Source organism: Rhodococcus sp. NPDC057135, from assembly GCF_042670865.1.
Lineage (GTDB): Bacteria > Actinomycetota > Actinomycetes > Mycobacteriales > Mycobacteriaceae > Rhodococcus_F.
In genome coordinates, this window is sequence record NZ_JBHUUU010000001.1 from 290,648 (window position 1) to 348,318 (window position 57,671).

Consider the following 57,671-nt stretch of genomic DNA (forward strand, 5'->3'; position numbering starts at 1 on the left):
GGGTTTGTGAGTTCGTCGGCGTCGGCTCAGACGGTGACGGTCTCTGATCCGGCTCCGGTCGATGTGGAGACCACGACGTCGTTGTCGGTTCCGGCTTCGGCAATTACGGGTGCGGCGGTTGATCTGACTGCGACGGTTGCTCCGAACAATGCTGTGGGCACGGTGCAGTTCAAGTCGAACGGCACGGCGATCGGTTCCCCGGTGACGGTTGCTTCGGGTGTTGCGACGTTGAGCCATTCGTTTGATGTTGCTGGTGCTCAGAGTGTTACGGCTGATTTCACCGCCGGTGCTGGGTTTGTGAGTTCGTCGGCGTCCGCTCAGACGGTGACCGTGTCGGATCCGGCTCCGGTAGATGTCGAGACCACGACGTCGTTGTCGGTTCCGGCTTCGGCAATTACGGGTGCGGCGGTTGATCTGACTGCGACTGTTGCTCCGAACACTGCTGTCGGTTCCGTGCAGTTCAAGTCGAACGGCACGGCGATCGGTTCCCCGGTGACAGTCTCCTCGGGTGTTGCGACGCTGTCGCATGCATTCGATGTTGCTGGCGCTCAGAGTGTTACCGCTGACTTCACTGCAGGTGCTGGCTTCGTCAGTTCCTCGGCGTCGGCTCAGACGGTGACGGTCTCTGATCCGGCTCCGGTCGATGTGGAGACCACGACGTCGTTGTCGGTTCCGGCTACGGCAATTACGGGCACTGCGGTTGATCTGACTGCGACGGTTGCTCCCTCGAACGCTGTGGGTACGGTGCAGTTCAAGTCGAACGGTGTTGCGATCGGTTCTCCGGTGACAGTCACGTCCGGTGTTGCGACTCTGTCGCACGCGTTCGATGCTGCTGGTGCACAAAGTGTTACCGCTGACTTCACCGCAGGTGCTGGCTTTGTCAGCTCGTCGGGGTCGGCTCAGACGGTGACTGTGTCCGATCCGGCTCCGGTCGACAAGGCGACAAAGACGGTGCTGAGTGTTCAGGGTGAAGCCAAGGTCGGACTGCCTGTTGATCTCTTCGCGACAGTGTCCGAAGATCCCTCGGACGCCCTGGTGCCGTCCGGCGGAACTGTCCAGTTCAAGATCGGTGGAGTCGATCAGGGCGCCCCGGTCGCGGTTGTGGACGGAGTTGCCAAGCTGCCGCACGTATTCGGAGCAGAAGGCACCTTTGCAGTCTCGGCCACATTCAGTGGATCCGGTGTGTTCACTGCCTCCACAGCGGAATCCGTCGACGTCAATGTCACCGTTCCGACCCCGTCGGATGTCGAAAGCTCTACGTCGTTGACGGCTCCGTCCTCGGCAAAGGTCGGCACGGCGGTGCAACTGAAGGCTGTGGTCAGTTCTTCCGGCGCGACGTCGGGAACAGTTCAGTTCTTCGACGGAACGACTCCGATCGGGACGGCTGTTGATGTTGTAGGTGGGCAGGCTGTGTTGAGCCACACCTTCACCACGACCGGCAATCATTCGATCACCGCGGTTTACAGCGGAGCCCAGGGAGTTACGGGTTCCACGTCGACTGCATCGGTTGTGAACGTCGGTAACGGGGGTGGTGGCTCCGGTTCGCTCGGTTCGCTGTCGCTGCCGTTCGGTTCATGATTCTCCGATGATGTGATGCCCCCTTGCGCCCATAGGTGCAAGGGGGCATTGCTCTTCGGGAATCGCCGATTGGTCGTTAGCTGAACTATCGGCAATTCGTGAATATTTGTCTGAAATAACTGATACAAGTACTACTTTTGACGGGTACTGTACGAGCGTCCAGCTCCATTCCGATTTCCGCTCTGTTCGAGTGACCTCCTTCCGTGCGGTTCCCGATCCACGTCTGTTGCTAGCTGAGGAGAGTTCGTGTTGGTGAGAAGAAGTTCCGCGGTTGTGGTGGCGGCGTTGGTCGGTGGCGTGCTGGTGGCCGGCGGTGTTGCTTCGGCTGCTCCGACGTCGTCTCCTGCAGTGGAGAACTCGATCGGGTTCAAGCTGGGTTGTGACGGTTACGAGCATCCTGGCTTGGGCAGCATCTCCGACGAATTCCACTCCACGGGCGTGACGATCTCGGCTCCGGAGAAGGTCGCGGCGGGGTCGACGTTCACCTACCGAGTCCAGCCAGGTGCCATGACTGTTCCTACGAGTGGTCATGCGGGGCGTTCGGCGATCAGGTGGACACGGATGAAGTACGACTTCGACATTCCTGCGGGGGTCTCTTTGGTCGATGCTCAGGTAGTGGCGGGTACGTCGTCGAATTTGTCAGGTGCGGCGCCCTCAGTGATTCGTATCAACGACGGCGGTTCGCCGGATGCTGCGGGCACACACTTGCGTATTGCTGGGAACAACCAGACCGCTGATTCCAACGGCGGTGGTGGAAACGGTCCGAGTACAAGTAAGAATGATGATGGTGGCATCGGCGCGGAGGCCGGAAAGACTTTCCGGTTGCCGGCGATCGATGTGACGGTGGTTGCGGGTGGTGCGGGTAGCACGGTGCAGCCGAAGTTGCGGGTTACGGATGGCAATTCGGGCTCCTTTGATTCTCCGAAAAATGCCTTCACCTTCTTGCAGCGCGAGAAGGACGTCTTCACCGTCGCATACTGGGAGAGGTACAACTGCTCTCCGCATGACTCACGCAGCGCGGGATTGAATGCGGGCGGTCAGGCGTTGGCCACCGTCAACGTCGTCTCGCAGGCGGGGACCACGACCGCAGTGACGTCCGGCGCGTCGGCAACGATCGGTCAATCGGCCGATCTGGTTGCGCAGGTCTCCCCGGCACCGACAGGCGGCACCGTTCAGTTCAAGGATGGCGGAGCTGACATCGGCGCCCCGGTGGCCGTCGTCAATGGCGTTGCCACACTGCCACATACATTCACCGCAGCGGGAGATCACTCCATCACCGCTGTATACGACGGTGTTCTCGAGTTTCTGACATCCACGTCACCGGCACGCACAGTGAGCGTGGCCGCTGCCGATGTACAGACGACTGCGTCGTTGACAGTCCCGAGTAGTGCCGTCGAGCAGACCTCGGTCGCGCTGACCGCAAACATCTCACCGGCAGCTAACGGTGGAACGGTTCAGTTCAAGGACGGTGGCATCGACATCGGCGGACCCATCGCGGTGACTGCCGGAGCGGCGACCCTGGATCACACGTTCACCACGACGGGATCACACTCGATCACTGCGGTCTATTCAGGCACTGCAGGTTTCGGTGGTTCGACCGCTCAAGCTCAGGCCATCGAGATCTCGAGCTCAGCGCAGAGCACGACGACGTCGTTGTCGGTTCCGGCTACGGCAATTACGGGCACTGCGGTTGATCTGACGGCGACGGTTGCTCCGAACAACGCTGTGGGTTCGGTGCAGTTCAAGTCGAATGGCACTGCGATCGGTTCCCCGGTGACAGTGACTGGCGGTGTTGCGACGCTGTCGCATGCGTTTGATGTTGCTGGCGCGCAGAGTGTTACGGCTGATTTCACTGCTGGTGCTGGGTTTGTGAGTTCTTCGGCGTCGGCTCAGACGGTGGCGGTCTCGGATCCGGCTCCGGTCGATGTGGAGACCACGACGTCACTGTCGGTTCCGGCTACGGCAATCACGGGTACGGCTGTTGATCTGACCGCGACGGTTGCTCCGAACACTGCTGTGGGTTCGGTGCAGTTCAAGTCCAACGGCACGGCGATCGGTTCTCCGGTTGCAGTTGCTTCGGGTATTGCGACATTGAGCCATTCGTTCGATGCTGCTGGCGCTCAGAGTGTTACGGCTGATTTCGCTGCTGGCGCTGGGTTTGTGAGTTCGTCGGCGTCGGCTCAGACGGTGACGGTGTCGGATCCGGCTCCGGTTGATGTGGAGACGACGACTTCGTTGTCGGTTCCGGCTACTGCGGTTACGGGTGCGGCGGTTGATCTGACTGCGACGGTTGCTCCCTCGAATGCTGTGGGTTCGGTGCAGTTCAAGTCCAACGGTGTTGCGATCGGTTCCCCGGTTGCAGTCTCCTCGGGTGTTGCGACATTGAGCCATTCGTTCGATGTTGCTGGTGCGCAGAGCGTTACCGCTGACTTCACCGCCGGTGCAGGGTTTGTCAGTTCGTCGGCGTCGGCTCAGACGGTGACGGTCTCGGATCCGGCTCCGGTGGATGTCGAGACCACGACGTCACTGTCGGTTCCGGCTACGGCGATCACGGGTACGGCGGTTGATCTGACGGCGACGGTTGCTCCGAACAATGCTGTCGGTTCCGTGCAGTTCAAGTCGAACGGTGCGGCGATCGGTTCACCGGTGACAGTGACTGGCGGTGTTGCGACTCTGAATCATTCGTTCGATGCTGCTGGCGCTCAGAGTGTTACCGCTGACTTCACCGCCGGCGCCGGATTCAAGAACTCGGTTGCGATTGCGAAGTCTGTTCAGGTCAGCGTTGCCGACCAGGAATCCGTAGTTGAACTGAATGTCCCCACCGACGCCAAAACTGGTGTGGCGAACGACTTGTGGGCAACCGTCCGGACGTCGTCGGATGACGCTGTCGGTGTCGGTACCGTGCAGTTCTACGACGGCGGCGTTGCAATCGGCGGCCCTTCAGCGGTGACGGCCGGAGTTGCTGGTCTGTCGCATACGTTTGATTCTGCGGGTGCACACAGCATCACGGCGGTGTACTCGGGCGGAGCCGGTGTAGTCGGGTCTTCGGCGCAGGCTCGAACGGTGAATGTGACGGATCCTGCACCTTCGGATGTCACCACGGAGACTGCGGTGACGGTGCCTGCCGATGCCGTCGTGAACAAGTCGGTGACGCTGTCGGCGACTGTCAGTTCGGTGCAGAACGGTGGAACCGTGCAGTTCATGGATGGGGACACCCCGATCGGTGACGCTGTTGCGGTGGTCAACGGGATCGCGGCGCTCAACTACACCTTCACGACAACTGGCACGCACTCGATCACGGCAATTTACAGCGGCGCAGCCGGATTCACGGGCTCGACCTCGACGGCCCACGCAATTCAGATCAAGGCTGCAACCGGCGGTGGCTCAGGCAGTCTCGGTTCAGGCAGTGCTGGTTCGAGCGATTTCCTTCCCTTCGGTTCCTGACCGAAGCAGCTCAGGTCGCGGCCCCGAGGCAATATCCCTCGGGGCCGATCGACAGGGTGAACTGCATCGAGCGTGAGTTACCGGTTCCGTCGCTGACGGGCAGGGTGACACGGACGTAGTCGCCGCGAACCGGAGTGACTGTTGCAGCTTCGGCATCAAACGACTTGATGCCGGCCAGCTGATTCGGGTCGAGCTTGAGAGGCGGCTGGCCGGTGGCTCCGGTGCCGTCCGGATCCCACGGGCTGTTGCCGGGGCAGATCAGCGGATAGAACGTCTCGACGTCGCGGGTGTTGACCGGCCGTCCCGTTGCGCGCGAGAGAAATCTGACGACGGCATGGGATGCGTCGGCCGGGGTGTAGAAGTTTGATTGCCCCGCAGGGAAGACGAACGGGCACGCATATCCGGAGGCGATCTCCGAGCGCTTGGCGGCGACGGACAGTCCGCCGCCACTCCACGTGACCGCGTACTGGCCGTCGATACCTGGTTCTGAGATGGCCGTCAGGATGGCGGGCACATCCGAATATCGGTCGGCGACCGTGGTGGGCGGCATCGTCCAGCACGCGTTCGTGAGCGCGTCCACGTCCAGGGACACCAGGTCCGTCGCCCAGGCCGCCAAGGCCGGCGCAGCGGCCGGATTGCCGGGCACGTCGCCAACCGGAGGTGGCGCGACCGGCGCGGCGGGCGCGATAGTCGTCGTGGGTGCGAGAGTGGTTGTCGTCGTGGTTTCAGTCGTGGGCGGAGACGGTTCGTCCGTCAGGATTCCCGTCCGTCCGTCGTCCTCACATGCGGTTATCGCCAACGTCATGGCGAGTGCGACTGCCCCCACTGCCGCTCGTCCTGCCGACTTCATTCGTTCGTACGCCCCTTTTGCGACATTCTGACCAACATCCACCCCAGAACTGCTGCGGGTCAGATCACGGATTCCCGTCTACGCTAGCGAACTGTGGATCCCGTTTACAGAACAGTCATCGGCATCGCCCGTACCGTCTTCGCTTTCGAGGGCCTGAAGTTCTCCGTCAAGGGAGAGCAGAACATCCCGGCGTCCGGTGGCGCCGTGATCGCGATCAACCACACCGGGTACATGGACTTCACGTATGCGGGACTGCCGGCGCGGACCCCGAAGCGCTACATCCGGTTCATGGCCAAGAAGGAAGTCTTCGACAACAAGATCTCCGGACCGATCATGCGGGCCCTCAAGCACATCCCGGTCGATCGCGGGGCCGGCGCAGACTCCTACAAGGCAGCCGTCGATTTCCTCAAGCGTGGCGAATTGGTGGGCGTTTACCCCGAAGCCACGATCAGTCGGAGCTTCGAGATCAAGGAATTCAAGTCCGGCGCCGCCCGGATGGCGATCGAGGCCGGCGTCCCGATCGTTCCCGTCGTCATCTGGGGCGCTCAGCGCGTCTGGACGAAGGGTTATCCGAAGCGTTTGGGCCGCACCAACACTCCGATCTCGATCGCCGTCGGCGAGCCGATCGCGCCCTTCGAGCCGGCGAGTGAGCTGACGGCGAAGCTGCACTCGACAATGCAGGAGTTGCTGCTCGATCTGCAGAAGAACTACGACCATCCGGCAGGCGAGTACTGGGTGCCAGCCCGCCTCGGTGGCAGCGCGCCGACGCTCGAGCAGGCGGACAAGATGGACGCCGACGAAGCCGCGGCGAAAGCCAAAGCACGCGAGGCGCGGAAGTCCGAAGGCTGAGCGATGTCCTTCGAACCCGTTTACACCGCCGTCGAGGTAGTCGCGCGTGGTCTGAGCGGTTTCCAGGGTGTGAAGGTCACCCGCACCGGGACTGAGAACGTCCCGGTGTCCGGTGGCGCCGTCATCGCGATCAACCACACGAGTTACCTCGATTTCATCCCGGCCGCTCTGGCGGTCGGCACCGCACAACGCAAGCTCAGGGTGATGGCAAAGGCCGAGTTGGCGGACAACAAGGTACTCGGCTTCCTCATGCGTGGATGCGGCGTCATCGAAGTCGATCGCTCTGCCGGAGCGCAGGCGTATCGAGCCGGAGTCGACGCCCTGAAGCGGGGCGAGTTGGTGGGCGTCTACCCGGAGGCGACGATCAGCCGGAGCTTCGAGATCAAGGAAATGAAATCCGGAGCAGCTCGGATGGCCATCGACGCCGGTGTTCCGATCATTCCGCTGATCGTCTGGGGCGCCCAGCGGATCGTCACCAAGGGCGGACCGAAGAATCTGGGCCGCAATCGCTTCCCGATCTCGGTGGAAGTGGGCGCACCGATCGATCCGGTCGAGCCCGCCGAAGCATTGAGCGAGATCCTGCGCATCGAGATGGATGCAATCCTGCGCCACGTGCAGGACGGGTTCGTGCACGAGCCCGGGGCGTACTGGGTGCCGCGGCGACTCGGCGGTGGCGCACCCACACCGGAGGAAGCCGCCGCAATGGACGCACAGGAACGAGCGAAGCGGGCGCGCTGAGAGAAGGGCGCGGTGCGCTGATGCGTCAGTACACGGCGTCAGCTCCGTACTCGGCCTGCGCACTCGTGAAGCCTTCGTATTCGAGCTGCTCGATCAGTCCGGACCTGGAGAACGACGTCATCTCGAGGTACTGCTCGGCGCTCAGTGCAGCCTGCTTGTTCCAGTCCGCGTTCAAATTGTCCACCGCGTACGTTGCATCTTCGGTGGAGAACCCTTCGTACTCGAGCTGTTCGATCAGTCCGCTGCGGGAGAAGGCAGTCATGTCTATGTACTGCTGGGCAGATCGGACGGCGTTCCGCTGACCGGAACTGACCTGCGGCCTGGCCGGGGCAGGCGCAACTGTCGGAGTGACCACAGGTGCAGGCGCCTGATAGGTGGTCGTCGTGGGCGCCGCCACCTTGCTGGACGACGGGGCGGAAGCAGCGGGCGGCGCACTGACGATCGGTGCGACAGCTGCAGGCGTCGTAGAAGCAGTGGTAGTCGGTGCAGCGGTGGTGGTCGGTGCAGCGGCGGACTTCGAGTCGTCCTTGTCCCGTCCACCGAGGAGGCCTGCGACGACAAGCAACACGACGACTCCACCGGCAATCCACGGCCACTTCTTCGACTTCTTCTCAGGTTGCGGTTGCGGCGGAGGCACCTGGAATTGAGGCTGCGAGTTTCCGTAAGGCTGCGAGTTCCCATACGGAGGCTGGGAGTTCCCGTAAGGCTGGGAGTTCCCATACGGCGGCGGGGGCAGATCGGGCGGCACGGACATGGGTGTTTCTCCCTTTGTGAAAGTCGTGTTCTCCCGCAATAGATACCAGACCGGTCGGACTGAAATGCGATTTGTGCGAATCTCGCGAAGTTTCGGGATGTCCGGTGTGGTGCGGACGCGCGAAGCGGGCGCGCTGAGCGAGACCGTCGTACCGGACGGGCACAATGGCGGTGTGAGCCCAGACCGTCGTATCAGCCCTGACCGCCCGACCTTGGTCGCCTCCGATGTCGACGGCACCCTCATCGATCACGACGAGTTGGTCAGCGCCCGCACCCGCGCCGCCGTGCATGCCGTCGTCGAATCCGGCACGCCGTTCCTACTGGCAACCGGGCGTCCTCCGCGTTGGATTTCGCCGGTCGTCGAAGGCTTGGGATACGCGCCACTCGCGGTCTGCGCCAACGGAGCCGTTGTCTACGACAGCTACGCCGACCGCGTCCTCAGTGCCGCGACCTTGTCGGTGGACGCACTCACCGAACTCTCCGAACTGGCTCTGGTTGCACTCCCCGGGTCGGGTTTGGCCGCGGAACGGGTGGGGGAGAGCGCCCATGACGCCGCCACCCCGCAGTTCGTCAGCTCACCGGATTACGAACACGCCTGGCTCAATCCGGACAACACCGAGATGTCCGAGGACGAAGTGCTCGCGGCGCCTGCCGTCAAACTCCTGATTCGTCGTCCGGGCATGACCAGCACGGCGATGTACGACACGCTCGCCCCACACGTCGGTGCGCTCGCCGACATGACGTACTCCACCGAGAACGGACTGATCGAACTTTCGGCGCCGGGCATCACGAAGGCATCGGGACTGGTTGCCGCCGCGGAGCGGTTCGGTTTCGACCTGTCGGGTCTGGTTGCCTTCGGGGACATGCCCAACGACATCCCGATGCTGGGGATGGCACGCCTCGGCGTGGCCATGGGGAACGCTCACCCCGAAGCCAAAGCCGCAGCTGACGAGGTCACGGACACCAATTCGGAGAACGGGGTCGCAAAAGTCCTCGAGCGCTGGTGGTCGTAGAACCCACCAGCGCCCGAGGGCGTGTACTGCTCGACTGTCAGCCGACAGGCGCGCTGTTGGCCATTTCCTGGGCAAAGGTTTCGTTGTAGGTCTTGAGGACCTTGGTGACCATGCCGGTGATCTGGTTGAAGATCAGCGAACCGTTCTCGAAGTCGCTGCGCAGGCCGTCCGGGATCGAGTACTCGTCCGAGATCGGCAATCCGAGTTCACCCGCGTCGGAACCGAAGCTCTGCCACGACTTGAAGATCTCGCCGAGCACGGTGAACACTCCGCCGTTGGGTGAGGTGTAGACAGCGCCGTTCTGGAACAACGCACCCTGGTTGCCGAGTTTCGCCTGCAGGATTCCGGACAGCGCCTGGCCGAGGCGTCCGAGGTCACCACCCTCGGCGATCCACTTCTGTGCGAGCGGTGAATTGTCGGTGATCTTCAGAATCTGGGTGACCAGATCCGGGATCGACGATCCGGTGCCACCGGTGACCGTGTCGACCGGAGTGGTCGGCTTGGGCGCAGGCGTCGACGGATTGGAGGGGTTCGACGGGTTCAACGATCCCCCGATGTTCGCGGCCGCGATGTTCCGGATGTCGTTCATGTGTGCGTACGCGGCATCACCAGGGCAAGCCGTGTTTCCGACGTCGCGGTGGGCGAAGATGATCGGCAGATCCACTGCTGCGCCCTGCGGGTACGGAGTGAACTCAGTGCCCTCGGAGTACATAGTCGTTCGGCCCTTCGGGTCGAGGCCGGCCAGGCCGAGCTTCCAACCGAGGAACTTGCCGACGGCGTTGAGCGTCGCCTGCGAAGGCTCGACGGTGGAGTAGTCACCCATCATCGCGATACCGGTGGTGTTCTCGTTGAATCCGCCGGCGTGCGCGCCCTGCACTGCCTTGTCGAGTCCGCCTGCGCGGCCTTCGAAGGTCTGACCGTATTTGTCGACGAGGACGTTGTATCCGACGTCGCACCAGCCGAGAGTCCGTGCGTGGTAGGCGTAGATCGAGCGGACGATGCCGGCCGATTCTTCCTTGGTGTAGTTGTTGCTGCCCGCGGTGTGGTGGACAGTTGCTCCACCGGTGAAGTCGTCGTACGTGGGGGAGTCGCATCGAAGTGACTCGTCTGCTCCCCACTGTGCGCGGGTGATGACGGACGGTCCGCTGCCGCCGAGCGGCGCTGCGACTGCCTGCAGATTGCTGTCTGCCTCGCTGGCACCCGGGTCGATCAACACGGCGGTGACGGCATCTGCTGCCGTCGTCACCTGGCGAAGCGGCTTGGACACCGAAGCTGGGGTGTACCCGAGTTCGCCGGTGGCTGCGGGTGCTTCAGCAGGCGCAGGCGCCTCAGCGGGTGCGGCTTCCGGAGCCGGTGCGGCTTCCGGCACGGGTGCGGCTTCCGGCACGGGTGCTGCTTCCGGAGCCGGAGCCGGAGCCGGCACAGCCTCGGCTGCGGGGGCAGCGGCACCCTGCGGGGTGAGGATCTGGATGGACTTGGTGGCGCCGACGAAGACCGGTTCGGTGGCGGTACCGGAGTTGGTGGCCTGATCCGAGCTGGCGGAGTCGATGGCGTCAGGGGTGAACCACGGGCCCCAGGTGCCGTCTTCGGCGAGGGCGCGGACCTTGGACTGCGCCGAGGCGATCGTGTCCGAGGTCAACGCGACCATGCTGAACGGAGTGTCGCGGGTGACTTCCTTGACCACTGCGCCTGGCTCTTCCAGGGAAGGAACCGGAGCGGTCTCGGTCGGGCCGCCGGGAGCAGCGGGTGCCGGGAACAGCTCGGTCGGCAGCGTGATCCCGGGAGGTAGCGGGATTTCGGTGGGGAGCTTGAGGTTTCTCAGATCACCGAGGTTGATGTCCGGGAGATCGAGACCGGTCAGCTCCTTGACCGGAATGATGATGTCGGGCACCGACGCGAGGAGCACCTCTGCGATCTGGGTCGGCACTGCTACTGACGTCGTTTCGTTCGCGGAACGTACATCGGACGTAGTGCTCGTGAAGCCGTAGACCGCAAAAGGACTTGCGACAGCCACTGCGGCTACAGCCCCGAGTACGAGCGAGGGCTTCGGTCGACGGTGTGGCAAGGGATTACTCCTCGGTTGTAGTTACTTGCGAGCGAACTTCAAGGCCGATGACGGCCGTGAACGGAATCCTTCAAAACCGGATCCGAGCAGGTCGGATGCCATGTTCTGGGGTTGAACTCCAGTTTTCGGACGCGTACGTCTGCAACTCGTGATGCTGGTGTGACTCGTGTGACTGGTGTTGCTAACTCCAAACACTCTTGCCACACTAGTCACAAAAGTCCATAACGCTCAACCTTAGGGTGAGACTTTAGTTAAATCGTTGTGGACTGGCCTGCGCGCGGAGTACCGACTTCGCGGACTCGTGAGGCCGGTAGCGATGAGGAGAGCATTGATGGCGAGAAGCGGAAGAAGCGGAACTGCAGGTAAGAAGCCTGTGTCCGGTCGCGCAGGTCGCTTTCTGGTGGGCGGACCCGGGAGGCGAACCTCACTGATGCGGGTCTCGGTCCTCGGACTCGTTCCAGCTCTCGCACTCGGCGTCGCGATCGGAGGTTTCACGCAAATCCGCGCTGACGAGCCGTCGATTTTGCACGCCGTCGCCGCCGATACACAATTCACGCTCTCCGGTCACGGCAACGGACATGGCCGCGGAATGGGCCAGTGGGGCGCTTACGGCTACGCCAAGAATGACGGGTGGTCCGGCGAGCGAATCCTCAGTCACTACTACGGCGGAACTGTCCTGGACTCCATTCCGCCCGCGCAGATGAGTGTGCGGCTCACGGCCCAGGACAACTCGACGCTCGACGTCTACTCCGACGCCGGGCTGGTGGTCAACGGCCAGCGCACCGCGCCCGGCGAGGCCGCCCACCTCACTGCACTGCCCGGTGGCGGTGCGCAGGTGGTCGTCACCAGTGGATGTGGTGGCGGGGTCGTCTGGGAAGCGGTCACCGATCATCCGTGGGTGGATCCGGTGGATCTCGGTCCTGATCGACCCGCCGACCAGTTCCTGAAGCTGTGCGACAACGACGCGCCCTATCGTGGTGCCCTCGGCGTAGTGCTCGACAACGGCTCGGCGCGGACGGTGAATCTTCTCGACATGGAGGATTACCTGCTCGGCGTAGTGCCGGTGGAGGCAAAGGCGGAATGGGCCGATTCCGGTGGGGCCGAAGCACTCCGGGCTCAAGCCGTGGCAGCGCGCTCGTATGCTGCAACCGAACATCGGTCCTCGTACGCCGACACCTGCGACACGCAGGACTGCCAGGTGTACGGCGGGGCGGGCAAGGAAGATCCCCGCACCACCGAAGCGGTTCGCTCCACCGCCGGCGCCGTTCTGTCACGTGACGGCAAGATCGTGGCCACTGAATTCTCCTCGTCCACAGGAGGTTACAGCTCCGGCGGTGAGTTCCCGGCCGTCGAAGATCTTGGCGACGCCCTTTCTCCCAATCACGATTGGACCGTGAATCTGACCGCAGGGCAGATTGCGGACGCCTTCGGTGTCGGCGAGCTGCAATCACTCAAGATTCTTTCGCGCAACGGATTCGGCACCGACGGTGGACGAGTGACGGCAGTCGAGGTGGTCGGCACAAGCGGAACGGTCGGTGCGACCGGAATGCAGTTCCGTCAGAAACTCGGCCTGAAATCGGACTGGTTCACCATCGGTGACGGTGCCGGTGTGGTAGTGGCACCTGATTCGGAATCGACAGTGCCGGAATCCAATTCGCCATCCGAGGATCCATCGGGTACGGTTACGGAGACGCAGATCGAGAAGAAGTATCGGGAGCTCGGTGGTGAAACCGGCTCTCTCGGTGCTCCTGTCGGCCCGGAGATGCAGTTGCCCTCCGAAGCAGGCACTTTCCGCGTCTACGAAAACGGAACCATCATCTGGACAAAGGTTTTGGGTGCGCAGGTAGTTGATGCCAACGTGCTCCGCGAGTGGATACCGACGGGCGGAAGCTAGGGGAAGGTCGGTCGGTAGCGACTCGCACGTATCGACTCTGAAGGGTCTCCGCCGCAATCCGGTGGGGGCCCTTCAGGTCGCTTCAGGGGATATCGGTTGACTTGTCAGATGGTCGGAGCGTCGCCGAGCAGCCGGTACTCGAGCCACAACTCCGCGCGTTCCGTGGGGGAGCCGAGATCGAGCTGAAGAAGGCTCTCGATCCGAGCGAGTCTGCTGCGCAACGTATGCCGATGAATATTCAGCGCTGTTGCTGCGGCGTCGCCCACCCCGTTGTGTGCCAGCCACATGGCCAATGTCCGGTAGAGATCGCTACCGCCCTTCGCTTCCAGAAGCGGTCGCAAGTGTGCCGCCGCGAATGCCGTCGAGCGATCCTGATCGAGAAACGCGGACAATCCACTCTCCGAGAGTTCGGCGAACCGCATCGAGGGCAGGTTGCGGGCGCCGGCCTCGGCTGCTGCCTGCGCGGCTTGGCGTCTGGCGCGCGAAAGATCGTCCCACCACAACATGTCCGACACGCCGACGGTTACGTCGATCTCATTGACACGAGCGAGAATTCGTCCACTGTCCGTGGCTGAGACTACGGCGATCAATGCGCCGTCGGTGATGCCGAATGCCAGATCGCGGCTGAGGCCGTCGAGCAGTGAGACGGACACGCTCTCGAGCAGACCGCTGGGACCCGCTACGTGGAAGACCTGGAAAGGCTCGACGGGAAATCCTCCCCACAGTTCACCGGAGATGTTGCGGGCGAGCGCATTCTGTCCCTCGAACAGTTGATGCATCGCAACGGTGCGCAGGTGGTTCATCGTCAGCTGTGAATCTCGGGTTCGAGCCGTCATCAACGTGAGCAGAGAGGCGGCGGCGATGACGATGCCCTGATTCAGTGAACCGACGGCGCCAGGGCAACCGGCGACGAGGTATCCCATCAGCTTTCCCCTCGACGTCGTGAGGGGATGGGAGATGACGTCTTCATTTTCGCTCGTGACGAAGCTGACCTCCATCGGGCGAGCATCTCGCTCGGGGGCCGTTCGCTCGATTCCTGCGGCCGCGGCGGTGTGTGAGATCTCGACGGTATGACCGGCCGAGTCCAGCAGCGCTGCCCATCCGCCGATCAATTCCGCGACCCGTCGTACGACCGCCCGGGTGCCGTTGACCGTCACCGCAGCTTGAAGAAGTCGGCGCAGGCTCTGGTAGTTGCTGCGCAGCGCTTTCATGTCGTCGTCGGATTGCGCCTTCGAGACCGCTTTGGTCAGCGCGATGAAAGGAGTTCGCAACGGGACGTCGAGAAGGGGCACACTGAAACGGGTGGCCGCATCCACCAGAGTCTGCGGCGCCTGCTCGTATCCGAGGCCGGTTCCGAAACCGATTCCGGCAATTCCGGCCGCAACCAGGGTCCGTACGAATCGGGTCGTTTCTGCGGCCGTCGTCGGTAGTGACACCCCGGTGATGAGCAGTAGTTCGCCGCCGTCGAGGAAGGGCGTCGGATCGGGAAGTTCGGAGACATGTGCCCAGGTCAGGGTGCGATCGAGCTGGTCGTGCCCGGCCAGGACGCGGAGGCCGAACTGGTCGGTCGCACAGAGTTGGCGGAGCGTGATGGGCATGGGTCCAGTCTGGCACCCCGAACCCGCCACTTTGTAGTGCCTGCGGTCACGTTTGTACAAAGTGGAGCCTGACGCGAGCTTGCCGAAGGTCCGACACTGGCGCTATCGAAAATGCGCTCCAGAAGAGCGTCACCAAGATCCACCTCCCGAACAGCCCACAAGGAGTACTGATGTCCAGTACAGACCAGCCGGCACTTCAGCACACGCTGAAGAAGCGGCATCTGTCGATGATTGCGATCGCGGGCGTCATCGGCGCCGGACTGTTCGTCGGCTCCGGTGTGGCAATCCAGGAGACGGGACCGGGTGTCCTGGTCTCTTACGCACTTGCCGGCGTCGTCGTCATCCTCGTGATGCGCATGCTCGGTGAGATGTCGGCAGCGTCGCCGGAAACCGGCTCGTTCTCGTCGTACGCCGACAAGGCCATCGGCCGCTGGGCGGGCTTCTCGATCGGCTGGCTCTACGCGTGGTTCTGGATCATCGTGCTCGGCATCGAGGCCACCGCCGGTGCCCTCATCATGAATCGCTGGGTTCCCGGCGTTCCCCAGTGGACCTGGGCATTGATTCTGATGATCGTGCTGACGCTGACCAACATCATCTCGGTCAAGTCCTTCGGTGAGTTCGAATTCTGGTTCGCGTCCATCAAGGTCGTCGCCATCATCGCGTTCCTCGGCATGGGTGTCGTGGCGATCTGCGGATGGATGCCGGGCGTCGAAGCACCCGGAATGACCAACCTGACCGGTCACGGCGGTTTCCTGCCGAACGGAACGGGAGCCATGCTCGCCGCAGTCCTTGTGGTCGTGTTCTCGTTCTTCGGGGCCGAGATCGCCACCATCGCCGCCGGTGAATCGGCCAACCCGCTCGAAGCTGTTCGCGCAGCCGTCAAATCCGTCGTCTGGCGAATCCTCATTTTCTACATCGGCTCGATCGCGGTCGTCGTCACGCTGCTTCCCTGGGACAGCGCATCGGTTGCGCTCAGCCCGTACGTCGCTGTCATGGACTCCTACGGCATTCCGGCCGCAGGCAACATCATGGACGTCGTCGTCCTCACGTCGGTGCTGTCCTGCCTCAACTCCGGTCTCTACACCGCGAGCCGCATGATCTTCTCCCTCGCCGGTCGCGGCGACGCCCCCAAGTCGCTCTCACGTATCGAGAAGACCGGCGTCCCCATGCGCGCAGTTCTGGTCTCGACGATCGTCGGCTTCCTGACCGTCGGCATGAACTACCTCTCCCCGGACAAGGTCTTCCTGTTCCTGGTCAACTCCTCCGGTGCGATCGCGCTGTTCGTCTGGCTCGTCATCTCGGTGTCCCAGCTGCGCACTCGCCGCAAGCTCGAAGCGTCGGGCCAGGAGCTGGAGCTGAAGATGTGGCTCTTCCCGTACCTGACCTACGCCACGATCGCCGCCATCATCGCGCTCTGCATCGGCATGCTCACCCTGGACTCGACGCGAAGTCAGATGTTCGTGTCCCTGGGACTCGCAGCGATCCTCGTGGGTATCGGGCTCTACCGCTATCGGAACGACAAAGACCCCGAAGACACCGAAGCCGCCGAGACCGAGGTCGTACCGGTGGCCGAGAGCGCTCCCACACCCTGACACGAATGTCCCCATCTGCGAGATACTTAGATGTCCTAGTATCGGCCACGGACGAAGAAATCGACGTGAGCACAGCAGATGGGGACAATCATGACCACACCCGAACCGATCGTCATCGTCGACGGGGCCAGGACCCCCGTCGGTAGCTTCGGCGGCGTCTTCAAGGACGTCCCCGCGCACGAGCTGGGCGCCGCAGCAGCCAAGGCCGCGCTGAGCCGCGCCGGCGTTGCACCCGAAGACATCGACGAGGTCGTCATGGGCTGCATCGGCCAGGTCGGCCCCGACGCCTACAACGCACGACGCGTGGGCATCGCCGCCGGGCTGCCCGAGAACGTCCCCGCCTACACCGTCAACCGCCTCTGTGGCAGCGGCCTGCAGGCCGTGTGGTCTGCGGCGATGCAGATGCGCTGGGGCGCAGCTGCCATCACCCTCGCCGGCGGCGACGAGAGCATGTCCCGCATGCCGTTCTACGACTTCGCTGCCCGATCCGGCTACAAGCTCGGCGATCGCAGCCTCGTCGACGGCACCGTCGCCATGCTCACCGACCCGTTCAGCAAAGCCCACATGGGCCGCACCGCCGAAGCCGTCGCCCGTAAGTACGGCGTCAGCCGCGAGCAGCAGGACGAGTTCGCCGTCGAATCGCAGCGCCGCGCCGCTACCGACGCAGCGAAGGCAGCCTTCGCCGAGGAAATCACTCCCGTCGAGACCGGTGGCCGACGCTCTGTCACAGTCACCGAGGACGAGCACCCCAAGCCCGGAACCACCGTCGAGACCCTCGCCAAGTTGCGCCCCGCATTCGAAGAGGGCGGATCCGTCACTGCCGGTAACGCGTCGGGCATCAACGACGGCGCCGGCGCACTCGTCCTCGCGACGGGCACTGAGGCAGCCAAGCGCGGCCTCACCGGACTGGTCACGCTCGAAACCGTCACGACAGCAGCCATGGAGCCCGGCCTGATGGGCTACGCTCCCGTGCTCGCCCTCGAAAAGCTCTTTGCGCAAACAGGATTGAAGCCGTCCGACATCGGCACCGCCGAGGTCAACGAGGCGTTCGCTTCGCAGGCCATCGCCGTCATCCGTGACAGTGGCCTGGATCCGGAGAAGACCAACCCGTACGGCGGAGCAATCGCCCTCGGACACCCGGTCGGCGCCACAGGAGCCATCCTGACCCTGCGTGCCGCGCGCGACATGGTCCGCCGCGATCTCGAATTCGGCATCGTCACCATGTGCATCGGCGGCGGTCAGGCACTCGCTGCCCTGCTGAAGCGGGTCTGATCATGGCGACCAAGCGCAAGCCGTCGTGGCACGACGACGAGATCACCGCAGTAGCCGAACTGGCCCGTGGTTTCTTCGATCGTGAACTGATCGCCAAGCGTGAGCAGTGGGACGCTCAGCATCGCGTCGACCGATCCGTGTGGCTCGAAGCCGGCAAGCTCGGCCTGCTGTGCTGCTCGATTCCCGAGGAATACGGCGGGGGCGGTGGAACTTTCGCGCACGATCTCGCTGTCTTCGAGGCGCAGGGCTACTGCGGTGACTACGCACTCGGCAACTCGGTGCACAGTGGCATCGTCGCCCACTACGTCCTCGAGTACGGCAACGAAGAGCAGAAGAAGGCCTGGCTGCCCGGCATGGCCACGGGTGAAATCCTCGGCGCCATCGGAATGACCGAGCCCGGAACAGGTTCCGACCTCAAGGCCATCACCACCTCCGCGATCCGCGACGGTGACCACTACGTGGTGAACGGGTCGAAGACCTTCATCACCAACGGTGGCAGCGCCGACATGATCGTGCTCGCCGTCAAGACCGATCCCAAGGCCGGGGCCAAGGGAGTCTCGCTCTTGATCGTGGATCTTCGTGACTGCGAAGGCTTTGCCGTCGGCCGCGTGCTCGACAAAGTCGGTCAGCACGGCGCCGATACGTCCGAGCTGTCCTTCACCGACGTTCGCGTTCCGGTCTCGAATCTCCTCGGCGAGTCCGAGGGTCTCGGTTTCGGTCAACTGATGGCGCAGTTGGTGCAGGAACGCCTCATCATCGGCGCGCAGGCCATCGGCACCATCGAGCGTGCAGTCGAGGAGACCGTCGCATACACCAAGGCGCGTCAAGCGTTCGGGCACAGTCTCTTCGAGTTCCAGAACACCGCCTTCGAGCTGGCCGAGTGCCAGACGATCGCACGCACCTGCCGCGTGTTCCTCGACAATTGCATCGAGGATCACCTCAACGGCGAGCTGGACGGCGCCGACGCCGCCATGGTCAAGTACTGGCTCACCGAGCAGCAATGCGCCGTCGTCGACCGGTGCGTGCAGCTTTACGGCGGGTACGGATACATGCGTGAGTACCCGATCGCGCGCATGTACGAGGACTCCCGCGTCCAGAAGATCTACGCCGGTGCCAACGAAGTGATGAAGGGCATCATCGCGAAGAGTCTTTGATCACCGGCGTCGAAAACCATTGACACCGACCGGGCACCCACCGAGCATTTCGGTGGGTGCCCTTTGTGTGTGCCTACAGGCAGTATCGAGCTGTTCGGAAGGCAAACACTGATGAGCTTCACCATCGACGTCGGATCGGCACGCGTCACCCAACTGACCGAACTGGCGCACTGGCCGTTCCCGCCGCGAGAGCTTTTTCCGCACGCGGGTGAGACGGAGATCGAGGAAGCGTCGGCGCGTCTGACACCGGAGTTCTTCGACGCGGGCAGCGGTGACCTCGTACTTGCCATCCACACCTACCTGGTGGAGATCGGCGGCAAGGCCATCGTCGTCGACACCGGCAACGGCAACAGCAAGCACCGGCCGAACCTCTTGCCGCATCACATGTTCGGTACCGACTACCTCTCACGATTCGCAGCCACCGGCGTCGCCGTGGACGACGTGGATCTGGTGGTCAGCACACATCTGCACCCCGATCACTGTGGTTGGAACACCAACCTCGACGCCGAAACCTGGCGGCCCACCTTTCCCCGCGCGACCTACATTTTCGACCGCACCGAACTGGCCGCGCTCGAACAGCTCGCCGCCGACGGTCCACACGAAGGAGTGGTGTCGGATCTCGCGCAGACCTTCGAGGACAGCGTCCGTCCCGTTCTGGACGGGGCGAAGTGGGCGGCAGTCGACGACGGTCATGTCCTGGCCGAGTCCGAAGGCACAAGCGTCGTCGTGCGCAGCGCGCCTGGTCACACGCCGGGTCACATCGTGATCGAGATTCGCACTGCCGACGGTGGCGCCGTCATCTCCGGCGACGTGATCCACCATCCGATTCAGTTTCTGTACCCGGACCTCAGCCAGGGCGGTGACGCTGACCCCGACATCGCCAGGGTCACCCGCCGCGCACTTCTCGAACGCTGCGCGTCGGAGGGACTCCTTCTACTTCCCGCGCACTTTCCGGTCGACGAACCGATCACCATCGGTTTCGATGCGACGGGTGTGCCGAGTGCCGTGGGTCTGATCGGTCTCGCAGCGTCCTGACTTGCCGCATCGGCCCTGGTGACGCATCCAACCCTCGGCTTCCGAACAGGTCCGATACCCTGGTTCATCGTGACCGCTGCAAATTCAGAGACCGCCCGTGCCCAGTACGACCTGATCGTCGTCGGTTCGGGATTCTTCGGGCTGACCATCGCCGAGCGTGCCGCTACCCAACTGGGTAAGCGCGTGCTGGTGCTGGATCGCCGTCACCACCTGGGGGGAAACGCATACTCGGAGGCAGAGCCGGAGACCGGCATCGAGGTCCACAAGTACGGTGCCCACCTGTTCCACACCTCCAACAAGAAGGTTTGGGACTACGTCACCCAGTTCACGGAGTTCACGAACTACCAGCACCGCGTCTTCGCGCTGCACAAGGGGCAGGCGTACCAGTTCCCGATGGGACTCGGCCTCGTGTCGCAGTTCTTCGGTCGGTACTTCACGCCCGAAGAAGCACGCGCCCTCATCGCCGAGCAGTCCAGCGAGATCGACTCGAAGGATGCCTCCAACCTCGAAGAGAAGGCGATCTCCCTGATCGGACGCCCGCTCTACGAAGCGTTCGTGCGTGACTACACCGCAAAGCAGTGGCAGACCGACCCCACCGAGCTGCCCGCGGCGAACATCAGCCGCCTGCCGGTCCGCTACAACTTCGACAACCGCTACTTCAACGACACGTACGAGGGTCTGCCCGTCGAGGGCTACACGGCGTGGCTCGAGAACATGGCAAAGGATCCGAAGATCGAGGTCCGCCTCGACACCGATTACTTCGACGTCCGCGACGAACTTCGCACCGCCAGCCCCGACGCACCTGTCATCTACACGGGCCCGCTCGACCGCTACTTCGACTACTCGGAAGGTTCGCTCGGATGGCGCACCCTCGACTTCGAGACCGAGGTTCTGCCCACCGGAGACTTCCAGGGCACCCCCGTCATGAACTACAACGACGCGGACGTCCCGTTCACCCGCATCCACGAGTTCCGTCACTTCCACCCGGAGCGCGAGTACCCGGCCGACAAGACCGTCATCATGCGTGAGTTCTCACGTGCCGCGGAGGCGAAGGACGAGCCGTACTACCCGATCAACACGCCCGAGGATCGCGAGAAGCTCTCCGCGTACCGCTCACGCGCCAAGAAGGAGACCGCGGAGAACAAGGTCCTCTTCGGCGGACGTCTCGGCACCTACCAGTACCTGGACATGCACATGGCAATCGCCAGCGCGCTGACCATGTTCGAGAACACCCTGCGCCCGCATCTCGAATCGGGTGCGGAATTGGCAGGGGAGAGCGAATGAACGCACGTCATCTACTCGAAGGCGAAGACGCCGTCACCGGCGACGAGGTGACCTACCTCGGTAAGTCCCTGCTCCAGCGGATCATCCTGCCCCGCGCGGGTGAGCCGCTCGACGTCCGCACGTTGTACTTGGAAGAGTCCTGGTCCAACAGCCGGCGGGCACACTCGACCTCGCGCACGTCGGTAGCGCTCGGCGCCGAGACCGAGGTCTCGTTCGCCACCTACTTCAACGCGTTTCCCGCCAGCTACTGGCGGCGCTGGTCCATCCTGAAATCTGTGGTCCTGCGTCTGGAACTGTCCGGACACGGCCGCGTCGACATCTACCGTTCCAAGGCGGATTCCTCGCGAATTCACGTGGAAGGCAAGGAATTTGCCGACGGTGATGCCGCGCTCGAGTTCGAGGTGGAACTGGCTCCGTTCGAGGACGGTGGCTGGATCTGGTTCGACATCACCACCGATACGGCCGTAGTCGTCGAGAGTGGCGGCTGGTACGCACCCGTCGAGGCTCCCGGCGAAGCGACTGTCGCCGTTGGTATTCCGACGTTCAACCGTCCGACCGACGCGGTCAAGGCGCTCGCAGCACTGGCATCGGATCCGCTGGTGTCGGACGTGATCAAGGCCGTCATCATGCCGGATCAGGGCACCCGCAAGGTGCGTGACGAACCCGGATTCGCCGAAGCTGCTGCAGCGCTCGGTGATCGGCTCGCCATTCACGATCAGGGCAACCTCGGTGGTTCGGGCGGATACAGCCGAATCATGTACGAGGCACTCAAGACCACGCAGTGCCAGCACATTCTGTTCATGGACGACGACATCGAGATCGAACCGGACTCGATTCTGCGTGCGCTTTCGTTCTCGCGTTTCGCGAAGTCGCCGATGCTGGTGGGTGGGCAGATGCTCAACCTGCAGGAACGAAGCCACCTCCACGTGATGGGTGAAGTGGTCAACCGCGGCATCTTCATGTGGACCGCGGCACCGAACGTCGAATACGACCACGACTTCTCGAAGAAGCCGCTGCGCGAATCGAAACTCCTGCACCGCCGCATCGACGTCGACTTCAACGGCTGGTGGATGTGCATGATCCCGCGCCAGGTCGCCGAAGAGATCAAGCAACCTCTTCCGCTGTTCATCAAGTGGGACGACTGCGAATACGGTTTGCGCGCAAAGAAAGCCGGATATCCGACCGTCACATTGCCCGGTGCCGCGATCTGGCACATGGCGTGGAGTGACAAGGACGACGCCATCGACTGGCAGGCGTACTTCCACCTCCGTAACCGTCTGGTGGTGGCCGCGCTCCACATGCCGGGCAACGGCCGCGGTCTCGTCGTCAACACGGTGAAAGCAACCCTCAAGCACCTGCTGTGCCTCGAGTACTCCACCGTCGCGATCCAGAACAAGGCCATCGCGGACTTCCTCGCCGGACCCGAGCACGTCGCGAACATGCTGCCGACAGCACTCGGTGAGGTCCACGCCCAGCGCAAGGAATTCTCCGACGCCGTCGTCCTGCCGTCGTCGACTGCGTTGCCGTTGCCCTCCGGCGCCGACGTCGGGGACGTGAGCCTGCCGCTGTCGACCGTCGCGAAGATCACCCGGGTTCTCAGGGCCGGAGTGCACAACGTGAAGCCGGCCAAGCCCGAACACCTCGAGCGTCCTCAGCTCAACGTGCCGACCATCGACGCGCGTTGGTTCCTGCTCTCACAGGTCGACGGTGTCACCGTCACCACGGCCGACGGTCGCGGCGTCGTCTACCGCAAGCGAAACCCGAAGCTTGCACTCGAACTGCTCAAGGAAGCCACACGGTTGCGCCGCGAACTCGCCGCGCGTTTCCCCGAACTCAAGAAGCAGTACCAGGACGCCGTTCCTTCACTGACCAGCACGGAAAGGTGGGAACGTGTCTTCGGCATCTCCTGAAGTACGGATTCTGGCCGGAATTCAATCGACCGTCGGGCAGCTGCCGGGCGCCGTGAAGGTCGCCCGCGGCATGTCGCACTTCGGCGAGCACTCCCTCGGGTGGATCGCGATCGCAGCCGTCGGAGCCGCCGTGGACAAGCCGCGTCGACGCGAGTGGGCCGGAGCAGCCGTCGGAGCGTTCGGCGCACACGCAGCCTCCGTGGTGATCAAACGAGTTGTCAGGCGCAAGCGGCCGTCCGACCCGTCGGTGCAGGTCAACGTCTCGACGCCGAGCAAGCTCAGCTTCCCGTCGTCACACGCGACGTCGACGACGGCGGCGGCTGTGCTGATCGGCCGACTCACCGGGCTACCCTTACCGGCGTTGCTGGTGCCCCCGATGATGCTCTCGCGTCTGGTCCTGGGAGTTCACTACCCGACCGACGTACTCGCCGGAGCGGCACTGGGAGCCGCATCCGCGGCGGTAGTTCGCCGGGTCGAAGAAGCCAGAGCCGAACAGAAATGTGGAGATAAATGAGCGAGGAACCGGCTACGGTCAGCGGACCCCCGAAGTCCCTGCCCGCCGGCATCGTCAAGGCGCTTCGCCCACGTCAGTGGGTCAAGAACGTCCTTGTGCTGGCAGCGCCCATCGCGGCCGGAACCGCCACCGAAGGCGACGTGCTCCTGCCCGTCGCGCTGGCGTTCGTCGTGTTCTGCATGGCGGCATCGGGCATCTACCTCGTCAACGACGCGATGGACGTCGAAGCCGACCGTGCTCACCCCACGAAGCGATTCCGTCCCATCGCGGCCGGAGTTCTGCCCGTCAACATCGCCTACGGCATGGCAGTCGTACTGCTGTCCGCTGCGATCGGGCTGTCGTTCCTGGCCAACTGGCAACTCGCCGTGGTCATGGGCGTGTACATCGTCATCCAGCTCGCGTACTGCTTCGGCCTCAAGCATCAGGCCGTCATCGACATCTGCATCGTCTCGTCGGGATTCCTGCTTCGGGCGATCGCCGGTGGCGTTGCCGCCGAGATCGATCTCTCGCAGTGGTTCCTGCTGATGATGGCGTTCGGTTCGCTCTTCATGGCCGCAGGCAAGCGTTACGCCGAACTGCAGTTGGCCGAGAAGACCGGCGCGAAGATCCGTAAGTCCCTCGAGAGCTACACGATGACGTACCTGCGTTTCGTGTGGACGATGGCAGCGACGACGCTGGTCCTCTGCTACGGGCTGTGGGCGTTCCAACAGGACGCCATCAAGGGCACCAACTGGTACGCCATCTCGATGGTGCCGTTCACCATCGCGGTGCTGCGATACGCGGTGGACGTCGACGGCGGCGAAGCCGGAGAGCCTGAGGAGATCGCGCTCGGTGACCGGGTGCTGCAACTCCTCGCGATTGCGTGGATCGGAGTAGTGGGTGTCGCTGTCTACCTCGTCTGAGCCACGCACCGAGGCCGACCCGCACGTCGACACTGCGGCGAACCGCACCACCCTCAGTCGAGGAGTTTTTCTCGGCGGGGTGGTGCTTGCTGCTGCCCTCATGTTCTGGGGTGCGTGGGAGCGTCGCTGGATCGCCGACGACGGACTGATCGTCTTGCGAACCGTCCGCAATCTGCTGGCGGGGAACGGCCCGGTCTTCAATGCGGGTGAGCGTGTCGAGGCGAACACGAGTACCGCGTGGACGTACATCGTCTACGCGTTCAGTTGGCTCACACAGATCCGCCTCGAATACGTCGTCCTGACGATCGCGCTCGTACTCTCGACGGCCGCCGTCGTGCTGGCGATGCTCGGCACCGGTCGTCTGTACCGCGGAGTTCGGCCGTCGGCGGGCGGAACGATCCTGCTGGTCCCGGCAGGTGTTCTCGTCTACATCGCGGTCCCGCCTGCGAGAGATTTCGCCACGTCCGGGCTCGAAACGTGCCTGGTGATCTTCTGGATCGCGCTCTTGTGGCTACTGCTCGTTCGGTGGGCGCAGGCGTCGACGCCGTCCACAGCGTCAATCCTGACTCTCTCGTTCGTGGCCGGCCTCGGACCACTGGTTCGACCCGAGATGGCGATTCCCGGTGCTGCCGCGTTGATGATGATCGTTCTCTCCGCCGGCCTGACCTGGAAGATTCGCACACTGATCGTGGTCGTCGCCGGACTTGTCCCGGTGGCCTATCAGATCTGGCGTATGGGCTACTACGCCTTGCCTTACCCGAATACCGCGGTGTCGAAGGACGCCGGTGGCGCGAAGTGGGCGCAGGGTTTTGCGTACCTGTGGAACCTCGTCGGGCCGTACCTGCTCTGGTTGCCATTGCTGTTCCTGCTCATCGGTGCGCTGCTGCTCGTGTGGCGAAGCCGAGCGGACGCACCAGCCACCGCCACCGATCAACCAGCACGTCCGCTGTGGCAGCGCTTTCAACAATTCCTGCGCACGCCGCGTGCGATTGTCACCTTCATTCTCGGCAGTGGGCTGATCCTCGGGATCTACTCGCTGCGCGTCGGCGGCGACTTCATGCACGGCCGTGTCCTGTTGCCGGTGCTGTTCTGCCTGCTCATCCCAGTCGCCGTCATTCCGTTGCGGGTGCCCGCCAGATCGGCGTTCGGCAGTAACCGCGACACCGCGATCTTCGGTGTCTCGGCGGTGCTCTGGATCGGCACGATCATCTGGGCTTTCTTCGCCGCAAACACGACGGGGATGCCGGAAGGCTCGGTGGTGGGTCGTTCGGGAATCGTCGACGAGCGCGCGTTCTACGCACTCAACACCGGTCACAAGCATCCGATCCTCGCCGAGGACTACCTCGACTATCCGCGAATGCGTGCCATGGTCGAGACCATCGCGCGGACCCCGGAGGGTGGGCTGCTGCTGCCGTCGGCGAGCTACGACTCCTGGTTCGTCGTCCCACCGCCCGGACCGCTCGAAGAGCCGGCCGAGCACGTCGTCTTCTTCCTCAACCTCGGAATGACGAGCATGAACGTCGGCCTCGACGTCCGGGTGCTTGATCAGATGGGTCTGGCGTACCCGCTGGCAGCTCACACCGAGCGACTCGAGGACGGCCGGATCGGGCACGACAAGAATCTCTATCCGGACTGGGTGGTCGCGGACACGGGAATGATCGACGTTCGCCCGTGGCTGCCGTTCTTCCTCGACGAGGACTGGGTTGCGGACGCGAAGCTGGCCATCACCTGCCCGGAAACGCAGGAGCTGCTGACGTCGTACCGCTCCGAGCTGACCTGGGCGAGATTCAAACAGAACTTCCAGCAGGCATTCGACTTCGCGAAGTACCGATTCGACCGGGTTCCGGCCTACGAATTGGAACGCTGCGGGCTCGTGCCACCCGAGCCGCCCAGGTGATGTGATCAGCATCACCGACGGTTGAGGGTTTGAATATTTCGATTCAGTAACACCGAATCGTTTGGCCACGATGTACTCGAAGACGATTCACCTAACCTGAATCGCCCCCAGGGGTGACGACGGTGTCGCTCGCGGACTGGGACGTAACGATCTGTCTATTTGTCACAGCTGAACCTGTGACATAAAGTCCAGCGAGCGCAGTGTGACTTGGAAGAGGTCCGCTGCCGACCTGAACTTGTTCGGGCTGGCAGAAAAGCCTGTTCCCCGACGGAATCCGCCGGAACCACTCACCGAGTGGGTGCCGCAGACGAAGAGAGAGAGCAGTATCCATGCGTTTTGCCAGAAAGAGGCTGACCCAGCGCCTCAAGCACCGAGCGTTGGCCATCGGTGCCGCAGCACTTGTGCTTCCCCTTGCTGCAGGTGTTGCCGGTAGTGCTGTCGCCTCTGCTGCGCCCGCGCACACTGCTCCCAGCCGCACCGTCCAGTCGGGCGGATACGACGAGCTGTGGGTGCCCTCCTCGATGGGCAACATCAAGGTCCAGGTCCAGTGGGCCGCTCGCGGCGGAAACGCTGCCCTCTACCTCCTCGACGGCCTGCGTGCGCGTAACGACGCCAACGCGTGGAGCTTCGAGACCAATGCGATGGACCAGTACCGCAACGACAACATCACCCTCGTGATGCCCGTCGGTGGCGAGTCCAGCTTCTACAGCGACTGGTATGCACCGTCGAACTTCAACGGCCAGCAGATCACGTACAAGTGGGAAACGTTCCTCACGCAGGAACTCCCCAACTTCCTCGCGAACTACGGCGTTTCGCCCACCAACAACGCGGTTCTCGGCCTCTCGATGGGTGGCAGCGCTGCTCTGACGTTGGCTGCTTACCACCGTGACCAGTTCAAGTTCGCCGGCTCGCTGTCGGGCTACCTGAACATCTCGGCTCCCGGCATGCGCGAGGCAATCCGCGTCGCAATGCTCGATGCCGGTCGCTTCAACGTCGACTCCATGTGGGGACCGCCGTGGAGCCCGTCCTGGCTGCGCAACGACCCGTTCGTCTTCGCCCCGCGTCTGCAGGGCCTGTCGATGTACATCTCGTCGGCAAGCGGCCTGCCCGGTGAATACGACCACCCGCGCGCACCGATCGACTACTACAACACGGCTAACGGCATGGGCCTCGAAGCTCTCGCCCTGGTCAACACCCGTGCATTCCAGATCCGCATGAACTCGCTGGGTATCCCGGCCACCTACAGCTTCCCGTCCAACGGCACGCACTCGTGGCCGTACTGGTCGGCAGAGCTGTGGAAGGCTCGCGGCCAGATCCTCGACACCATGAACGCTTGGTGATCGTGCGCGATCCCGTGACCTAGTCACTTCACCAGTGCCGTTCCGGACTCCTCGAAGGAGAACCGGGACGGCACTTGTGTATTCAGGTGCTGCACGAGCGCCGGATGTCAGTAACAATTGCACCACCAGTAACAGCGCGGCTACCCCAAGCGGGGATCGTTTGCGTGTAGAAATAGTTTCAACGGGGGTCTGGCTGCTCAGGCGGCTCCACGATCGACGCGCGGACCGAACGTAAGGAAAGAGAGTGAGCTCATGCGAGTAGGCCTTGCCACGGAGGACCGTCGCCGGTCCCGGGCAACCTTCCGGACAAAGGTCGTCGGCGCACTGGCAGCGATGCTGGTTCTGCCGATCGCCGCGGGCTTGACGACGGCCGGAACCGCGGCAGCCGCGCCGGCACCTGCTCAGGCCGCACCGGCCGCTACTCAGAACCCCACCGGCGCAGCGGTCACGAAGGTCGACTGGCTCAGTGAGCGTCGCGTCGCGCTGTGGGTGAACTCTCCCGCGATGGGCATCCCGATTCAGGTGCAGATTCTCTTGGCCCGCGATTGGAACGTCAATCCGTCAGCCAGCTTCCCCTCGGTCTGGATGCTCGACGGTCTTCGCGCGACCGACAACGAGAACGCCTGGACCTACGAAACCGACGCAGAGTCCTTCTACGCCGACAAGAACGTCAACGTCATTCTTCCCGTCGGCGGTCAATCCAGCTTCTACTCCGACTGGCTCGCGCCCGACAACGGCAAGAACTACCAGTGGGAGACGTTCCTGACCAAGGAACTGCCCTCCATCCTCGAAAAGGACTGGCGCACCACGCAGACGCGCGGAGTCGTCGGACTGTCGATGGGCGGAACGTCCGCGATGTTCCTCACGGCGCGTAACCCCGGCTTCTTCAAGTTCGCGGCTTCGCTGTCCGGCATCCTCACCACCACTTCGCTCGGCATGCCTCAGGCAATCCAGTTCGCGATGACCGACGCCGGTGGATACAACTCCGCCGCGATGTGGGGACCGCCGTCCAACGCGCAGTGGGCTGCACACGATCCGTACGCGCTCGCCGAGAAGCTCAAGGGCGTCAGCCTGTACGTCTCCAGCGGTAGCGGTACGACCGGCCCGTACGACCAGCCGTCGGGAATTCCCGGTGTCAGCACCAACTACGCAGGCATGGGCCTCGAGATCCTCGCTCGCCTGACCTCGCAGACCTTCGCGACCAAGTTGAACCAGTTGGGAATCCCCGCGCAGGTCAACTACCGCCCGTCCGGTACCCACTCGTGGCCGTACTGGCAGTTCGAGCTTCATCAGCTGTGGCCGCAGTTGGCCAACGCCATCGGCGTCGAGGTCGAGAAGCCGGCGTGCGGCACGTCGGGTGAAATCGGTGCGACGGCTGCAGCCAACGGTTGGATCGGCGACTGCATCACGCCCGAGTACAGCGTCGCGGGTGGCCTGGCACAGGACTTCCGCAACGGTCGCATCTACTTCACCAGTGGAACGGGCGCTCAGCCTGTCGCCGGTCGTATCGCCGGCGCGTACATGAACGCCGGAGCAGCAGCGGGACCGCTCGGCTTCCCGCGTACTCCCGAACTCGGTACGCCCGACGGACGCGGACGCTTCAACCACTTCCAGAACGGCTCCATCTACTGGACCCCGCAGACCGGCGCTCACCCCGTCAGCGGCGACATCCTCACCGAGTGGTCCGCACAGGGATGGGAAGGTGGCCCGCTCGGCTACCCGACCGCCGACGAGATCGCGACTCCCGGCAAGCCCGGCAAGGTCCAGGGATTCGAGATCGGCGCAATGTACAGCAGCGCCAACGGAACTCACGCGGTTCTCGGAATGATCATGGGCAAGTACGGCGAACTCGGCTGGGAGAACGGCTGGCTCGGATTCCCGAAGTCGAACGAGGTTCCGATCAAGGACAACGGACGCTTCACCGAGTTCGAGGGCGGCAACATCTACTGGAGCCCCGGCACCGGTGCTTGGTCCGTCGAGAACGGCCCGCTCTTCGACGGTTGGAAGAGCGTCGGATACGAAGGTGGACGACTCGGATTCCCGATCAGTGACAAATTCGACATTCCCGGTGGTGTCCAGCAGAACTTCCAGTTCGGCTACATCACGGTGATCGGTGACAAGACAGAAGTTCACTAACTCACAGTGGTGCACGACGGGCGGGCCCGATCACGGATCGGTGCCCGCCCGCGTGCGTTGCGTAACCTGTTGATGGACTTTCGACTGAAGGCAAGGACGGACATTGATGTCGCTTTTCTCGGGTAACCGAAACACTTGTGCACGCGCGATCGCGGTCGGCGCCCTGGCGCTCGCCACGGGTGGCGCACTTGTCGCGTGCGGTAGTGACGACTCCACCGCAACCTCCAATCCGGTCACCACGACGTCCGCTGCGGCTTCGTCCTCGAGCGGATCGGCGTCTGCGTCCGCCTCGGCGACCACGACGGCTTCGGCTGCGCCTACCAGTCCGGGAGCCGCGGCCACCGCGCCGCCGGAGCAGCCACAGAGCATCGAGGGCTTCCCGGGTCCCACAGTCGTCGAGGTCAGCCCCGAGGCGCAGAAGTTCCTCGACGGGCTGAAGGCGAAGGGCATCACCCCGGCCGGTGACGGAAGCATCGCCGTCAACACGGCCAATTACATCTGTGCTGCCGGTCCTCAGACCGACGACGAGGTCCTGACCTTCGTGACCGCCTTCGTCGGCCAGGAAGCGTCGGCGGAAGGCAAGCAGATCACTCCCGATCAGGCAGGTGCGAACGCTCAGATCTACATCGACGTCGCCAACGCCACCTACTGCAAGTAGGAGCGGGAAATGGCGAGGTCTGGAAAGCGTCGTGGGTGCCTGATCCCGCTGCTGATCATTCTTGTGGTCGCAGCGGTCGTGATCGGCGGTTGGTACATCCTGGCCGGGCGGGTGCCGTCGCCGACTCCGATCCCGCCGAGCCCGGAGCCGCCGGTGTCTCAGCCGGCCAGCTGCCCCGATGTCCAGGTAGTAGCCATACCGGGTACGTGGGAGTCGAGCGCTACCGACGACCCGTACAACCCGACGGCCAATCCGGCGTCGTTGATGCTGAACGTGACCCGTCCGCTGCAGGAGAAGTTCGATACTTCACGGGCCGACGTCTACACCGTTCCGTACGTCGCACAGTTTTCGAATCCAATTGCGATCCCGCCGGACGGACAGCAGTCCTACAACAACAGTCGGGCCGCGGGAACTGCTGCCACTAACGACTTTCTGATGAAGCGGCACGCCGAGTGCCCGCTCACGAGCTACGTCCTGACCGGATTCTCCCAGGGCGCGGTGATCGCGGGTGACGTCGCAGCGAGTATCGGCGACGGCAGCGGCGCGGTGCCTGCCGATCTGGTTCTGGGCGTCGGCCTGATCGCCGACGGTCGGCGTGATCCGGCGTTCGGGAACACCGTTGGCCCAAGCGTTGCCGGTGTCGGCGCCGAGTTGTCGCTGAACGGGCTGAAGCTTCCCGGTCTCACGATGACCGGCCCGAGGCCTGGCGGTTTCGGTGACCTCAACGACCGGACCTATCAGATCTGCGCGCCCAGTGACGGTATCTGCGACGCTCCGGCCGCTGCTCTCAACCCGACCAACTGGCTGAGTTCGGCTCCGCGACTGCTCGAGTACTACAACAATCCTGTGCACGCGATGTACAACTCCTTCCAGGTCGATCCGAACGGCACGACGGCCACCCAGTGGATGGCACAGTGGGCTGCGGAGAAGATCGACGCCGCGCCGACGCCGCCCCACAGTTGAGACGCCGTCGCACTGTTGATTCGTCACAATCGGGCGTCTCGGGAGTTCGCTCGCGGGTAATCTGCTCGTTTGGTCCCGGTAGAGTGCTGCACGGTCCGGGGGCTTCCTCTACAGTGCTGTCACGTAAGTGACTGGCGAGTAGGTTCGGTTTGTCCGAGTTTGTAGTTCGAGTACGACGTACGTGTCCATCACAGGAGATCGATATATGAGTTCCACCCACGGCAGCGATGCCCGACGCAAATTCCGGTTTGCGGCCGGTGGCGAGGGCAACGCCGAAGAGGGTGGTGCGCGACGCTTCGTCAAGCTTGCGCAGAAGGCCGAGGAACTCGGTTACGACTCGTTCATGATTCCGGACCACCTGGGTAATCAGGTCGGACCGATCGCCGCTCTCGGAGCGCTCGCGGTGGCCACCGACAAGATTCGTCTCGGCACCGCCGTGTTGGCCAACGGCTTCCGTCATCCCGCTGTGCTGGCGAAGGACGCGGCGACCATCGACGTACTGTCCGGCGGTCGACTCGAACTCGGAATCGGCGCAGGCTGGATGAAGGAAGAGTTCGACAAGGGCGGCATCGCCTACGAAAGCCCGGGCGTTCGCATCGAGAAACTCGAGGAATCTCTGCAGATTCTCGACGTTCTGCTGCGCGGGCAGGAATGCACTTTCGAAGGTAAGCACTATCAGGTGCGCGGCCTCAAGGGCAGTCCACGACCGCGGCAGGGCCCGCGGCCGCCGATCATCGTGGGCGGCGGCGGACCGAAGATGCTAGCTCTCGCGGCGAAGTACGCGGACATCATCTCGGTCGCCACACCGACCAACCGTGACGGGCGACTTCTGCTCTCCGGAATCACGATGGAAAAGACCATCGAACGTGTCGAGCGGATCCGCGAAGCTGCCGGCGAGCGTTTCGATGAGATCGAACTCAACTGGACCATCACCATGATCATGATCACCGACGATCGAGAGCAGGCTGCCGAGATGGCAATCGCCGCTCTGGACCAAGGTTTTCCGCCGAACATCGAAGTGGATCGTAAGCTGAGCGTGGAGGAGCTGTTGAACTCTCCCTACCTGGCTGTGGGCACTTTCGAGGAAATCGCAGACCAGATTCGACTGGTCCGCGAGAAGACGTCGATGTCGTACGTCGGGGTCTTCCCGACGCAGATGGAAGCGTTCGCCCCGATCATCCCGTTACTGGCGGGCGAGTAGGCCGGAGAATACGGACGATGCGAATCTGTAACATATCGATGGTTTGGGATCGATGAAGTGATTCAGGTGAGTTGCGCACAAAGTGCGATTCGATTGATCGAAGATGGACCCGAGAGAGCGAAGGAAGTCTGGGGCGCAGGCATGAAGGACAGTGCTTGTGTGATCGCTTCGGAGGAGATGGAATGAACGCGCTGTTCGATGGCTTTCTCGACGAGAAGGGCCAGATCCGCCTGCAACCAGGCTTCACGCTGGTCGACTACGTCGAGCAACACTCGCGTGTCAACGCGGACGAGCTCGCGTATCGGTACATCGATTACTCACGCGAGCGTGACGGTGAAGCCCTGGAGCTGACCTGGGAGCAGTTCGGTGTGCGTCTGCGGGCTGTTGCAGCCCGTCTGCAGCAGGTCACCAAGCGCGGAGACCGTGTTGCGATTCTTGCTCCGCAGGGGCTCGACTACGTCATCTCGTTCTTCGCGGCCATCCAGGCCGGTTCTATCGCGGTGCCGCTCTTCGATCCGGACGAGCCCGGTCACACCGACCGCCTGCACGCTGTTCTCGGCGACTGCAAGCCGACCGCGATTCTGACTGCCGCTTCGTCGGCAGCCGGTGTTCGTCAGTTGTTCCGCTCGCTTCCCGCTGCCGAGCGTCCGCGCATCATCGCCGTCGACGCGATTCCCGACACCGTCGGTGAAACGTGGGTTCGCCCCGACATCGAGCTCGACGACATCGCATACCTGCAGTACACCTCCGGTTCGACCCGAGTTCCCGCCGGTGTGGAGATCACCCACCGCGCTGTGGGAACGAATGCGCTCCAGATGGTCGATTCCATCGAGCTCAACGAGGACTCGCGCGGCGTCACGTGGCTGCCGCTGTTCCACGACATGGGCCTGCTGACGGTCATCCTGCCTGCTCTGGGCGGCAAGTACATCACCATCATGAGCCCGCGCGCTTTCGTGCAGCGGCCGTACCGGTGGATCAAGGAACTTGCTGCGGTGTCCGACGGCGCCGGCACCTTTGCTGCTGCTCCCAACTTCGCGTTCGAGCATGCTGCCGCGCGCGGCTTGCCGAAGGACGGCGAGACACTCGACCTGAGCAACGTCATCGGACTGATCAACGGCAGTGAGCCGGTCACGACGTCGTCGATGCGCAAGTTCAACGAGGCTTTTGCTCAGTACGGTCTGCCCAAGACTGCGATCAAGCCGTCGTACGGCATGGCCGAAGCGACGCTCTTCGTCTCCTCGACCAAGCATTCCGACGAGGCCAAGGTCATCTACGTCGACCGCACGGAACTCAACAAGGGCCGCATGGTCATCGTCGACCAGTACTCCGAGAACGCCATCGCGCAGGTCTCCTGCGGGTACGTCTCGCGCAGTCAGTGGGCGGCGATCGTCGATCCCGAGACGCTGACCGAGGTTCCCGACAATCACGTCGGCGAGATCTGGCTGCACGGCGAGAACATCGGCATCGGCTACTGGGGACGCCCCGACGAGACGGCCGAGACCTTCCACAACAAGCTGGACAACCGGCTGAGCGAAGACAGTCACACCGAGGGCACACCGGCGGATGCCAACTGGATGCGTACCGGCGACTTCGGCGTCTACGTCGACGGCGAGCTGTACATCACCGGGCGCGTCAAGGACCTCGTGATCGTCGACGGCCGCAATCACTACCCGCAGGACCTCGAGTCTTCGGCTCAGGAAGCCAGCCCGGCTCTGCGTCCCGGATTCATCGCTGCGTTTGCCGTACCGGCCAACCAGTTGCCTTCTGTCGTGTTCTCCAACACGCATTCGGGTCTGAAGTTCGACGACGACGATTCCTCGGAGCAGCTGGTCATCGTGGCCGAGCGCGCTCCCGGTGCAGGCAAGGCGGATCCGCAGCCGATCGCGGACACCGTGCGTGCGGCGATTTCTTCCCGTCACGGCGTCACGGCCCGAGACATCCTGCTCGTTCCTGCCGGTTCGATTCCGCGTACGTCCAGCGGCAAGATCGCTCGCCGCGCGTGTAAAGCGAGCTATATCGAGGGAACGTTGCGAGGCGGCTATCAGCAGACCGCATTCCCCGATAGCGTTTGAGGAGCAGTCCCTTCATGATCGGTGGCTTGGTGAGTTGATGGTTGAACAAGATGGTGCGCAGAGCAAAGACGTTGTGAGCGAGATGAGCGTTGCGCAGTTGCGTGAGTGGCTTCGCAACTGGATCGCCAACGCGACCGGTCAGCCGGTGTCGACGATCACGGACGACCGCCCGATGGAAGAGTTCGGGCTCGCTTCACGCGACGCAGTTGCGCTGAGCGGCGACATCGAGGATCTGCTCGGCGTCACGCTGACGGCCACGGTTGCTTACCAACACCCCACCATCGCTTCGCTGGCGACTCGGATCATCGAAGGTGAGCCCGAGGCGCCGGAGGAGACCATCGACGCGTCGTACTACGTCTCAGGCGCCGCGACGGACGCTCACGACATCGCCATCGTCGGACTCTCCACACGATTCCCCGGTGCCGGGCACACGCCTTCGGACATGTGGGAAATGCTGGCGGCCGGACGCGACGGCATCAGCGACCTCCCCGAGGACCGCTGGGCCGAGTTCATGTCCGACCCTGCCATCAAGGCCGCGGTCGAGAACGCCAACACCAAGGGCGGGTACCTCGACGACGTCAAGGGCTTCGACGCCGAGTTCTTCGCGATGTCTCCGCTCGAGGTCGTCAACGTCGATCCGCAGCAGCGCCTCGCTCTCGAACTCGCGTGGGAAGCACTCGAGCACGCTCGCATTCCGGCAAGTGGGCTCAAGGGCAAGCAGGTCGGTGTTTTCATCGGCAGTTCCGCCAACGACTACCAGCTGCTCGCGGTCAGTGATCCGACGACGGCGCACCCGTACGCGCTGACCGGAACGTCGACGGCCATCGTCGCGAACCGGGTCTCGTACTTCTTCGACTTCCGTGGACCGTCCATCGCTCTGGACACCGCGTGCTCGTCTTCGCTGGTTGCCGTTCACGAGGCTGTGCGCTCGCTGCGCAGCGGCGATTCCAACATCGCGCTGGCCGGTGGCGTCAACATGCTGCTGGCCCCTCCCGGAACCCTCGGTTTCGATCAGACCGGGATGCTCGCTCCCGACGGCAAACTGCGTGCCTTCTCCGCTCAGGCTCAGGGAATCGTTCGCAGCGAGGGTGGTGGACTCGTTGTGCTCAAGCGCCTCGAAGACGCCGAGCGTGACGGCGATTCCATCCTCGCGGTGATCGCCGGATCCGCGATCAACCAGGACGGCCGTTCCAACGGTCTGCTCGCGCCCAACCCGGACGCCCAGGCCGACGTGTTGCGTTTCGCGTACCGCGACGCCGGCATCGTGCCGACCACCGTCGACTATATCGAGGCCCACGGAACGGGTACCGATCTCGGTGATCCCATCGAGGCCGACGCTCTCAGCCGGGTCGTCGGTCGTGGCCGTGACGACGACAAGCCGGCACTGCTCGGTAGCGCGAAGACCAACTTCGGGCACCTGGAAGCAGCTGCAGGCGCCGCCGGCCTGATCAAGGTCGTTCTGGCGATGCAGGAAAACAAGATTCCCGCGACGATCAACTACCTGGGCCCCAACCCGCACATCGACTTCGAGAAGGCGCACCTGCAGGTGACGCCCGAGGCCACCGACTGGCCGCGTTACACCGGCAAGGCCGTCGCCGGTGTTTCCGGCTTCGGTTTCGGCGGAACCAACGCGCACGTCGTGGTCAAGGAATACGTGCCTGCCGACGCCGTAGTCGAAGAACCGGTTGTGGATGCCCCGGTCGTGGACGAACCGGCAGCAGAGGACGAGATCACGGTTGTGCTGGCCGTGTCCGGCGCGCTGCCTTCGCGTCGTCGCCGCGCAGCTGCCGATCTGGCCGACTGGCTCGAAACCGAAGAGGGAAGCAAGACGCCCCTCGCCGACGTCGCCCGCACACTTTCGCGTCGCAACCACGGACGCTCGCGCGCCGCTGTTGTGGCGACGACGCGGTCCGAGGCCATCAGCTCGCTGCGCGCCGTCGCCGCGGGCAAGCCGGCCCAGGGCGTCTTCTCGGCCGACTCGCCGTCGCCCAAGGGTGCGGTGTGGGTGTTCTCGGGCTTCGGCTCGCAGCACCGCAAGATGGCCAAGCAGTTGTACACGGAGAACACGGCCTTCAAGGCAGCCGTCGACGAGGTCGACGCGCTGATCCAGGACGAGGCCGGTTACTCGATGGTCGAGATGTTCCTCGACGATTCGATCGAGTACAACGTCGAGACCGCACAGGTGGGAATCTTCACCATCCAGGTCGGTCTGGCTGCATTGCTGCGCCACCACGGCGCCGAGGCCGAAGCCGTGGTTCCGCACTCGATGGGTGAGGCCGCTGCCGCGTACGTTTCCGGCGGTCTGAACCTGGAAGACGCTGTCCGCGTGATCTGTTCACGTTCACGGCTGATGGGTGAGGCCGAGGGCGCACTTGTCGGTGACGACATCCGTCTGATGGCACTGCTCGAGTACAGCGCATCCGAGATCGAGGCGCTGCTGCCCACGTACCCCAAGCTCGAGGTCTGCGTCTACGCAGCTCCGACGCACACGGTGATCGGTGGGCCGCAGCCGGACATCGAGGCGATCGTCGCTGCCGCCGAGGCCGACGGCAAGATGGCGCGTGTACTGCAGACCAAGGGCGCCAGCCATACTTCGCAGGTAGATCCGTTGCTCGGCGAACTCGCCGCGGAGTTGGCCGGTATCGAGCCGACCACGTTGAAGCTCGGCGTCTACTCGTCCGTCGACAAGGACACCTTCTACCGTCCCGGTCACGAGCCGATCCATCAAGAGGCGTACTGGGTCAAGGGTCTTCGCCACAGCGTGTACTTCACCAATGCGGTGCGCGGTGCAGTTGCCCACGGCCACACCACTTTTGTCGAGCTTGCACCCAACCCGGTGACGCTGATGTCGGTGGCGGCCACCGCTTTCGATTCGGGCCTGCACGACATGGAGCTCATCCAGACGCTCAAGCGTAAGGAAGACGAGTCCGCAGGTGTGCTTGCCGCTCTCGCGCAGCTGTACGTGCACGGCCATGCCGTGAATCTCGAATCTCTGCTTCCCGCAGGCGATTTCGCTTCGGTTCCGCGTACCGCGTTCGTGCGCAAGCCGTACTGGCTCGACATTCGTGTCAGTGCCGGTGGTTCGGCTCGCGTTCCCGGTTCGCACGTTGCCCTGCCCGACGGCCGCCATGTGTGGGAGGTCGACGCGTCCGCCGTCACCGACCTGGCGGTGCTGGTGAGCGCTGCCGCCGGACAGGTGCTTTCGGATGTCTCTCTGACCGCTGCTGTTCCGCACGGTGAGCTGGCCGGTGCTGCGACCCTGACCACGACACTCAACCCGCATCCGGGTGGAGCGTCGGTGCAGGTGCACGCTCGTGAGGGCGCTACGTTCCGTCTGCTCTTCGACGCCGTCGTCACGTCCGGTGAGCCGCTGCCCGAGCTGGTCGTCAGCGCGCCGGTCAAGACCAGCGCGCCGATGGAAACCCTGGCCGAGGTCGTCGAAGACGCCGGAGACAAGTGGGATCCGAACGGTTCGCAGAGCCTCGACGACCGCCTCAAGATCGTTGTCGCCGAGTCGATGGGGTACTCGCCGGAGGATCTTCCGGCCGAGGTTCCGCTCATCGAACTGGGTCTCGACTCGCTCATGGCGATGCGTATCAAGAACCGCGTCGAGTACGAGTTCGACATTCCGCAGCTCCAGCTCCAGGCAGTCAAGGACGCGAGCCTCAACGAGGTCAACAAGTACCTGCGTTACGCGATCGACAATCGCGAAGAGGTTCAGGCGATGGCCGACAAGCAGGCCGCGGAGAAGTTGGCGGCCGATGCTGCTGACGACGAGGACGTTGCTCCCGCCGAGGTGGCGGTGGAACTACCTGCCACTGCTCCCGTTGCGACGGCTGTACCGGCTGCCGCGCCCGCCGATCCTTCGCGTGCCGGAACTGCCGACGACGCCGGCTCCGACGTTCCGCCGCGAGATGCAGCCGAGCGCTTGACGTTTGCGACGTGGGCCGTCGTCACCGGGAAGTCGGCCAAGGGCATCTTCAACGATCTGCCGATCGTCGGTGACGAGGTCGCCGAGAAGCTTGCTGCTCGGCTTTCCGAGCGTGCGGGTGGCGAGATCACTCTCGACGACGTTCTCGATTCCACCACCATCGAAGAGCTTGCGGACGTCGTTCGCCAGTACCTCGAGGACGACGGCAAGATCGACGGACTCGTTCGTACTCTGCGTGCCCGTCCCGAAGGCTCCACGGCCGTACCGGTATTCGTCTTCCACGCTGCCGGTGGTTCGACGGTGACGTACGAGCCTTTGCTCAAGCGCCTGCCCGCCGGCACGCCGATGTACGGGTTCGAGCGGGTCGAGGGCTCGATCGAAACCCGTGCTGCTGCCTACGTTCCGCTGCTTCGTGAGATCCAGGGTGACGGGCCGTACGTGCTGTGCGGCTGGTCGTTCGGCGGCGTGATGTCGTATGCGGTCGCGAAGTTGCTGCGCGAGGAGGGCGCCGACGTGCGTGTGGTCGGACTTCTCGACACCGTGATGGCCGGCGAGGTCGTGCCGGACACCGAGGAGGAACGTCGCAAGCGTTGGGAGCGCTACGGCAAGTTCGCCAAGCGCACCTACAACCTGGATGTTCCGTTGCCGCTTGACGTTCTGGCCTCCACCGAAGCCGACGAGGATCAGATCCAGATCTTGATGGACATGATCAAGATGAGCGGCGCCAAGATTCCCGGCGGCATCATCGAGCATCAGCGGACGTCCTGGTTGGACAACCGCGCCATCCAGACTGCCGCGTTCAGCAGCTACGACGGAGACGTCGTGCTGTACATGGCCGACAAGTACCACGACGAGCTGATGACGCTCGAGCCTGCATTCAAGACCCGCAAGGCAGACGGTGGTTGGGGTGACTACGTGAAGAACCTCGAGGTCGTCTACATCGGCGGGGATCACCTGCAGATCGTCGACGAGCCGTACATCGCGAAGGTCGCGGCAGACCTCACCACAAAGCTGGCCCAGATCGAGACAGCCCAGACCAAAGCATCGGAAACCGGAGTTCAGAAGTGACGACAACCACCGCGGAGAAGCTCGCTGAACTCCGCGAAAAGTTGGAGAAGGCAAAGGAACCCGGCTCGGCTCGGGCCATTGCCAAGCGCGATGCAGCAGGGCACAGTACGCCGCGCCAGCGCATCGACATGTTGCTCGATCCCGGTAGCTTCGTCGAGGTCGGCGCCCTGGTGAAGATGGCGGGCGAGGACAATCCGTACAGCGACGGCGTCATGACCGGTCACGGAACCGTCGAGGGGCGGCCGGTTGCCGTGTTCGCGCACGATCAGACTGTGTTCGGCGGTGCCGCCGGAGAGATGTTCGGCCGTAAGGTCGCAGCTGTCAACGATTTTGCGCTGAAGGTTGGTTGCCCGGTCGTCGGTATCAACGATTCCGGTGGAGCTCGAATCCAGGATGCCGTTTCCTCATTGGCCTGGTACGCAAACATGGGTTCACGTCAGGAGCCCTTGTCCGGTGTCTGCCCGCAGATCTCGGTCATCCTCGGTAAGTGCGCCGGCGGTGCCGTGTACGCACCGATCAACACCGACGTCGTGGTTGCGACCGAAGAGTCGTACATGTTCGTCACCGGACCCGACGTCATCAAGTCGGTCACCGGCGAAGAGGTCAGCCTCGAGGATCTGGGCGGAGCACGCAAGCAGGCGGAGTACGGAAACATCCATCACGTCGCTCCCGACGAGAAGGCTGCATTCGACTGGGTCCGTGAGTACCTGAGCTTCATGCCGTCCTCGTGCACGGAGAAGGCGCCGCTGATCAACCCGGGCCTCGAACCCGAGATCACCGAGTCGGATCTCGAACTCAACGCCTTCATGCCGGATGCCGACAACGCCGGCTACGACATGCACGACATCATTCTGCGGATCTTCGACGACGGAACCTTCCACGAAATCGGAGCCCAGGTCGCGCACAACGTGATCACCGGGTTCTCCCGCGTCGACGGCCTGCCCGTCGGTGTCGTGGCCAACCAGCCCACGTACCTCAGTGGCGCCCTCGATGCAGACAGCTCCGACAAGGCTGCTCACTTCGTGCGCCTGTGCGACGCTTTCAGCATCCCGCTCGTTTTTGTCGTCGACACACCGGGCTTCCTTCCCGGCGTCGATCAGGAAAAGGTCGGTGTCATCAAGCGTGGCGGGCGTTTCCTGTTCGCGTACATCGAAGCCACTGTGCCGAAGGTGACGGTGGTGGTTCGTAAGGCGTACGGCGGCGGTTATGCCGTCATGGGTTGCAAGCAGCTCGGTGCCGACATCAACCTCGCGTGGCCGACGGCACGTATCGCCGTGATGGGCGCCGAGGGTGCCGTCAACATCATGGGACGTCGTCAGCTCGCCGAGGCGGGCGAGAACGCACCCGCGGTGCGTGCTCAGTTGATCAACTTCTACAACGAGTTCGTCGCGACGCCGTACATCGCGGCTGAGCGCGGATACATCGACGCGGTGATCGAGCCTTCGCAGACGCGTCTCGAAATCCGCAAGGCTCTGAAGTTGCTCAAGGACAAGACGATCTTCAAGAACCCGCGCAAGCACAACTTGATGCCGCTCTAATTCTTCTTGTCACCGAGGGCGTCGAACTGGCGGCGTAGCGCTTCTATCGTCGCCAGAACGGCGGGCCTCTCGCTGTCGGTCCGCCAGGCGAGGTAGATGTCGCGGCCGAGCGGCGGGACCGTGTCGAGCATTCGAACACCTTCCGGCGGTACAACTCTCGCCAGGCGTGGAATCAAAGCGACGGCAAGGCCCTGAGCGACGAATTCGACCTGGGTGGGAAACTCGGCGACCTCGTACTCGATTCGTGGGTCGAACCCCTGCGCGCGCAGTGTCCTGACGGTGAACGTGTGAAAGTCCGTTCCCCGCGTCCACGTCGCCCAGGCGTGCTCGGACAGCTCGCTGAGCGCGACAACCTTGTTCTCCGCCAGCGGATGTGACGCGGGGAGAGCGAGCAGCGCCACGTCGTCGTACACGGGAGTGAAGGAGAGTCCGTCGGGAAGTTCGACGGGCAGAGTGCTCCAGCTGTCGACCACCACGACGTCGAGGTCGCGGCGAATCAGTGCGGGGAGCAGTTCTTCGGATTCGCCTTCGTTGAAGGTGATTTCGAGTTGGGGGTGCGCATGCCTGATCTCGGCGATGGCTCGCGGCAGCACCGTCCTGCTGGGGGAGACCAGGGCGCCGATACGCACGCGGCCTGTCACCTCGCTCTGCAGCGACGCGATTTCCGCCTCGGCCTGGGCGAGCGTCGAGAGAACCTCTGCGGTTCGGCGAGCGAGGATTCGGCCCGCTTCGGTGAGTCGCACACCGCGGCCCTGTGGTTCGAGGAGCGGAACACCGACCTCGCGCTCGAGTTTGTTCAACTGCTGCGAAATTCCGGACGGTGTGACATGCAAGGTGCGGGCAGCTGCCGCCACTGACCCGTTCTCGGCGACAGCGTGCAGGGCGCGAAGTCTTTCGAGATTCAACACGGTAGTAATGCTACCGAATATACGGTCTGAACATTTGCTTGTGCTGAATAGTTAGCGGCAGGAACATTGTCGAGTGACCACTCTGACCTCCGCGACCGCGCAGACACCGACACCCACCCGCACTCCTCGGGGGCGCATCGACCCTCGATTGCTGGTCGTCGGAGGCGCAGCTGCGATCTCGATCAGTTCGCTTCTCATCAAGCTGGCCGATGTCGGGCCCTCGACAGCCGTTTTCTTCCGTTGTTTCCTGGCCTTGCCGCCACTGGCGTGGTTGGCGTGGCGGGAGTACCGCCGGGTGGGCAAGCCGAGCCGGCGGGCGGTCGTTCTTCAGGTGTTCGGCGGCCTGCTGCTCGGGCTGGATTTTGCGTTGTGGTCGCAGTCGATTCTCATGATCGGCGCGGGGATGGCGAGCGTCGTCGTGAACGTGCAGGTGGTTGTGGTGCCCGCACTGTCCTGGCTGGTCTTCGGCAATCGGGTTCCGATGCGCTTCGTGTTCGCCCTACCGTTCATGTTCACGGGAATTGCCTTGGCGGGCGGCGTGTTCGGGGGTGGGGAAACCGGCGACGACTTGCTGTGGGGAACTGCGCTCTCGCTCGTCTCCGGAATCGCCTACGGCGGCTACATCTTCGTGGTCGGCCGTACGGGCGAGGCGGATCGGGCAGCGAGCCAGGTGTTGATCTCGACGACGTCCGCGGGCATCGCCGGCTCTGTCATCGGATCACTGTGGGGCCGGATCGATTTCGTCCCGGGTTGGGAAGCGTTCGGCTGGCTCGCGGCACTGGCGCTGGTCGGCCAGGTGTTCGGCTGGATGCTGATGGGGCACTCGCTCCCTCGGCTTCCCGCCGAGGTGGGCGCGACGCTCCTGCTCATGCAACCGGTCCTCGCCGTACTGCTGGCGGTTGTGCTGCTCGGCGAACGGCCCGGTATCGGGCAGCTACTCGGGTGCGTCGTCGTTGTCGGAGCGGTCTCGGCCGTCTCCGTACGTCGCACCCGAGCAGTCCCGCGGGTTGGCAGTGCGGGCTAGTGCACCCGCATCTCGCCGGGCATCCACATACCCGAGCGGGTTGCGGTCCCCGTCTCCACCTCTGCCGGAACAGCATTCGGGAAGTACCGGTCGTAGCGCTCGAGTGATCCCCAGTCCCGCGCCCAGTCGTCCTTCAGGTACGTCGGAACCGTCGTAGCACCGGCGAGGACCTCGGTGAACCCGAGCGGGCCGCCGTTGTCCGCGGACTGCCAGGTGTCGGTGGAGCTGACGGCCAGGGGACGGTCCGGGAGGATACGGAAGTTCGGCATCTCGGCCACGCCGTTCTGATGTGTGAACGGACGTTGGCACGGGAACTGAAGGCCGACAGCCCAGTCCAGGAGAACCGGTTGCTCGTTGCCGATGTACGAGTTCAGGGACTCGAGCTTGGGCACGCGCGGCGGCGTGAATGCCATCCACTGATCGCCCGTGAGGTTGGGATCGAACGCGACCACGCGAACGGCGTCGGCGTCCGGCGCGAGTTCGTCGATGGGGATACGGACGTTGCGCCACGACGGTGCGGGTCCGATGTCTCGCGGCATGTACGAACCCTGAACCTGCACGGTTCCGTCAGGCTGCGTCTTGCCGTACTCGACCAGCAGCGACTGGCCGTACGTGATGGCACCGGTGTTGTCGACGGACCACACGCGCCCGGCGACGGACATGACCACCAACGGTGATTCCTCACTGCGAGTGGGCAATCCGTACCAACTCGAGATGAGGGAAGCGGGTTCCTGCACGCCGGGCTGGTAGCTGCCCATGACCGGCGTCTTCGAAGGATCGAGACCGAAGGGGAGCTTGGCCGTGCTGCCGTTGACGCCGACGTTGCCGGTGCCGCCGCTGGTTCCGGCACCGGAGCCGGTGGCGAAGCTGGGGCCGACACTCTGGTTGTCGGTATTGCCCATGCCCTGCTTGACCTCGATGTAATCCGCAGTCAGATCGCTGGGAACCCCATTGGGGGAGAAGCCCTTCGAATCAACTCCGGACAGCGGATCCTCGGCGTTGAATCCGGGAGCGGTCAGTGGCCGCAGATTCCCGGAATTGACGTCGGTCTCCACCAGTACGTCCTCGGCCATGCCGCAGGTCTTGCCCGCGAGTGCCTCGATATTGCTTCGACCCAGCGAGTACGCCGGGTACTGCGACACTGCGCCCTTGAGTAGGGAGAGCACCTCGAAGAGGACCATCAGACCGGCAATCACGGTGAGCGGGGCGGCCGCGAACTTGCGAATTCGTCTGCCCTTGGCCGTGTTCGGCTTCTCGGGCGGGGCGGCAAATCCCTCGCGCAGGTACTGCCACGCGGCAAAAGCCAAGGCGAGAGCAAAGAGTGCGAGGAACAGTGTGTTGGATTCACGGCCGTCGTAGGAGATGGTCTTGTCGAACCACGGCACGCCGTAACTCGAGACGTACCAGTAACCGTTGATGCCGGCGAACGTCAACGCCAGCATCAGGAGCAGTCCGGCCACGAACACCGATCGGTTACGACGCGAGCGTAGGGCCGACGCGGACACGGCGACGGCGGTCAGCGCGGCGAGAGAACCGGCGATGCCCGCGTACGCACCGAAGTGGTGAGTCCACTTCGTGGGGTTGAACATCATCAGGAACATCGTGCCGAAGACGACGCCGACGAGGCGCCACGACGGACCGGTTGCGGCGCCGGGGACGCGGCCGCGGCGCAGCAAGACGAAGAGTGTCGTGAAGAGGCACAGGATCATCGTCAAGAACGCGAAGCGTCGGGCAACCGAGCCGTCGACCGTCTGGACGAAGAGGTAGTAGTAGCGCAGGAAGTCCTGGTACCAATCGAGATTGGGGCCGATGATCGTTCGGACGCGGGTGGCTTCCATGACGCCGGCGAAGGTCTGATCGGCGAAGATGACCACCAGCACGATGGTTCCGGCGGCGGCGATCGGAGCGAGAAGCGGCAGTGTACCGACCAGCCGGTGACGCTTGACGACGATGCGCACCAGTGGGCGGACACCGGCGAGAAGGGCTGCGATACACATCAATCCGGTGGGCGCCGCGGCAAGCGTGAAGGCGCCGATCAAAATTGCGGTCGCCGCAGGGAAAAGGCGTCCGGTGGCGATGGCGCGCTCGATGGAGCACCAGGTGAGCAGTGCGCCGAGAGCCACGATGGGCTCGGGGCGAAGACCGTTGTTGTATGCGAGCCAGAAGGACAGGAACACCAGCCCGCCGGTCCAGAGGGCGACGTTGCTGCGGCGAACCGCCCGGCCGAGACGCGGGACGACCTCGCGGCTGATGACCATCCAGCACAGGATTCCGGCGAGCAGAGCGGGCAGACGCATGAACGGGCTCGCGGTCGAGATCTTCGCCATCACGGCCAGCACTTCGTAGTACCAACCGAACGGGGCCTCGGGAACGCCGAACCAACGGAAGTAGTTGGCCATGTATCCCGCGTCCGGCGAGACTCGGGCCATGGTGAGGAGGTAACCGTCGTCGGCGGTGTTCGCGCCGATGAAGTGCCAGACGACCAGCGTTCCGACCACAACCCCGTCGATGCCGGAGAACTTCCACCAGCGTTCGGGAAGGAATCGTCGGTGCTTGCGGCCGTCGGTGCCGTCGAGGCGGGCAAGGGCGACCAGAGCGACGATGGTGGAGAGGACGGCCACGATCATCGCGACCAACTTCAAGACGCTGGGGCTCGACGAGAAACGTGAGTCGATCGTCATCGAGAAGCCGAGGCCCTCAGGGGCAGCGCCGTCCGGCAGGTCGCTGAAGACACCGACCACCTGAGGGCGGAAGTCACCGTCGAGCTGACCACGAATCGGGTTGCCGTCGGCATAGGTCAGACCGATGAACTCTGCCGTGGTCCGGTTGACGTCAGAACTGAACGCGATGGCGCCGCAACGACTCGACTCGACGTCCTCGCGCGCCGCCGAAGCGACGACGACGTTGCGATCGAGCACGTCGACGCTGGTCGCGGACACCCGGACGAACATCGACGAGAGTGCCGCGCCGTCGCCCTGTGCCGGTGCCGTCGACAGCAGGATGCCGCCGCCCTCGGGCAGCGAGCTGACCGCGGTGCAGGGGATCGACGCGTTGACGTCGATGGGAACCTGCGCCATCAGAGGTGCCTCGACGTCACCGATCATGCCGTTCTGCGGCCAGTTGACCGACGCCGTCGTCTGCACGACGGGAAGCAGCGGAGTTGCCAGTGCGAGCACGAAGCCGAGCAAGCCGGCGATGATCGCAACCCATCGAGTGCGATGGAAACGCTCGCGGGCATCCTGACCAGCAGGAGGCGGCGAACTCGAAGTCTGAGGTGAAGCTGTCACTGCGTCGGGCACGGCTACCGATGGTATGTCAGGGCTGAGCGTGGACCTACCGTGCCCAGGTGGTTGGTAGGTCCACGCGTAACAGTTACGACTGGTAACGAATCGGGCCTGGCGTCCAGGTACCCGAACGGGTCTCGGTGGTGACGTTCATTTGCGCGGGAACTGCATCCGAATCGAGCGGTGTGTACTGCTCGAGCGAACCCCAGTCCCGATCCCAGTCGTTGTCCAGGTAGGTCGGCAATGCCCTGGCGGAGAGCAGTTCGGTGGTCCAGCCGAGCGGTCCGCCGCCGTAGTGGTCCTGCCAGGCGTTGGTGGACTCCGCGCCGATCCGGTCGGGCAGAATGCGCCACTCGGGGATCTCGGCGACGCCGTACAGGTGATCCACCGGACGTTGGCACGGGAAGGCCAGACCGACAGCCCAGTCCATCAGCACCGGATCGGTGGATCCGACGACGTCCTGCAGCGTGCGCATGGTCGGCACTCGCGGCGGTGTCACCGCCAACCACTGATCTTCACTGATGTCGGTGTCACTGGCCACCAAACGCACGGTGTCGGCGTCGGCGGGCAGTTGATCCATCGGAACACGCAGGTTGCGCCACGACGGCGACGGGCCGATGTCGATCGGATCGACACGTCCCAGCGCGTCGACGCTCCCGTCTGCCTGCTTCTTGCCGTACTCGACCTGCAGGACCGCACCGGGGGTGACGATGCCGTCGGAGTTGACGTAGCGGATGCGTCCGGCGGCCGCGACGGTCAGGAGCGGTGCGGCGTCGTTGCGCTCGGGCAGTGAGTACCAACCGGTGGTCAGCGCAGCGGCCTGCGCCGCCCCGTAACTACCGAGCACCGGGGTTTTTGCGGGGTCGAGCCCGAACGGGAGCGCGACATTGCTGCCGTTGACGCCTGCCGTCGACTGCGAGCCACCGGCGGTGCCGGATCCGGTTCCCGGCGTGGTGGTGCCGGACTGAGAGGTCGAGGTGTCGAGGCTGTTTGCACTGCCTGCCGTCGAGTCTTCTGCGTCGGCCGTGAGGTCGCCTGCAACCCCGTCCGGCGAGAATCCGGTCGACTCACTCGCGCCGAACGCACCCGCGCCGGTGAGATCGGTGGGCCGATCCGTCAATTGCAGAACGCCGGCGTTCGGATCGGACTCGACGAGTACCTCGCCCGCGAGACCGCAGCTTCCGCCGAAGACCGATTCGATGTTGGACTTGCCGATCGAATACGCGGGGTACTGAGCAACGGCTCCCTTGAGTAGGGACAGCACCTCGAACAGCACTACGGCTCCGGCGGCGATGGTCAACGGTGACGGGGCGAGAAGGCGAAGTCGCCTTGTCTTCTTGACGCTGTCTTCCGCACCGTTTCGCTCGCGCGGCTCCATGACGTGGTACCACGCGGCCAACAGGAGCGCGAGGATCGTCAGACCGAGGAAGGCCGTCGAGAATCCCTTGCCGGCGATTGACGGCGGCTTGTCCCACCACGGGACGCCGTAACTCGAGACGTACCACCAGCCGTTGGAGCTGGTGAACGCCACAGCGAGGATGAACAGGATGCCCGCGGCGAACAGTGCGCGGTTTCGTTTCGAACGCATGCTCGACGCGCTCACGCCGACGGCGGCGAGCACGGCAACCGTGGCGGCCAGACCGGCGTACACACCGAAGTGGTGGGTCCACTTGGTTGGGGTGAACTGCATCAGGAGCAGTGACGCGAACACGATGCCGAGGATCCGGCGCGACGGCCCGATCGCAGTGCCCGGGATCCGGCCCTTGCGCAGGATCATCATGACGCAGAAGACGAGTCCGACGATCATGACGAACATGCCGAAGCGCCGCGCCAGCGAACCGTCGGGGGAGATGGTCATCAGTGCGTCCCAACGCAGCCGTTCCTCGAACCACGGAACGTTCGGCCCGACTGCCGTTCGCACCCTGGTCGATTCGAGAACTGTTGCGAGGGTTTGATCTGCGAAGACCGCGACAAGCACCACGGTTCCGGCCGCGAGGATCGGCATGATCTGAGACAGGAAGCCGACGCGTTTGCCGCGGGCGATCAGGATCTGCAGGATCGGCCGGGCGCCGGCGATCAACGCTCCGATCGCGATCAGCCCGGAAGGTCCGGCGGCCAACGAGAATGCGGCGATCAGCACGGCCATCGCGGCGGGCAACAGACGTCCGGTAGCGATGGCGCGTTCGATGGAGCACCACGTGAGCAGAGCGCCGAGGGCGATGATGGGCTCGGGACGCAAGCCGTTGTTGTACGGCAACCAGAAAGCCAGGAACACGAGCCCGCCGGTCCAGATGGCAACCTTGTTGCGGCGCACCGCAACACCGAGTCGCGGTATCACCTCGCGGCTGATGACCATCCAGCACAGGATGCCGGCGATCAACGCGGGCAGGCGCATCCACATGCTCGCGGTGCTGACCTTCGCGAACAGCGCCAGCACGTCGTAGTACCAACCGAACGGCGCTTCGGGGACTCCGAACCAGCGGAAGTAGTTGGCCATGTACCCGGAGTGCTCCGAGACTCGGGCCATGCCGAGCAGGTAACCGTCGTCGGAAGTGTTGGCGCCGAACACATGCCACAGTGCCAGCGTGCCGATCACCAGGGCGTCGATGCCGGTGAACTTCCACCATCGCGCCGGCAGGAAGCGCCGCGCACGACGGCCGTCGACGCCGTCGATCCGGTGCAGTGCGTACAGCGAGACGATGGTCGAGAGTGCCGCGACGATCATCGCGAACAGTTTGAGAAGTGTGGGGCTGGACGAGAACCGGGAGTCGACGTCCATGTGGGCGGACAGTCCGGCGGGCGCTGCGCCCTGCAAGTCGGTGAAGATGCCGACAACCTGTGGGCGGTAGTCGCCGGTCAGGGTGGTGCCGACGCCGTCGATACCGGTGACGGCCGCGACGGTCTGCTCGGAGTTGGTCGTGATGGTGAGCGCGGTGCATCCGCCGAGTTGATCGAGCGGAGCCGAGATCAGAACCGAATCGCGAGTGAGTGCTTCGAGGCGGTCGGCAGTGGTGCGGACGGTGAGGCCGCGGGCGTTTCGGTCCGGCGCCCCGTTCGGCATGGTCGAGAGCAGTGTGCCGCCGCTGCCGCCCAACTGGTCGAGGGTCGAACACGGGATGGTGATGTCCAGCGACGTGGGCGAGTAGGAGATCAGCGGCGACGAAACGCTGTTGACGGTCCCACCCTGCGGCCAGTCGATGCTTGCGGCTTCCTGCTTGACGGGCAGGAACGGCGTCGCCAGTGCGAGAAGCAGGCCCAGAAGGCCGGTGACTATCGCGATGAGTCGTGCCGTCCGGACTCTCTGGGAATCCGATTCTCGGGGAGCTTCGGGGCCAGTGGGCACGGGTTTCGGGGGCACTACTACTTCAGACGGCACAAGGAACGATGTTAGGCGAGTGTGGGCCCGCACATCCTGAGAGAACTACTCAGGATGCAACTTCCTGTTCGGATTGTGGTGTTTCAAGTGTTCGGGCGATGGTGTCGAGTGAAATACCCAACACTTCCGCGACCGCGCTGATGGTGAAGAAGGCGGGTGTCGCGATGCGGCCGGTTTCGATCTTGCGCAGCGTTTCGACCGAGATGCCGGCGTCGAGCGCTACCTGAACCATGCTTCGGTCTCCCCGTGCCGATCGCAGGAGTTCACCCAGTCGTAGTCCTCGTTCGAGTTCTTCCGCCGTCAGCGGTACGCGCACCATGTGCTTATAGTAATACCGGTATAGTTATTCGACAAGGAAGGTGTTCGAGATGGTCGAAATCAAGACCACAGGCGAAATCGACGCGATGGCGGCGGCGGGAAGAATCACGGCGCAGGCTCTGGCTGCAGCGCGTGAGGCGGCGAGCGTCGGGGTGACGTTGCTCGAATTGGACGCCGTTGCCGCGGAGGTTATTTCGGCGGCCGGTGCCTCGGCACTGTTCTTGAACTACCGGCCGGCAACGGCGCCGACACCGTTCCCCGGTGCCATCTGTGCGAGCGTGAACGATGCTGTGGTGCACGGTATCCCGAATGGGTACCGACTCCGTGACGGTGACCTGGTCAGCATCGACTGCGGCGCGAGACTCGACGGATGGTGCGGTGACTCTGCCATCAGCTTCACCGTCGGGCAGGGGAGCAGTGGGGATCAGGCACTGATCGACGCGACCGATCAGGCACTTGCCCGCGGCATCGCCGCCGCCCAGCCCGGAAACCGATTGGGCGACATCGGAGCCGCGATCGGACAGTACGCGCGCGGCCTCGGATACGGCATGCTCGCCGATCACGGTGGTCACGGCATCGGCCGTGAGATGCACGAAGGGCCGGACGTGCCCAACGAAGGTCGAGCAGGCAAAGGCTTCCGGCTGCGTCCCGGCCTGGTCATCGCCATCGAACCGATGCTCATCGCCGACGGAACCGACGACTACCGGCACGACGCCGACGGGTGGACCCTTCGTACCGTTTCGGGCGCCAGGGCTGCGCACAGTGAGCACACGGTCGCGATCACCGAAGACGGTCCGGTGATCATGACCCGCTGATCAACCCTGGTTCGAGGTCTTGCCGCTCACGAGGTCTCGTACGTCCCACACCCAGACGTCGTCGACGCGCTTGGCATCGAAGCCGACCAGTTCGTCGACCGTGTGACGCAGGGCCTCGTCACCTTTGAATCGCGGAAGCACCAGTACGTCGGCGTGCCAGTACCGCAGGTCGGTCAGTGCGTTCGCCCTGGTGCCCACGTCGATCAACGGGACCTTGCCGGTTTGTTTGGTATTGACCAGCAGGGTCGAGGTGGGTCGGGACTCGGCGCCGTAGATTCCGGCGCGGGTCTTCGAATCCGGGCCGACGAAGTATCCGCCGGCAATCGGGAACCCGAAGTCGGCGTCGACCTGCCAACTCAGTGCGCGGGCGTCTTCCGCGCTCGCGACGGGGACCGTCACCAGGGTGCCGTCGCTGACGTAGTTCTCCCACGAGCCGCTGGTGATGAATTCGGGCGTCGCAGATCGTTGATCGGCGTCGATGGGTGTCGGGATGAGAGGAATCATCGCGACGGCGAGTGTTATCAGCCAGACACCGGCAGCAGTGCGGCGCGGTCCACGAAGTTCGACGAAAGCGCGGTAGGTGCCGAGGGTGAGCAGCAGTCCGATCGCCGGAATCGCGCCCATGGCGAATCGGGATTCGAGCACCGATTCGAACAGCGGCAGGTCGGCGAGAAGTTTCCACGGCAGGGTGATGCCGGTCCTGTCGCCGTCGATGATCAGTTCGGAACCGAGCGAGAGCACACCCATGACTACGATCACGGCGGCGGCAGCGCGGGTCAGACGGATGCGCCACAGCCACACCGTGGCACCGAGGAGCAGGATCACCAGCGGCCACCCGAAGTACGCGTTCTCCTCGGTCGGGTTCATCCGGAACTCGGCGCCCTCGGGATCTCCCGCAACCGACTCGGTCGGGAACGTGGTGAGGGCAGCGGTGTCGTTGCCGGCCTGACCGTGTGAGACGCCGTCGTAGCTCGCTGGGCCGAAGAACTGCGACCACAGCGGCACTGCGGTGATCAGGAGTGTGACTGCACCGCCGATCACGAGGCCGGGCATCGCACGCTTGATCGCCTGGCGTGACTTGGCCAGGTCGGGCAGGGCGTATGCGGCGCCGAACACCATGGCCGACATCGTGAAGATGAGTAGCGGCTCTTCGCCGAGGAAGATCTGCCACGCGACGAGTAGGCCGAGAACGATTCCGTCGCGAACCGGACGCTTGCCGTTCGAGATGCGCACGACCTGCAAGAAGATGAACGGAAGGACGAAGAACGCGACGAAGTTCGGATGGCCGTTGGCGTGCGAGATCATGGCCGGTGCAAATCCGCAGAACCCCGCGCCGACGGCGGCGGCGATCTTGGAGCGGACCGAGACGCCGGTCAGTACGTGCCGCGAGAATGCCCAGTACCAGGCGATAGCGGTGCCGCCGAGGCCGGCAGTCAGTCCGATCGCATACGTGGCCGTCGGTCCGAAGATCAACGTGATCGGGGCCAGCGGGATGCTGATCCCGAACATGGCGGTATTGGCCATCAGGTTCACGCCGAGCGGGTAATTCTGCAGGTCACTGAACAGCGGGCTGCGGAACTGCGCGAGAGCGTGGGCGGTATCGGCGAAGAACCATTCCCACATCGCCTGGTCGCGCCCCGCATTGAAGAGGTAGCCGGACTGCAGATCGCTCCACAGGTTCGACATCACGTAGATCGCCGCGACGGTGAACGTCACCATGATCGCGAGATCGACCAGACGACCGCGCTGGACGACCGAGCGCCGCACCGCTGAACGGACTCGCCCTGGACGTGCTTCTTCGAGCAGTTGGACGTCGGGCAAGGTCTCGGTCATGCAGTCGGTGCCTTTCGGTTCTGGCGCCCATCCCTGAAGTGGCGATCTCAGAAGTTCGGGGTGGCCTACTTAGGTCTCGATTCGATAACTTCCACTGTCAGAGTAACGAACAAAACGGTTCGCGTCCGCGAGCGGGCGCAGTCATCGGGACAAACCGGTCCGCCCGACTTGTCCGGAAAGTAATGTTTTCGTGCATCGTTTGACGGGTTCGTGACCGGGGTATCGCAACAAGGATCTTGCTCGCGTTTGTTCAGGCAGCCCCGACGAATCCCATCCTCGACGAAGAGTTGGAACCTACGTCCGGGGCCTATACCGGATGGGATGGTGCTTGTGCATGTCGAAGACAGCAGTTCGTAGTAGCGCAGTGGGAGCAGTGGCCTTGTTGGCCGTTGTCTTGGGGGGTGGGACGGCGTCGGCAGGCGTCGACAACACCAGTTCGATAACCGACGCCAAAGGAAATCGGATAGAAGTCTTTCAAGCGGACACCGCTATCCATGTCTTTCCACCGCTCGACAGCTCACCGCTGAGTGTCGAGTTCTTCCACGACGGGGTTGCCGGCGTGAAGATCGACGGGCCGGATGCAGCAAATTTCACCGGAACGAAACTGACGATCGGCTATCAGATCGGCTACCCGATCGCGTTGACCGGCGCGACGGTCGTTCTCAACAGTCCCGGTCTCGACTGGGCCGTCGAGAGTGGAACCAACCTCGGTATCGGTCTGGTTCCGGACTTCGAACTGGGACTGGATATTTCGAACGGGTTCGTCATCGGCGGGGACATCATTCCGTCGCAGGAACTCGACGTCGATCTGGCGCCGGGTGGTATCACCGACGTCGCGCTGCTCGAGGATCAGGAATTCGACGGTCCCGAAGCGGCCGTTCGACTCTCCGGAGTTCACGGATACGTGCAGGGAGCAATCGGGCCGGTGACAATCAGGCCGTACGCGAAGGCTGTCACTTCGAATGGCGATACCGTCGTCACTTACGGTGTACCGCAGAGGCTTTAGCGGAAGCGGGTGCCCCCGCCGTCACGCTGCAACAGCGTGACGGTGGGGGTTTTCCGCGTTGCGTGTGGTCGCTTCGGTGCCGCGAATAGGCGAAGCGTCTGCCCAATTGGCACTGCGGGAAACACTGACGAGTTTCGCGACCAGTCGCGCCGCGATCCACACGAGGTACACGGCGGTGATCAGAAGCAGAAGTGCCCAGTCGTGTGCGAAGAATCCGACTATCCCGCCGACCGTGAACGCGAGGGCGACAAAGACGACGCGTCCGCCCACATCTGTCTCGACCAGGTACTCAGGCTCGACCGGATCGTCGGGTTCGCTCGATTCATCGATGTCCCCACCCGATTCGGCCTTGGACTTCTCGTGGTGTTCGGTCGGGATCTCGAGTAGCTCACCCCATTCGAGCACCGCAACGGTGTGCGCGGTGTCGGTCGGGATCGTGCGGTAATCGCGAGACTCGGAAACGTCGATGAGAGCCCTTGCCAGAGTGAGGACTTCGATGCGGTTGCGAATCGCGACGCTCAACACTTCGTGAAAGGCCTGCTCGCGCCCGAACGGTTTGCCGCGTGCAATGACCAGAACATGCTCTGCGGAATCGAGAACTGCACGATGCGGTACTAGCTCGCGGCTTTGCGCAACGAGTTCGCTCACTGTCATCACCTACCCCGCCGGTGGTTGATGCGGCCGTTTGCTCGACTGCGCTTGGAGGGGCTGAGTACCCCGGCAGTTTCGGAAACAAACTCGCCGGGTGGCGTGTCAGATTTGCGCAGCCGGGGCCGAGAGTGCTCCGAGGCAACTTTCGATCAGGTCGGCGGCGATCACGTGAGCCCGATCTCGGCTGTCGACGCGCCCCTCCCACGTGGCAAACGTGACGACGGTGAGCACGGTCAGAGTTCCCGCCCGAAGTTCGGCGATGTCTGTCGGCAATGAAGATGCGGCGATGATCCGCCGCTGAACTTCGCGGAAGCTCTCGGCCTGCATGTGATCGCGGATGGTCGACGACATGGCCGGGTCGAAGATCGACTGCACCAGGAACCGTGCGTACAACGTGCCCTCGCGGTAGATGGTCTGTTCTGCCAACGGCAGGACGAGAGCCTCGACGAGGGCACGCATCGTCGGCGGATTCGGATCGAGATCGATCATGTCGAGAAACTCACGCCGACGCTCGGCAGCCGGGCGCATTCTGGACTCGACGACTGCCGCCAGCAAACCTTCACGTGAACCGAAGTGGTACTGCGCGGCCGACTTGTTGGCCTGCCCGGCTTCGGTCTGAACGTCACGAAGCGTCAGAGCGGCCAGGCCTCGTTCGGCAACCAGACGCTCGGCTGCATCGATCATTGCCGCTCGGGCATCGGTTCGGGTCACGGTATGAAGTTAGGGGTGCGTCGGGGTCGCGTCAACGACCCCGACGGTAAGCCTTTTGTGACGTATCTCCTGGTTAGTTCGCGTCAGAGCGGGTAACGACCACAAACGGACCCTGCTCTGTGACGGTGAAACGAGGATCGTCGAACAGTTCCTTGGGGAACGTGACCGTGTACCGGCGGACGTTCGGGTCATTGGGATAGACGTCCTCGGCCAACCGCAGTGTGTACCCGTCGGCGCCCTGGCGGAAGACGAAGGCGTCGGGGCTGCGCCACGGCGCCGAGTCCAGCGCAGCTATCAGTTCGTCAGGGGTCCTCAGTTCCGACCACTGCTCGATCAGCGCGGCGCGCGCACGGAAATCGGCGAGGGGATTTGCGTAGTGCGACGTCAGCCCTTGGAAACCGAAGTACGGGTAGAAACTCAGGAAGCCGATGTCGGCGGTGAGCACCACCGTGTCACGGGGTTCGCGTCCCAACTGCTCGCGGATGATCCGGTCGATGTCGGCGTAATTGGCCTCGGCGCCCGGTGGTCGCTTGTCGCCGCGCTCGCCGTTGCCGTCGGTATCGCTGTATGCCACAGCGATATCCGGCGCCAGCACCTGCGGGATGTTCTGCGCGAAAGCGATGGCTCCGATGACACCGAGTGCAACGAGTACCGCTTTGACTCGGGGATTCTCGCTGGTGGCAAGCACGATCCAGCCCGCGAACTCGAAGAAACCGAACACGCCGGCGGCCGCGAGAAGTCCGATCAGTACCGGCTCGAGCCGGAATCCGAGGAGCGTGCTGCCGGCAACGGTGAACGTCATGGACAGCAGCGCCCACAGGTACACGGCGATGACGCCGATACCGAGTGCTCGGGCGCGGCGGGAGAACAGGAACCGCGAAATCAGCCAGACCGTGCCGAGCAGGCACAAGCCGCCGACGAGCGAGAAACTCAGCATCGGGAAGGGCAGCACCGCACCGGAATCTGGGAGGTAGTGCATTGCGGTGCCGGACTCTGCAGTGGCACCGGAGAGTGCCTTCAGCAGGTACGGCGCCCAAACGGTCAGAGCAACCAGACCCGAGATGATTGCAATTGCTGCAAGTCGAATGAGGGGTCCCAGTGCGGCTTTCCACGTGTTCTGGGCGCGGGCGGCAAGTACTGCGGCAACGACGGCCATCAGAGTCACTGCGAACGCGGCGAATCCGAGATACAGCGTGTAGACGGTTGCGGCAAAACCGAGGAACAGGCCCGTCCCGAGAATCGCGCCGGCTCCGGCAAATCGAGAAGCACCCGGGCGATCGAGCGCACCCCACGCCAGGATCAGCACCGGCGGGATCAGGAGGTTGATGACGGCGCCGTACGCCTCGGGGGAGTTGTACGCCAACACGACGGCAGTGACGGCCAGTGCTGCGACGACGGCCCAATCGCGTCGAATCAGCTTGGTCCACAACACGAGTGCAACGACGGCGACGACCGCCAGGGAGCCGATCGCGTAGGGCTTGAAGGCCTCCCAACCGTCCATGCCCAGCAGGTTCGCGACACGTCCACCGACCCAGAACCAGCCGGCCGGGTAGAACGGCGGCAGATCCACGTACGTCATGTCCTGCAGCGCAGCCGAATCCGTCAGCCGGGTCAGGTACTCGGTGCGGAACTGCTGATCGACCGAGACGCCGTGCAGATACAGACTCGTCGCGGCGAGGGGAAGTCCGAGCGTCGTGGTGACGAAGCCGGAGAGCCCGGCCCACGAGAGGAGTTTTGCGACCCGCTCGGCCTTGCGGGCACGGAACATCAGAACCGCGGCACCGACCACTGCGATGCAGAGCACCTGCAGCACCGTCGTGACTGCCTGCGTGACGTTGGAAGAGGTGAACGCCGGCCACTGGACTCGGCCGAAAGCAAAGAGCCCGACAGCAGCTACAACAGCGGCGACCAGCGCTCCGAGGGCCATTTCCACCACCGTCGCCGCGGCATTACGCCACGGCGACGGGGTCGAAAAGTCTGTACTCGGAGCAGTTGTTGTTTCTGGCACGGGAGGAGCTTAAACCGGCAACTTCCGGAAGATCGGGCGCGGCACGTGGCGCAGGCCCATCATGACGAAGCGCCAGGGGCCGGGAGTCCAGACGATTTCCTTGCCCTTGTCCGAGGCGGCAACAGCGAGCTTCGCGACGATGTCCTTGTTGACCGTCAGCGGGGCTTCCTTGACGTGGGCACTGAACTGGGTGCGCACCATGCCGGGGCGAACGACGGTCACCTGCGGTCCGAATTCCGCGAGAGCCTCGCCGAGCCCGAGGTAGAAGCCGTCGAGGCCCGCCTTGGTGGAGCCGTAGACGAAGTTGGCACGCTTGACGCGCTCGCCGGCTACGGACGACATCGCGATGATCTTGCCGAAGCCCTGAGCCTTCATCTTCTCGCCGAGAAGAACGCCGACCGAGACGGACGCGGTGTAGTTCACGTTTGCGACCAGTACCGCCTTGCGCTGGTTCTGCCACAGCTCTTCGGAGTCACCGTCCAACGCGA

Annotated in this window: 39 protein-coding genes (1 of these 39 cut by a window edge); 26 read left to right on the plus strand and 13 right to left on the minus strand. The window is 63.8% G+C overall.

Going from position 1 to position 57,671, the window contains the following annotated elements; translation table 11 throughout:
• A partial coding sequence (locus tag ACFT1A_RS01350; RefSeq protein WP_378445533.1) for an Ig-like domain repeat protein occupies positions 1 to 1,578 on the plus strand: 1,578 nt, incomplete at its 5' end.
• Between the two features lie 252 nt (positions 1,579 to 1,830).
• Positions 1,831 to 5,022, plus strand: a complete 3,192-nt coding sequence (locus ACFT1A_RS01355) for a beta strand repeat-containing protein (RefSeq protein ID WP_378445534.1) — start codon at positions 1,831 to 1,833, stop codon at positions 5,020 to 5,022.
• Between the two features lie 10 nt (positions 5,023 to 5,032).
• Here ACFT1A_RS01355 and ACFT1A_RS01360 read toward each other — a convergent pair whose 3' ends face one another.
• Positions 5,033 to 5,872, minus strand: coding sequence for a hypothetical protein (locus ACFT1A_RS01360; RefSeq protein WP_378445535.1), 840 nt, complete (start codon positions 5,870 to 5,872; stop codon positions 5,033 to 5,035).
• A 93-nt stretch (positions 5,873 to 5,965) separates the two neighbouring features.
• On the opposite strand from ACFT1A_RS01360, the gene ACFT1A_RS01365 reads away from it, so the two are divergent.
• Both ACFT1A_RS01365 and ACFT1A_RS01370 read left to right on the plus strand, forming a co-directional pair.
• On the plus strand, positions 5,966 to 6,721 hold the full coding sequence (locus ACFT1A_RS01365; RefSeq protein ID WP_230817678.1) for a 1-acyl-sn-glycerol-3-phosphate acyltransferase: 756 nt from the start codon (positions 5,966 to 5,968) through the stop codon (positions 6,719 to 6,721).
• Between the two features lie 3 nt (positions 6,722 to 6,724).
• Positions 6,725 to 7,459, plus strand: a complete 735-nt coding sequence (locus ACFT1A_RS01370; protein ID WP_378445536.1) for a lysophospholipid acyltransferase family protein — start codon at positions 6,725 to 6,727, stop codon at positions 7,457 to 7,459.
• A 25-nt stretch (positions 7,460 to 7,484) separates the two neighbouring features.
• Here ACFT1A_RS01370 and ACFT1A_RS01375 read toward each other — a convergent pair whose 3' ends face one another.
• Complete coding sequence (locus ACFT1A_RS01375; protein WP_378445537.1) at positions 7,485 to 8,213, minus strand: Ltp family lipoprotein; 729 nt, start codon at positions 8,211 to 8,213, stop codon at positions 7,485 to 7,487.
• Positions 8,214 to 8,403: 190 nt separating this feature from the next.
• Between ACFT1A_RS01375 and ACFT1A_RS01380 the strand changes: the two genes are divergently transcribed.
• Positions 8,404 to 9,225 (plus strand): HAD family hydrolase, encoded by an 822-nt coding sequence (locus tag ACFT1A_RS01380; protein ID WP_378445767.1) that lies wholly within the window; start codon positions 8,404 to 8,406, stop codon positions 9,223 to 9,225.
• Positions 9,226 to 9,262: 37 nt separating this feature from the next.
• On the opposite strand, the gene ACFT1A_RS01385 is transcribed toward ACFT1A_RS01380, so the two are convergent.
• The gene (locus ACFT1A_RS01385) at positions 9,263 to 11,290 is read right to left on the minus strand and encodes an N-acetylmuramoyl-L-alanine amidase (RefSeq protein WP_378445538.1); all 2,028 of its coding nucleotides are present in this window, start codon (positions 11,288 to 11,290) and stop codon (positions 9,263 to 9,265) included.
• A 331-nt stretch (positions 11,291 to 11,621) separates the two neighbouring features.
• Here ACFT1A_RS01385 and ACFT1A_RS01390 point away from each other — a divergent pair, with 331 nt between their 5' ends.
• On the plus strand, positions 11,622 to 13,184 hold the full coding sequence (locus tag ACFT1A_RS01390) for a SpoIID/LytB domain-containing protein (protein WP_378445539.1): 1,563 nt from the start codon (positions 11,622 to 11,624) through the stop codon (positions 13,182 to 13,184).
• A 104-nt stretch (positions 13,185 to 13,288) separates the two neighbouring features.
• On the opposite strand, the gene ACFT1A_RS01395 is transcribed toward ACFT1A_RS01390, so the two are convergent.
• Positions 13,289 to 14,782 (minus strand): PucR family transcriptional regulator, encoded by a 1,494-nt coding sequence (locus tag ACFT1A_RS01395; RefSeq protein ID WP_378445540.1) that lies wholly within the window; start codon positions 14,780 to 14,782, stop codon positions 13,289 to 13,291.
• 170 nt (positions 14,783 to 14,952) lie between these two features.
• On the opposite strand from ACFT1A_RS01395, the gene ACFT1A_RS01400 reads away from it, so the two are divergent.
• The 17 genes from ACFT1A_RS01400 (at position 14,953) to ACFT1A_RS01480 (ending at position 41,249) form a co-directional block, all read left to right on the plus strand.
• On the plus strand, positions 14,953 to 16,374 hold the full coding sequence (locus tag ACFT1A_RS01400) for an amino acid permease (RefSeq protein ID WP_378445541.1): 1,422 nt from the start codon (positions 14,953 to 14,955) through the stop codon (positions 16,372 to 16,374).
• 90 nt (positions 16,375 to 16,464) lie between these two features.
• Complete coding sequence (locus tag ACFT1A_RS01405) at positions 16,465 to 17,646, plus strand: thiolase family protein (protein WP_007731825.1); 1,182 nt, start codon at positions 16,465 to 16,467, stop codon at positions 17,644 to 17,646.
• 2 nt (positions 17,647 to 17,648) lie between these two features.
• Positions 17,649 to 18,800, plus strand: coding sequence for an acyl-CoA dehydrogenase family protein (locus ACFT1A_RS01410; RefSeq protein WP_283306458.1), 1,152 nt, complete (start codon positions 17,649 to 17,651; stop codon positions 18,798 to 18,800).
• Positions 18,801 to 18,911: 111 nt separating this feature from the next.
• Positions 18,912 to 19,835 (plus strand): MBL fold metallo-hydrolase, encoded by a 924-nt coding sequence (locus ACFT1A_RS01415; RefSeq protein ID WP_378445542.1) that lies wholly within the window; start codon positions 18,912 to 18,914, stop codon positions 19,833 to 19,835.
• 69 nt (positions 19,836 to 19,904) lie between these two features.
• Complete coding sequence (glf, locus tag ACFT1A_RS01420; protein ID WP_378445543.1) at positions 19,905 to 21,119, plus strand: UDP-galactopyranose mutase; 1,215 nt, start codon at positions 19,905 to 19,907, stop codon at positions 21,117 to 21,119.
• Positions 21,116 to 23,029 (plus strand): glycosyltransferase, encoded by a 1,914-nt coding sequence (locus ACFT1A_RS01425; protein WP_378445544.1) that lies wholly within the window; start codon positions 21,116 to 21,118, stop codon positions 23,027 to 23,029. The genes glf and ACFT1A_RS01425 overlap by 4 nt, the downstream gene beginning before the upstream one ends.
• On the plus strand, positions 23,010 to 23,543 hold the full coding sequence (locus ACFT1A_RS01430; protein WP_230817658.1) for a phosphatase PAP2 family protein: 534 nt from the start codon (positions 23,010 to 23,012) through the stop codon (positions 23,541 to 23,543). The genes ACFT1A_RS01425 and ACFT1A_RS01430 overlap by 20 nt, the downstream gene beginning before the upstream one ends.
• Positions 23,540 to 24,445: a decaprenyl-phosphate phosphoribosyltransferase gene (locus ACFT1A_RS01435; RefSeq protein WP_230817656.1), complete on the plus strand. Its 906-nt coding sequence runs from the start codon at positions 23,540 to 23,542 to the stop codon at positions 24,443 to 24,445. Before ACFT1A_RS01430 ends, ACFT1A_RS01435 begins: the two co-directional genes overlap by 4 nt.
• Complete coding sequence (gene zomB, locus ACFT1A_RS01440) at positions 24,423 to 26,342, plus strand: flagellar motor control protein ZomB (RefSeq protein ID WP_378445545.1); 1,920 nt, start codon at positions 24,423 to 24,425, stop codon at positions 26,340 to 26,342. Before ACFT1A_RS01435 ends, zomB begins: the two co-directional genes overlap by 23 nt.
• A 329-nt stretch (positions 26,343 to 26,671) precedes the next feature.
• Positions 26,672 to 27,682 carry an alpha/beta hydrolase family protein gene (locus tag ACFT1A_RS01445; protein ID WP_230817654.1) on the plus strand — a complete coding sequence of 337 codons (1,011 nt, stop codon included), beginning with the start codon at positions 26,672 to 26,674 and terminating at the stop codon, positions 27,680 to 27,682.
• A gap of 252 nt (positions 27,683 to 27,934) precedes the next feature.
• On the plus strand, positions 27,935 to 29,818 hold the full coding sequence (locus tag ACFT1A_RS01450; protein WP_378445546.1) for an alpha/beta hydrolase-fold protein: 1,884 nt from the start codon (positions 27,935 to 27,937) through the stop codon (positions 29,816 to 29,818).
• Between the two features lie 106 nt (positions 29,819 to 29,924).
• Positions 29,925 to 30,476, plus strand: a complete 552-nt coding sequence (locus tag ACFT1A_RS01455) for a DUF732 domain-containing protein (protein WP_317553625.1) — start codon at positions 29,925 to 29,927, stop codon at positions 30,474 to 30,476.
• A gap of 9 nt (positions 30,477 to 30,485) precedes the next feature.
• On the plus strand, positions 30,486 to 31,439 hold the full coding sequence (locus ACFT1A_RS01460; RefSeq protein ID WP_378445547.1) for a cutinase family protein: 954 nt from the start codon (positions 30,486 to 30,488) through the stop codon (positions 31,437 to 31,439).
• A gap of 205 nt (positions 31,440 to 31,644) precedes the next feature.
• Positions 31,645 to 32,640, plus strand: a complete 996-nt coding sequence (locus ACFT1A_RS01465) for an LLM class F420-dependent oxidoreductase (RefSeq protein WP_347875736.1) — start codon at positions 31,645 to 31,647, stop codon at positions 32,638 to 32,640.
• 182 nt (positions 32,641 to 32,822) lie between these two features.
• Entirely contained in the window at positions 32,823 to 34,712 is a 1,890-nt protein-coding gene (gene fadD32 / locus ACFT1A_RS01470; protein WP_317826660.1) for a long-chain-fatty-acid--AMP ligase FadD32, read from the plus strand.
• Positions 34,713 to 34,749: 37 nt separating this feature from the next.
• A complete protein-coding gene (gene pks13 / locus ACFT1A_RS01475) occupies positions 34,750 to 39,711 on the plus strand; it encodes a polyketide synthase Pks13 (RefSeq protein WP_378445548.1) in 4,962 nt (1,653 codons plus the stop codon).
• Positions 39,708 to 41,249, plus strand: a complete 1,542-nt coding sequence (locus ACFT1A_RS01480) for an acyl-CoA carboxylase subunit beta (RefSeq protein WP_378445549.1) — start codon at positions 39,708 to 39,710, stop codon at positions 41,247 to 41,249. Before pks13 ends, ACFT1A_RS01480 begins: the two co-directional genes overlap by 4 nt.
• On the opposite strand, the gene ACFT1A_RS01485 is transcribed toward ACFT1A_RS01480, so the two are convergent.
• Positions 41,246 to 42,157, minus strand: a complete 912-nt coding sequence (locus ACFT1A_RS01485; protein WP_378445550.1) for a LysR family transcriptional regulator — start codon at positions 42,155 to 42,157, stop codon at positions 41,246 to 41,248. The two genes, ACFT1A_RS01480 and ACFT1A_RS01485, sit on opposite strands and share 4 nt — an antisense overlap.
• A 73-nt stretch (positions 42,158 to 42,230) precedes the next feature.
• On the opposite strand from ACFT1A_RS01485, the gene ACFT1A_RS01490 reads away from it, so the two are divergent.
• Positions 42,231 to 43,181 carry a DMT family transporter gene (locus tag ACFT1A_RS01490; RefSeq protein ID WP_378445551.1) on the plus strand — a complete coding sequence of 317 codons (951 nt, stop codon included), beginning with the start codon at positions 42,231 to 42,233 and terminating at the stop codon, positions 43,179 to 43,181.
• Here the strand turns inward: ACFT1A_RS01490 and ACFT1A_RS01495 are convergent.
• From ACFT1A_RS01495 to ACFT1A_RS01505, 3 genes are all read right to left on the minus strand, one after another.
• A complete protein-coding gene (locus tag ACFT1A_RS01495) occupies positions 43,178 to 46,480 on the minus strand; it encodes an arabinosyltransferase domain-containing protein (RefSeq protein WP_378445552.1) in 3,303 nt (1,100 codons plus the stop codon). The genes ACFT1A_RS01490 and ACFT1A_RS01495 overlap by 4 nt on opposite strands.
• A 73-nt stretch (positions 46,481 to 46,553) precedes the next feature.
• Positions 46,554 to 49,808: an arabinosyltransferase domain-containing protein gene (locus tag ACFT1A_RS01500; protein WP_378445768.1), complete on the minus strand. Its 3,255-nt coding sequence runs from the start codon at positions 49,806 to 49,808 to the stop codon at positions 46,554 to 46,556.
• Positions 49,809 to 49,890: 82 nt separating this feature from the next.
• Positions 49,891 to 50,160: a helix-turn-helix domain-containing protein gene (locus tag ACFT1A_RS01505; RefSeq protein WP_003943854.1), complete on the minus strand. Its 270-nt coding sequence runs from the start codon at positions 50,158 to 50,160 to the stop codon at positions 49,891 to 49,893.
• A gap of 49 nt (positions 50,161 to 50,209) precedes the next feature.
• Here ACFT1A_RS01505 and map point away from each other — a divergent pair, with 49 nt between their 5' ends.
• Positions 50,210 to 50,974: a type I methionyl aminopeptidase gene (gene map, locus ACFT1A_RS01510; protein ID WP_378445553.1), complete on the plus strand. Its 765-nt coding sequence runs from the start codon at positions 50,210 to 50,212 to the stop codon at positions 50,972 to 50,974.
• Here map and ACFT1A_RS01515 read toward each other — a convergent pair whose 3' ends face one another.
• Positions 50,975 to 52,807: a glycosyl transferase gene (locus ACFT1A_RS01515; protein WP_378445554.1), complete on the minus strand. Its 1,833-nt coding sequence runs from the start codon at positions 52,805 to 52,807 to the stop codon at positions 50,975 to 50,977.
• A 316-nt stretch (positions 52,808 to 53,123) separates the two neighbouring features.
• Here ACFT1A_RS01515 and ACFT1A_RS01520 point away from each other — a divergent pair, with 316 nt between their 5' ends.
• The gene (locus ACFT1A_RS01520) at positions 53,124 to 53,813 is read left to right on the plus strand and encodes an MspA family porin (protein ID WP_378445555.1); all 690 of its coding nucleotides are present in this window, start codon (positions 53,124 to 53,126) and stop codon (positions 53,811 to 53,813) included.
• A 21-nt stretch (positions 53,814 to 53,834) separates the two neighbouring features.
• On the opposite strand, the gene ACFT1A_RS01525 is transcribed toward ACFT1A_RS01520, so the two are convergent.
• From ACFT1A_RS01525 to ACFT1A_RS01540, 4 genes are all read right to left on the minus strand, one after another.
• The gene (locus ACFT1A_RS01525; RefSeq protein WP_378445556.1) at positions 53,835 to 54,467 is read right to left on the minus strand and encodes a hypothetical protein; all 633 of its coding nucleotides are present in this window, start codon (positions 54,465 to 54,467) and stop codon (positions 53,835 to 53,837) included.
• 99 nt (positions 54,468 to 54,566) lie between these two features.
• Positions 54,567 to 55,175 (minus strand): TetR/AcrR family transcriptional regulator, encoded by a 609-nt coding sequence (locus ACFT1A_RS01530; protein WP_378445557.1) that lies wholly within the window; start codon positions 55,173 to 55,175, stop codon positions 54,567 to 54,569.
• 73 nt (positions 55,176 to 55,248) lie between these two features.
• The gene (locus ACFT1A_RS01535) at positions 55,249 to 57,102 is read right to left on the minus strand and encodes a galactan 5-O-arabinofuranosyltransferase (protein ID WP_378445769.1); all 1,854 of its coding nucleotides are present in this window, start codon (positions 57,100 to 57,102) and stop codon (positions 55,249 to 55,251) included.
• A gap of 90 nt (positions 57,103 to 57,192) precedes the next feature.
• On the minus strand, positions 57,193 to 57,671 hold the 3' portion of the coding sequence (locus ACFT1A_RS01540) for a decaprenylphospho-beta-D-erythro-pentofuranosid-2-ulose 2-reductase (RefSeq protein ID WP_019746424.1). Its footprint extends 283 nt past the window's final position; 479 of the gene's 762 nt are visible here — the last part of the coding sequence; the start codon falls outside the window, past its right edge; the stop codon is at positions 57,193 to 57,195.

Coding starts and splice junctions, on each gene's coding strand:
- ACFT1A_RS01455 (WP_317553625.1), top strand. CDS start 29,925: ATGTCGCTTTTCTCGGGTAACCGAAACACTTGTGCACGCGCGATCGCG.
- ACFT1A_RS01415 (WP_378445542.1), top strand. CDS start 18,912: ATGAGCTTCACCATCGACGTCGGATCGGCACGCGTCACCCAACTGACC.
- fadD32 (WP_317826660.1), top strand. CDS start 32,823: ATGAACGCGCTGTTCGATGGCTTTCTCGACGAGAAGGGCCAGATCCGC.
- ACFT1A_RS01520 (WP_378445555.1), top strand. CDS start 53,124: ATGGGATGGTGCTTGTGCATGTCGAAGACAGCAGTTCGTAGTAGCGCA.
- ACFT1A_RS01360 (WP_378445535.1), bottom strand. CDS start 5,872: ATGAAGTCGGCAGGACGAGCGGCAGTGGGGGCAGTCGCACTCGCCATG.
- ACFT1A_RS01370 (WP_378445536.1), top strand. CDS start 6,725: ATGTCCTTCGAACCCGTTTACACCGCCGTCGAGGTAGTCGCGCGTGGT.
- ACFT1A_RS01535 (WP_378445769.1), bottom strand. CDS start 57,102: ATGGCCCTCGGAGCGCTGGTCGCCGCTGTTGTAGCTGCTGTCGGGCTC.
- ACFT1A_RS01505 (WP_003943854.1), bottom strand. CDS start 50,160: ATGGTGCGCGTACCGCTGACGGCGGAAGAACTCGAACGAGGACTACGA.
- ACFT1A_RS01410 (WP_283306458.1), top strand. CDS start 17,649: ATGGCGACCAAGCGCAAGCCGTCGTGGCACGACGACGAGATCACCGCA.
- ACFT1A_RS01400 (WP_378445541.1), top strand. CDS start 14,953: ATGTCCAGTACAGACCAGCCGGCACTTCAGCACACGCTGAAGAAGCGG.
- ACFT1A_RS01375 (WP_378445537.1), bottom strand. CDS start 8,213: ATGTCCGTGCCGCCCGATCTGCCCCCGCCGCCGTATGGGAACTCCCAG.
- ACFT1A_RS01405 (WP_007731825.1), top strand. CDS start 16,465: ATGACCACACCCGAACCGATCGTCATCGTCGACGGGGCCAGGACCCCC.
- pks13 (WP_378445548.1), top strand. CDS start 34,750: ATGGTTGAACAAGATGGTGCGCAGAGCAAAGACGTTGTGAGCGAGATG.
- ACFT1A_RS01445 (WP_230817654.1), top strand. CDS start 26,672: ATGCGTTTTGCCAGAAAGAGGCTGACCCAGCGCCTCAAGCACCGAGCG.
- ACFT1A_RS01525 (WP_378445556.1), bottom strand. CDS start 54,467: ATGACAGTGAGCGAACTCGTTGCGCAAAGCCGCGAGCTAGTACCGCAT.
- ACFT1A_RS01435 (WP_230817656.1), top strand. CDS start 23,540: ATGAGCGAGGAACCGGCTACGGTCAGCGGACCCCCGAAGTCCCTGCCC.
- ACFT1A_RS01395 (WP_378445540.1), bottom strand. CDS start 14,782: ATGCCCATCACGCTCCGCCAACTCTGTGCGACCGACCAGTTCGGCCTC.
- map (WP_378445553.1), top strand. CDS start 50,210: ATGGTCGAAATCAAGACCACAGGCGAAATCGACGCGATGGCGGCGGCG.
- ACFT1A_RS01460 (WP_378445547.1), top strand. CDS start 30,486: ATGGCGAGGTCTGGAAAGCGTCGTGGGTGCCTGATCCCGCTGCTGATC.
- ACFT1A_RS01390 (WP_378445539.1), top strand. CDS start 11,622: ATGGCGAGAAGCGGAAGAAGCGGAACTGCAGGTAAGAAGCCTGTGTCC.
- ACFT1A_RS01465 (WP_347875736.1), top strand. CDS start 31,645: ATGAGTTCCACCCACGGCAGCGATGCCCGACGCAAATTCCGGTTTGCG.
- ACFT1A_RS01450 (WP_378445546.1), top strand. CDS start 27,935: ATGCGAGTAGGCCTTGCCACGGAGGACCGTCGCCGGTCCCGGGCAACC.
- ACFT1A_RS01425 (WP_378445544.1), top strand. CDS start 21,116: ATGAACGCACGTCATCTACTCGAAGGCGAAGACGCCGTCACCGGCGAC.
- ACFT1A_RS01515 (WP_378445554.1), bottom strand. CDS start 52,807: ATGACCGAGACCTTGCCCGACGTCCAACTGCTCGAAGAAGCACGTCCA.